57 protein-coding genes and 1 tRNA gene (2 of these 58 cut by a window edge) are annotated in these 57671 nt (G+C 44.1%); 26 read left to right on the forward strand and 32 right to left on the reverse strand.

Annotated elements, in window-relative coordinates:
* From H0R92_RS09160 to H0R92_RS09185, 6 genes are all read right to left on the reverse strand, one after another.
* Positions 1–1485 carry the 5' portion of a sugar ABC transporter ATP-binding protein gene (locus H0R92_RS09160; protein ID WP_432963563.1) on the reverse strand. It extends 9 nt beyond the left edge of the window, so 1485 of the gene's 1494 nt are visible here — the first part of the coding sequence; it begins with the start codon at positions 1483–1485; its stop codon lies off the left edge, out of view.
* The gene (locus H0R92_RS09165; protein ID WP_432963566.1) at positions 1475–3004 is read right to left on the reverse strand and encodes an FGGY-family carbohydrate kinase; all 1530 of its coding nucleotides are present in this window, start codon (positions 3002–3004) and stop codon (positions 1475–1477) included. Before H0R92_RS09165 ends, H0R92_RS09160 begins: the two co-directional genes overlap by 11 nt.
* A 45-nt stretch (positions 3005–3049) precedes the next feature.
* Entirely contained in the window at positions 3050–3802 is a 753-nt protein-coding gene (locus H0R92_RS09170; protein ID WP_432963569.1) for an SDR family NAD(P)-dependent oxidoreductase, read from the reverse strand.
* 31 nt (positions 3803–3833) lie between these two features.
* Positions 3834–4490: a deoxyribose-phosphate aldolase gene (gene deoC / locus H0R92_RS09175; protein ID WP_432963572.1), complete on the reverse strand. Its 657-nt coding sequence runs from the start codon at positions 4488–4490 to the stop codon at positions 3834–3836.
* Between the two features lie 231 nt (positions 4491–4721).
* Positions 4722–5519: a hypothetical protein gene (locus H0R92_RS09180; protein ID WP_432963575.1), complete on the reverse strand. Its 798-nt coding sequence runs from the start codon at positions 5517–5519 to the stop codon at positions 4722–4724.
* Positions 5520–5523: 4 nt separating this feature from the next.
* A complete protein-coding gene (locus H0R92_RS09185; protein WP_432963578.1) occupies positions 5524–6777 on the reverse strand; it encodes a hypothetical protein in 1254 nt (417 codons plus the stop codon).
* A gap of 139 nt (positions 6778–6916) precedes the next feature.
* Between H0R92_RS09185 and H0R92_RS09190 the strand changes: the two genes are divergently transcribed.
* Positions 6917–7720, forward strand: a complete 804-nt coding sequence (locus H0R92_RS09190; protein ID WP_432963580.1) for an SDR family oxidoreductase — start codon at positions 6917–6919, stop codon at positions 7718–7720.
* Positions 7721–7776: 56 nt separating this feature from the next.
* Here the strand turns inward: H0R92_RS09190 and H0R92_RS09195 are convergent, their stop codons facing one another.
* The 3 genes from H0R92_RS09195 to H0R92_RS09205 form a co-directional block, all read right to left on the reverse strand.
* Positions 7777–8391 (reverse strand): hypothetical protein, encoded by a 615-nt coding sequence (locus H0R92_RS09195; protein ID WP_432963583.1) that lies wholly within the window; start codon positions 8389–8391, stop codon positions 7777–7779.
* A gap of 61 nt (positions 8392–8452) precedes the next feature.
* Positions 8453–9784 (reverse strand): type I glutamate--ammonia ligase, encoded by a 1332-nt coding sequence (gene glnA / locus H0R92_RS09200; protein ID WP_432963586.1) that lies wholly within the window; start codon positions 9782–9784, stop codon positions 8453–8455.
* Positions 9785–9891: 107 nt separating this feature from the next.
* The gene (locus tag H0R92_RS09205) at positions 9892–11361 is read right to left on the reverse strand and encodes a TrkA-related ion transporter (RefSeq protein WP_432963589.1); all 1470 of its coding nucleotides are present in this window, start codon (positions 11359–11361) and stop codon (positions 9892–9894) included.
* A 228-nt stretch (positions 11362–11589) separates the two neighbouring features.
* Here H0R92_RS09205 and H0R92_RS09210 point away from each other — a divergent pair, with 228 nt between their 5' ends.
* Entirely contained in the window at positions 11590–12072 is a 483-nt protein-coding gene (locus H0R92_RS09210; RefSeq protein WP_432963592.1) for a DUF4867 family protein, read from the forward strand.
* A 413-nt stretch (positions 12073–12485) separates the two neighbouring features.
* Positions 12486–14456, forward strand: a complete 1971-nt coding sequence (locus H0R92_RS09215) for a DEAD/DEAH box helicase (protein ID WP_432963594.1) — start codon at positions 12486–12488, stop codon at positions 14454–14456.
* 94 nt (positions 14457–14550) lie between these two features.
* On the opposite strand, the gene H0R92_RS09220 is transcribed toward H0R92_RS09215, so the two are convergent.
* Positions 14551–15462: a hypothetical protein gene (locus H0R92_RS09220; RefSeq protein WP_432963597.1), complete on the reverse strand. Its 912-nt coding sequence runs from the start codon at positions 15460–15462 to the stop codon at positions 14551–14553.
* Positions 15463–15558: 96 nt separating this feature from the next.
* Here H0R92_RS09220 and H0R92_RS09225 point away from each other — a divergent pair, with 96 nt between their 5' ends.
* The 3 genes from H0R92_RS09225 (at position 15559) to H0R92_RS09235 (ending at position 18072) form a co-directional block, all read left to right on the forward strand.
* Positions 15559–15975 (forward strand): bacteriohemerythrin, encoded by a 417-nt coding sequence (locus H0R92_RS09225; protein WP_432963600.1) that lies wholly within the window; start codon positions 15559–15561, stop codon positions 15973–15975.
* A 165-nt stretch (positions 15976–16140) separates the two neighbouring features.
* Complete coding sequence (locus H0R92_RS09230) at positions 16141–17643, forward strand: glycine hydroxymethyltransferase (protein ID WP_432963603.1); 1503 nt, start codon at positions 16141–16143, stop codon at positions 17641–17643.
* A 12-nt stretch (positions 17644–17655) separates the two neighbouring features.
* A complete protein-coding gene (locus tag H0R92_RS09235) occupies positions 17656–18072 on the forward strand; it encodes a NifB/NifX family molybdenum-iron cluster-binding protein (RefSeq protein ID WP_432963605.1) in 417 nt (138 codons plus the stop codon).
* On the opposite strand, the gene H0R92_RS09240 is transcribed toward H0R92_RS09235, so the two are convergent.
* A complete protein-coding gene (locus H0R92_RS09240; protein WP_432963607.1) occupies positions 18069–18743 on the reverse strand; it encodes a Crp/Fnr family transcriptional regulator in 675 nt (224 codons plus the stop codon). The genes H0R92_RS09235 and H0R92_RS09240 overlap by 4 nt on opposite strands.
* 104 nt (positions 18744–18847) lie before the next feature.
* Here H0R92_RS09240 and hcp point away from each other — a divergent pair, with 104 nt between their 5' ends.
* From hcp to H0R92_RS09260, 4 genes are read left to right on the forward strand one after another with little or no spacing between them, the layout of a single operon-like run.
* On the forward strand, positions 18848–20725 hold the full coding sequence (gene hcp / locus H0R92_RS09245; RefSeq protein WP_432963610.1) for a hydroxylamine reductase: 1878 nt from the start codon (positions 18848–18850) through the stop codon (positions 20723–20725).
* Between the two features lie 56 nt (positions 20726–20781).
* Positions 20782–21405: a hypothetical protein gene (locus tag H0R92_RS09250; protein WP_432963613.1), complete on the forward strand. Its 624-nt coding sequence runs from the start codon at positions 20782–20784 to the stop codon at positions 21403–21405.
* Complete coding sequence (locus H0R92_RS09255) at positions 21392–21949, forward strand: hemerythrin domain-containing protein (RefSeq protein WP_432963616.1); 558 nt, start codon at positions 21392–21394, stop codon at positions 21947–21949. The genes H0R92_RS09250 and H0R92_RS09255 overlap by 14 nt, the downstream gene beginning before the upstream one ends.
* Before the next feature lie 22 nt (positions 21950–21971).
* Entirely contained in the window at positions 21972–22661 is a 690-nt protein-coding gene (locus tag H0R92_RS09260; RefSeq protein WP_432963619.1) for a DUF2249 domain-containing protein, read from the forward strand.
* Between the two features lie 162 nt (positions 22662–22823).
* Here H0R92_RS09260 and H0R92_RS09265 read toward each other — a convergent pair whose 3' ends face one another.
* From H0R92_RS09265 to H0R92_RS09310, 10 genes are all read right to left on the reverse strand, one after another.
* On the reverse strand, positions 22824–23207 hold the full coding sequence (locus H0R92_RS09265) for a desulfoferrodoxin (RefSeq protein ID WP_432963622.1): 384 nt from the start codon (positions 23205–23207) through the stop codon (positions 22824–22826).
* Between the two features lie 142 nt (positions 23208–23349).
* Positions 23350–24624, reverse strand: coding sequence for an ATP-binding protein (locus H0R92_RS09270; protein WP_432963625.1), 1275 nt, complete (start codon positions 24622–24624; stop codon positions 23350–23352).
* 114 nt (positions 24625–24738) lie between these two features.
* Positions 24739–25269, reverse strand: a complete 531-nt coding sequence (locus H0R92_RS09275; RefSeq protein WP_428770582.1) for an adenine phosphoribosyltransferase — start codon at positions 25267–25269, stop codon at positions 24739–24741.
* A gap of 12 nt (positions 25270–25281) precedes the next feature.
* A complete protein-coding gene (locus H0R92_RS09280) occupies positions 25282–26184 on the reverse strand; it encodes a prephenate dehydrogenase (RefSeq protein ID WP_432963629.1) in 903 nt (300 codons plus the stop codon).
* The gene (aroF, locus tag H0R92_RS09285) at positions 26181–27233 is read right to left on the reverse strand and encodes a 3-deoxy-7-phosphoheptulonate synthase (RefSeq protein WP_432963632.1); all 1053 of its coding nucleotides are present in this window, start codon (positions 27231–27233) and stop codon (positions 26181–26183) included. The genes H0R92_RS09280 and aroF overlap by 4 nt, the downstream gene beginning before the upstream one ends.
* Before the next feature lie 51 nt (positions 27234–27284).
* Positions 27285–28304: a tRNA (adenosine(37)-N6)-threonylcarbamoyltransferase complex transferase subunit TsaD gene (gene tsaD / locus H0R92_RS09290; protein WP_432963635.1), complete on the reverse strand. Its 1020-nt coding sequence runs from the start codon at positions 28302–28304 to the stop codon at positions 27285–27287.
* A 10-nt stretch (positions 28305–28314) separates the two neighbouring features.
* Positions 28315–29352, reverse strand: a complete 1038-nt coding sequence (locus tag H0R92_RS09295; RefSeq protein ID WP_432963638.1) for a divergent polysaccharide deacetylase family protein — start codon at positions 29350–29352, stop codon at positions 28315–28317.
* Positions 29353–29407: 55 nt separating this feature from the next.
* On the reverse strand, positions 29408–30223 hold the full coding sequence (locus H0R92_RS09300; protein ID WP_432963641.1) for a sigma-70 family RNA polymerase sigma factor: 816 nt from the start codon (positions 30221–30223) through the stop codon (positions 29408–29410).
* A 176-nt stretch (positions 30224–30399) separates the two neighbouring features.
* Positions 30400–31476, reverse strand: coding sequence for a KamA family radical SAM protein (locus H0R92_RS09305; RefSeq protein ID WP_432963644.1), 1077 nt, complete (start codon positions 31474–31476; stop codon positions 30400–30402).
* Positions 31477–31520: 44 nt separating this feature from the next.
* Positions 31521–32540 carry a hypothetical protein gene (locus H0R92_RS09310; protein ID WP_432963647.1) on the reverse strand — a complete coding sequence of 340 codons (1020 nt, stop codon included), beginning with the start codon at positions 32538–32540 and terminating at the stop codon, positions 31521–31523.
* Positions 32541–32842: 302 nt separating this feature from the next.
* On the opposite strand from H0R92_RS09310, the gene H0R92_RS09315 reads away from it, so the two are divergent.
* The 3 genes from H0R92_RS09315 (at position 32843) to thrH (ending at position 34934) form a co-directional block, all read left to right on the forward strand.
* The gene (locus H0R92_RS09315; protein WP_432963650.1) at positions 32843–33667 is read left to right on the forward strand and encodes a pirin family protein; all 825 of its coding nucleotides are present in this window, start codon (positions 32843–32845) and stop codon (positions 33665–33667) included.
* Between the two features lie 73 nt (positions 33668–33740).
* Entirely contained in the window at positions 33741–34313 is a 573-nt protein-coding gene (locus tag H0R92_RS09320; protein WP_428770563.1) for a nitroreductase family protein, read from the forward strand.
* A gap of 12 nt (positions 34314–34325) precedes the next feature.
* Positions 34326–34934 carry a bifunctional phosphoserine phosphatase/homoserine phosphotransferase ThrH gene (thrH, locus tag H0R92_RS09325; protein ID WP_432963756.1) on the forward strand — a complete coding sequence of 203 codons (609 nt, stop codon included), beginning with the start codon at positions 34326–34328 and terminating at the stop codon, positions 34932–34934.
* A gap of 81 nt (positions 34935–35015) precedes the next feature.
* On the opposite strand, the gene H0R92_RS09330 is transcribed toward thrH, so the two are convergent.
* The 4 genes from H0R92_RS09330 to argS all read right to left on the reverse strand — a co-directional run bounded on the left by H0R92_RS09330 (position 35016) and on the right by argS (position 40915).
* A complete protein-coding gene (locus H0R92_RS09330; protein ID WP_432963654.1) occupies positions 35016–36713 on the reverse strand; it encodes a formate--tetrahydrofolate ligase in 1698 nt (565 codons plus the stop codon).
* 118 nt (positions 36714–36831) lie between these two features.
* Positions 36832–37824 (reverse strand): ornithine carbamoyltransferase, encoded by a 993-nt coding sequence (gene argF, locus H0R92_RS09335; RefSeq protein WP_432963657.1) that lies wholly within the window; start codon positions 37822–37824, stop codon positions 36832–36834.
* Between the two features lie 2 nt (positions 37825–37826).
* Positions 37827–39056: an arginine deiminase gene (arcA, locus tag H0R92_RS09340; protein ID WP_432963660.1), complete on the reverse strand. Its 1230-nt coding sequence runs from the start codon at positions 39054–39056 to the stop codon at positions 37827–37829.
* Between the two features lie 11 nt (positions 39057–39067).
* Positions 39068–40915, reverse strand: a complete 1848-nt coding sequence (gene argS, locus H0R92_RS09345; RefSeq protein ID WP_432963663.1) for an arginine--tRNA ligase — start codon at positions 40913–40915, stop codon at positions 39068–39070.
* Between the two features lie 155 nt (positions 40916–41070).
* Between argS and H0R92_RS09350 the strand changes: the two genes are divergently transcribed.
* The 3 genes from H0R92_RS09350 to H0R92_RS09360 are packed head-to-tail and all read left to right on the forward strand — an operon-like array spanning position 41071 to position 42100.
* Positions 41071–41325: a type II toxin-antitoxin system RelE family toxin gene (locus tag H0R92_RS09350; protein ID WP_432963666.1), complete on the forward strand. Its 255-nt coding sequence runs from the start codon at positions 41071–41073 to the stop codon at positions 41323–41325.
* On the forward strand, positions 41309–41656 hold the full coding sequence (locus tag H0R92_RS09355; RefSeq protein WP_432963669.1) for a helix-turn-helix domain-containing protein: 348 nt from the start codon (positions 41309–41311) through the stop codon (positions 41654–41656). Before H0R92_RS09350 ends, H0R92_RS09355 begins: the two co-directional genes overlap by 17 nt.
* A gap of 30 nt (positions 41657–41686) precedes the next feature.
* The gene (locus H0R92_RS09360) at positions 41687–42100 is read left to right on the forward strand and encodes a hypothetical protein (protein WP_432963671.1); all 414 of its coding nucleotides are present in this window, start codon (positions 41687–41689) and stop codon (positions 42098–42100) included.
* Positions 42101–42128: 28 nt separating this feature from the next.
* Here the strand turns inward: H0R92_RS09360 and H0R92_RS09365 are convergent, their stop codons facing one another.
* A complete protein-coding gene (locus H0R92_RS09365; protein WP_432963674.1) occupies positions 42129–43274 on the reverse strand; it encodes an endonuclease/exonuclease/phosphatase family protein in 1146 nt (381 codons plus the stop codon).
* Between the two features lie 121 nt (positions 43275–43395).
* On the opposite strand from H0R92_RS09365, the gene rny reads away from it, so the two are divergent.
* From rny to H0R92_RS09400, 7 genes are read left to right on the forward strand one after another with little or no spacing between them, the layout of a single operon-like run.
* Positions 43396–44928: a ribonuclease Y gene (gene rny / locus H0R92_RS09370; protein WP_432963677.1), complete on the forward strand. Its 1533-nt coding sequence runs from the start codon at positions 43396–43398 to the stop codon at positions 44926–44928.
* 60 nt (positions 44929–44988) lie between these two features.
* Complete coding sequence (arcC, locus tag H0R92_RS09375; RefSeq protein WP_432963680.1) at positions 44989–45951, forward strand: carbamate kinase; 963 nt, start codon at positions 44989–44991, stop codon at positions 45949–45951.
* A gap of 33 nt (positions 45952–45984) precedes the next feature.
* Positions 45985–46296, forward strand: a complete 312-nt coding sequence (gatC, locus tag H0R92_RS09380; protein WP_432963683.1) for an Asp-tRNA(Asn)/Glu-tRNA(Gln) amidotransferase subunit GatC — start codon at positions 45985–45987, stop codon at positions 46294–46296.
* Between the two features lie 41 nt (positions 46297–46337).
* Positions 46338–47837 carry an Asp-tRNA(Asn)/Glu-tRNA(Gln) amidotransferase subunit GatA gene (gene gatA / locus H0R92_RS09385; protein WP_432963686.1) on the forward strand — a complete coding sequence of 500 codons (1500 nt, stop codon included), beginning with the start codon at positions 46338–46340 and terminating at the stop codon, positions 47835–47837.
* Positions 47834–49366: an Asp-tRNA(Asn)/Glu-tRNA(Gln) amidotransferase subunit GatB gene (gene gatB, locus H0R92_RS09390; protein WP_432963689.1), complete on the forward strand. Its 1533-nt coding sequence runs from the start codon at positions 47834–47836 to the stop codon at positions 49364–49366. Before gatA ends, gatB begins: the two co-directional genes overlap by 4 nt.
* The gene (locus H0R92_RS09395; RefSeq protein ID WP_432963692.1) at positions 49366–50226 is read left to right on the forward strand and encodes a hypothetical protein; all 861 of its coding nucleotides are present in this window, start codon (positions 49366–49368) and stop codon (positions 50224–50226) included. The genes gatB and H0R92_RS09395 overlap by 1 nt, the downstream gene beginning before the upstream one ends.
* Before the next feature lie 32 nt (positions 50227–50258).
* Complete coding sequence (locus tag H0R92_RS09400) at positions 50259–50561, forward strand: hypothetical protein (protein WP_432963695.1); 303 nt, start codon at positions 50259–50261, stop codon at positions 50559–50561.
* Between the two features lie 22 nt (positions 50562–50583).
* Here the strand turns inward: H0R92_RS09400 and H0R92_RS09405 are convergent, their stop codons facing one another.
* The 5 genes from H0R92_RS09405 to H0R92_RS09425 form a co-directional block, all read right to left on the reverse strand.
* The gene (locus H0R92_RS09405; RefSeq protein ID WP_432963698.1) at positions 50584–51582 is read right to left on the reverse strand and encodes an ABC transporter ATP-binding protein; all 999 of its coding nucleotides are present in this window, start codon (positions 51580–51582) and stop codon (positions 50584–50586) included.
* A 17-nt stretch (positions 51583–51599) separates the two neighbouring features.
* On the reverse strand, positions 51600–52610 hold the full coding sequence (locus H0R92_RS09410; RefSeq protein ID WP_432963701.1) for an ABC transporter ATP-binding protein: 1011 nt from the start codon (positions 52608–52610) through the stop codon (positions 51600–51602).
* A 10-nt stretch (positions 52611–52620) separates the two neighbouring features.
* Complete coding sequence (locus H0R92_RS09415; RefSeq protein WP_432963759.1) at positions 52621–53625, reverse strand: ABC transporter permease; 1005 nt, start codon at positions 53623–53625, stop codon at positions 52621–52623.
* Between the two features lie 73 nt (positions 53626–53698).
* Positions 53699–54628 carry an ABC transporter permease gene (locus H0R92_RS09420; RefSeq protein ID WP_432963704.1) on the reverse strand — a complete coding sequence of 310 codons (930 nt, stop codon included), beginning with the start codon at positions 54626–54628 and terminating at the stop codon, positions 53699–53701.
* Positions 54629–54828: 200 nt separating this feature from the next.
* Positions 54829–56400, reverse strand: a complete 1572-nt coding sequence (locus H0R92_RS09425; protein WP_432963707.1) for a peptide ABC transporter substrate-binding protein — start codon at positions 56398–56400, stop codon at positions 54829–54831.
* 290 nt (positions 56401–56690) lie between these two features.
* Here H0R92_RS09425 and H0R92_RS09430 point away from each other — a divergent pair, with 290 nt between their 5' ends.
* From H0R92_RS09430 to H0R92_RS09440, 3 genes are all read left to right on the forward strand, one after another.
* On the forward strand, positions 56691–57146 hold the full coding sequence (locus H0R92_RS09430) for a hypothetical protein (protein WP_432963710.1): 456 nt from the start codon (positions 56691–56693) through the stop codon (positions 57144–57146).
* A 67-nt stretch (positions 57147–57213) separates the two neighbouring features.
* Positions 57214–57287, forward strand: a tRNA-Arg gene (locus H0R92_RS09435).
* Between the two features lie 25 nt (positions 57288–57312).
* Complete coding sequence (locus H0R92_RS09440; protein WP_432963713.1) at positions 57313–57618, forward strand: hypothetical protein; 306 nt, start codon at positions 57313–57315, stop codon at positions 57616–57618.
* Between the two features lie 18 nt (positions 57619–57636).
* Here the strand turns inward: H0R92_RS09440 and H0R92_RS09445 are convergent, their stop codons facing one another.
* On the reverse strand, positions 57637–57671 hold the end of the coding sequence (locus tag H0R92_RS09445) for an MBL fold metallo-hydrolase (RefSeq protein WP_432963716.1). 808 nt of this gene lie beyond the right edge of the window; 35 of the gene's 843 nt are visible here — the last part of the coding sequence; its start codon lies off the right edge, out of view; the stop codon is at positions 57637–57639.

Raw genomic sequence — 57671 nt, forward strand, 5'->3', positions numbered from 1 at the left:
CCCGGTAATTGCACATTCTTGTATTTTTGTCGCATCCAATTCATGGTCATCAAAGGTTTTTACGAGTTTTCCTTCATACATAACACTTATCGCAGAAGCGACCGATAACAATTCGTTCAGTTCAGACGAAACAATAATTATCGTTTTCCCCTTATCTGCAAGATCTTCGAGTATTTCATATATTTCCGCCTTGGCTCCTATATCTATGCCCTGTGTCGGCTCATCAACAAGTAAAAGATTGCACTGCTTTATAAGCCATTTTGAAAGAACAACTTTTTGTTGATTACCTCCTGAGAGTGTAGAAACCTCATTATTAATACCCGGTGTTTTTATTGAAAGTTTTTTTATATATTTTTCAGTTGCTGCATAGATTTTTCCGTATTGAATAACCCCAAATCGTAAAAAATTCTTTATTCCGGCTAACGATGAATTTTCCCACACAGGCAATCCTAAAACAAGTCCTTGTTTTTTTCTGTTTTCAGGAACCAAACCCATTTCTTTTTTTATCGCATTATACGGATTCTTATTATTGATTTTTTTATTTTCATATATTATTTCTCCGGACAAAACCGGGTCGATACCGAAAATTGAATTTAACACTTCCGTTCTCCCCGAACCGACTAAACCATAAATACCATGGATCTCCGATTTTTTAATTTTTAAATTAACTTCCGTAATTGATTTTGTTGTTACATTGCATAATTCCAAAATTGTTTCTGTGGTTTGCTTTTTTTGTTTTCGGAAAAAAGATTTAACTTCATGGCCTATCATTAATCTTACAATTTCTTCTTGCGTTATTTCCTGCATAGATATTGTAGCAATATGATTTCCATCCAAAAGAATTGTCACGGAATCTCCCACATCAAACAATTCTTCAAGCCGATGAGAAATATAAATAATGGTTATCTCTTTTTGTTTTAAGGCTTCGATAATTCGTAATAAAGATGTGTATTCATCCTTGGAAAGGGTTGCAGAAGGTTCGTCCATAACTATTATTTTTGCATCTCTTGCCACAGCCTTAAGTATTTCAACAAGTTGCCTGTGTCCGATTGTCAAATCGCCGGCCAAACTTGCAGGTGAAATAGTAATATTAAATTCTCGTAATAATTCTAATGTTTTATCATTCATTTTTTTCCAGTCGAGGAATTTACCTGTTGTTACATTCGCATAATTATTAAGAAAGATATTTTCTGCTACAGTTAAAGAATCTATAAGAGATAATTCTTGATATATTACTGCAATGCCGGCTTCTATCGCAATTTGAGTATTAAGTACTTCTATTTCTCTATCGTTTAAAAAAATCCGTCCTGCATCGCGTTGATAAGCACCGGATAAAATTTTCATTAATGTAGATTTCCCGGCACCGTTTGCACCAATTAAGCACCTCACTTCTCCGCGCTTTACTGAAAAATCTACATTTGATAGAGCTTTTACCCCTGGGAATGATTTTGAAATACCTTCCATTCTGAGAATTTTATTTTCCATAGGAATCCCTTTTTTCAGCTTTTTCCTGTATTTCTTTCATACAATAGAATATGTATTGGTTAAAAATGTTCTCATATTCAGCAGCACAACAGCTGTCCGGTTCTATGCAGGAAAGCTCTCGTATCATCATTTGTGCAGCACTACTATAGTTTTTATAAATTTTTTCTGAGAGGGCCGATACTAAGGCACAGCCCATCATACCTGCATAAGAGCTTGAGCTGACTAAAGAAATAGGTTTTTGACATATATTGGCAATTATATTAAGCCAAACAGGATCTTTTGTTACACCGCCGCATGCTACAATTTTTTGTATATCTATTCCGCCTTTATATATAGTTTCTATAATATTTTTTGTACCGTATCCGACGGCTTCCATCAGGGCTCTGTATATGTCACCACGTGTATGTCCTAAACGTAATCCTCTGATTTGTCCCGATACATAGGGATTTTTATACGGTGTTCTGTTTCCCTGGAAAAAATCAACTGCAATAAGTCCCCTTGCTCCAATACCCGAACTTTCTGCTTCTTTTGCAAGTTTTTCTATCTCAAGCTTTGAACCGTTAGCTACTAAATCTCTAAACCATTTTATAATGGAACCCGCAGATATTTGACCGCCTTCTATTACATATAAATCATTAATAAGAGCATTATAATAAGGCCCCCAAATTCCCGGCATCTTTATTTCTTTTTTTGAAAAACACAAGTGTACAAAACTGGTGCCAAGTATAGTGGCTAGAGAATTTTCGTTTATAACTCCTAAGCCCAGCATTCCCAAATAAGCGTCTATTCCGCCTTCATAAACGGGAATTCCTTCAGGAAGATTTATTTCTTTTGCAGCCTTTTTTGAAACATACCCGACAATTGAACCGACCGGACAAATTTCAGTTATTATTTTTTGCTGATAATCGGATAACCCTATTGATTCAAAGAAACTTTCTTGCCATCCGCCAAGTTTTGAAACATAATGACCTTTACATGTTGCATTGCATTCGGATGCGATGAGTTTGTCAGTTAAAAGATAATTTATCCAATCAAGCTGCTCTACAAATTTCCAAGTTTTTTCATAAACGGCCGGATTATTTTTTTTCATCCAAAGAACTTTAGGTATTAACCATTCTGCAGAAGTTTCTCCCCCGCAAGATTCCAAAACCTTATGTTTAGTTGCATTAATATTATCTGTTTCTTCTGAAGAACGACAATCCATCCACATTATAGCATTCATTAAAGGTTTTCCTGTTTTATCAACGGGAACAATTGTACTCGATGTAGCACAAATGCAAATAGACGTTATATTGTTTTTTTGATTCTCATTTAATTGTCGACGGGCATTCTTTTGTGCCCGAATGAACGCGGAATACCAATCTGAAGGCTTTTGCTCAACAAAACCGGGTTTTGAATACAATAAAGGATATGCTTCCTCAGCTGCACAAATAAGTGTTCCTTTGTTATCAATAAAACCGACTCTTACGCCTTGTGTACCGAAATCTGCACATAAAAAAATCTTTGAATTATTCATCATATACTCTGACTCTCCCTTTAGAGATTGCAGAACAATAGACACGTTTTAATCCATGTAATAGCCGCCGTTAATGTTGATAGTTTCTCCTGTTATAAATCCGGCTTCATCAGATGCTAAAAAACACATTAAGGACGCCATATCACCTTCGGTTCCAAGCCGGCCTAAGGGTATTTTTGCTGCCATAGCAGCTTTTTTTTCTTCAGTCCAATAACTCATCATTTCAGTCATAACTGCATGGGGAGCTATGCCGTTACATGTTATTCCGTGAGGGCCTAATTGACGTGCAACAGAACGGGTTATCGTTAGAAGCGCCCCTTTCGATGCGCCGTAAACAAAGGTAGTTGAATTATCACCGTTTTTACCTGTAATAGATGAAACATTAATAATGCGTCCGTATTTTTGTTTTTTCATAATAGGTGTTACAGCTCGAATTGCATACAAAACACCTTTAACATTTATATCTAAGGTTTTTTCTATTATTTCATCAGTTGTTTCTTCAATAGCAGCCGTTAACAATAAACCTGCATTGTTAATAAGAATATCTATTTTTTTAAAGGCTTTTACCGTTTCATTTATAAGATTATCGACTTGATTCCGCTTTGATATATCACAAACAACAGGAATAAAACTATATCCTGCGTTTCTAAATTCATCGGCTGTTTTATCTATTGCATTTTGATCTATATCTGTTAATACAATCGAAGCGCCTTCTTCGGCCATTTGTCGTGCAGTTTCTTTTCCCATTCCCCGCGCAGAACCGGTAATAACGGCGACTTTACCTTCAAACCTGTTTTTCATTATTTACCTCCTCTCAATCTATGGTTATTTATTATTCTTTCGTTAAGATTAGGATTCCGGAACTTGTCCCGAGCCGACTTGCTCCTGCGGCTATCATGCGTTCGGCATCAGCTCTTGATCGGATTCCTCCGGATGCTTTTACGCCCAGCTTTGTACCGACCATCATACGCATCAATTTTACATCTTCAACAGTAGCACCTCCTGAACTGAATCCTGTTGAAGTCTTTACAAAATCTGCACCTTCATCAATACATATTTGAATGGCAAGTTTTTTTTCTTCTTCGGTCAATAAACACATTTCCAAAATAACTTTAGTAAGAATCTTCCCGTTACAAATTTTAACAATACTGTGAATATCTTCTGAAGCTTTTTTATACAGTTTTGATTTGAGTGCCCCTATATTAAGCACCATATCAACTTCTTGTGCGCCGTCCTCTATTGCTTTTTTTGTTTCGTATTCTTTTCCAAATGTTGACACGGCTCCAAGAGGAAACCCTACAACAGTACATACTTTTACAAGAGAGTTGGAAAGTTCTTTTGCACATAGTTTAACCCATGTGGAATTCACACAAACGGAATAAAACGAATATTCCTTAGCTTCTGAACAAAGTTTGATAATAGCATCTTCTTTCGCATCGGGTTTTAGTAATGTGTGGTCTATCATCTTTGCAATGGAAGATTTAGTCATAAAACCTCCTAAATAAAATGAATAACAATACTACCAATACATATATATTTAAGCACGGTTTTTTTTATATGTCAAACAAAATTTAAATATTTATTAAATAAAGTGTAGAATATTTAAATTTTTATAAATATTTTATAAAAAACATCAGGTAAATTTATTATTTTTTTGAAAATTATGGAGAAAAAATAGATACTATAAGCGGCTTTTATAGTATTTTTACAATACGGCTTTTCACCGTATTTTTCCGGGGACAATGCGGGCGCAGAGCATAAGCATACTGCCGTCGAGGCCTCTTTTATCAATAATACCGCCCAGAGAAAGATATCCTTTTATTCCGATTCCTGTTGCCAATCCATTTGAAAACGTATAATCCCATGCAAACTGTACCGATGGATAGGCAAAGCGCATGTTTTGCCAAAACCAACGGTTTATAGCCGCTATATTTTCAGGCGGCGCAGATGTATTGATTGCTCGAGCTGCAAAGCGTAAAGAAAGCGATATACCCGTTCCGGCGGAAAAAACGGAATGTCCGGCCGAAAAATTAAAAACAACCGGTATGTCGAGCATTAGGGAGGGAACATAGGCAGCACGCTGTTCGATTTCGGCTGGCAGCGCCCTCTTTTGAACCTTGTCCCATAGATAATAGGATGCAAAATAATTGGCATGCGGAGAAAATGATACGGCCATTTGATTATGTGAATAAAACGGAATATTCCCGCCTGCTCCGATGGTAAAAACTACCGGAGAGGGTGCGCTGTTTTTATCGGTATTTAAAATACCTGCGGCACCGAAGGTAAAAACGAGGGGACTGCTTTGTGCTTTTTGAAGGGTAGAATCGGCGTCTTGCACGATTTTTTCATTTTCTGTACTTGCGATTTCTTTTTTTTCGGCAGAATCTTCATTTGTCACAGGCGGCTGTTGTGTCGGCTGCGGTTCAAGAGCGTTTGCTTCGGCGTATAAAAAGTTTAACCCGTTTACAAAGCGGGTACATAAAAATAAAAAGGCGCAAAATACATACAGTTTTTTCATTCTGCTACTCCTCTTTTTTGTATAAAACTTGCTCCAAATCTACGGCGACAAAGCCGCTTCTTCCCGTCTCAAAAAAAGCGGTTTCTTCCCAAGCTGCAAACAAAGTAGAGCCGGCAATTAAAGCATATGAATATGTATAGCCTGCCGGAAGGCGCGGCAGTTTAAATACGGAAGGTTTTCCTTCGTTCAGGACATGCTTCATCGGTAAAGTGCCTGCAAAACATACTGTTCCGTCTTCGAAAAATGCTGCCGAATAGTGGTCCGCCGTCGTTGCATATGCTTGACGCGGATTCGGGGCGTGTTCACGCTGCACAAAACGGAACGGCGACGGGGAACCGTCGGCACTGTATTCAAGATACCAGGGAACCGACGGAGGAACGGGAGCAAGCAAATCTTTAAGGCGCTCGGGCATAACCGATGTCCGGAGCGGCCGGATTTTTTCACGAAATTCATGTACGCTTATTTCCTCATGTATAAGCTTCGGTTTAAAGCCGGAAGCACCTGTATCCGAACTGATACGGGCTTGTGCAAAGGCGGTAACCGGCTCAACCGTATAAAACGAGTATGCATAAAATTCGGTACGCTGTGCCTCGGTTTCTTTCAAAAGAGCATACCAAATATTGTCTATAAAAAAAAGCTCGCGCAGTTCGGCTTTGACCGGCCAATTAAAATCCCGGCTGTTCAAAAGCGGAATAAAGCCGCGGTTTTCTTTAACGTATTGCACTAAAAAATAATCCGACTTTTCCGTCTGCGGTAACAGTTTTTTTTCGGCAGCGTTTGTTTCGGCTGAAAATCGTGCGGATGCAAAAATACTGTTCGTATATAAATTAAAGACGGGCGTACCGTCGATACAAAATAAAGAACCGCAGGCAGCCGGTGAAAAGATATCAGCATCTTTTACAAGAAATGTTTTTGAAGCAATCCCTTCTTTTTGCAGTCCCGACGCGGCAGGACAAACCAGTAAGCCGAGTTTATTAACCAAAAAGTAACCCGTACCGTCTATAGGAACGGAAGAAGTAATGCGGACGGCTTCAGTCCACGGCTTTTTTTGCACTTTAGGAGCATTGCGGGGCACATCCGTTTCCTTAAAACCGTCTTCCGTAAAATAAAACCAGCGGTGCGTCAGCCCTGTTCCGCCGTTGTTCGCTTGCAAAATGCGTGAATATTCAACGGGAATATCTTGAGCGTTTTTTTTGGAGCAGGAAGCGGTACAAAACATAAGCACAAAAAGACCGCATATAAAAAATGCTTTTTTCATCGCTTACAGTGTACCCTTCACGCAGGCTAAAATCAAGTACCGCAGCAAAGTATGGCTGCAAATCGCTTGTTCCGAGCTATACAAGAATCCGTAAAAAATGATATGTTTAAAGTATCTGTAGTTCGGACAGGGGGACGGTGTGGATAAAAGTCTTGTTGTAATTACCGGCGGATCAAGCGGCATAGGAAAGGCGCTTGCAAAAGAATGCGCTCTAAAAGGTATGGACGTAATTATCGGTGCGAGAAAAAAGGCTGCGCTTGAAAAAACATTGCGGTACTTGACGCCGCTTTGTACCCGAGGAAATACCGTAAACGCATACGAACTTGATGTTTCAAAAGAAAAATCGATTATCCGTTTTATTAAAAACTGCGTTAAAGACGGCCGCGAAATCGATATGCTTATCAATTGTGCGGGCATAGCCGTGTGTAAAGAAATAGAAAAAACGGATTCCGACGAATACAGTGAAACGGTACTTGTCAATTATTTGGGTACTGCATTGACGGTTAAACACGCCCTGCCGTATATAAAAAAGGGTAGTGCGTCGCGTGTTGTAAATGTGTCGTCTATGGCCGGCGTTATGGGCGTTTACGGTTACAGTGCCTACACGCCGTCAAAATATGCGGTTGTCGGATTCAGCGAAGTTTTACGGAACGAACTGATTCCGTACGGGATAAGAGTTTCCCTTGTGCTGCCCGCCGACACCGACACTCCTCAGCTTGCAAACGAAAACCGCACAAAGCCCGATATAACGAAAAAAATCTCGGGAACTATAAAACCCATGACGGCCGAAAAAGCGGCTCAAGCGATAATGAAGGGTATTCAAGGCGGCCGCTTTTTAATTATTCCCGGTTTTACATCCAAGATTGTTTATACTCTTAACCGCATATTTCCCGGCCTTATGTATGCGTATTCAAAACGGGTAATACAAAAGCATAGCAAATAAACATACCATCCCCCTTTGCGTTCTTTGCTTTTGAAGTAAAGAACGGCGGCGCAGCCTTATATGCCGGGCGGTTTTGTCCGTATATGACTTCCGTTGAAGGTTCCTTTTGCAATTTTTTCGGCAATTAAAACGTCGTCAAGCTGCCAGGGGTCGTCGTAGGTGCATATAAGAGCATTGAGTTTCGGCCAATTAAAGAGGCTTACATGTTCGTACACGGTTTGATTACTGTTGTGCGATAGGACAAACAGCCGGTACAAAATAAAAGCCGTAAAACCGCCGCTTTTATCCGCTTTCGTGCCGAACGGATATATACAACCCTGCGGCCGTATATCGGTTTCATCCATGTAAAATAAAAAAGGTGTTACGCGGTTTTTCGGCAAAACAAGCTGTATCTCGCCTTGTCCTTCATGTAAAAGAATATTACGCGCATCGCCTTTTTCGTCAATATAGAAAAGATAAGCAGAATGAACTGACCTGCGCGGAGCGGAATTTTCTTCATTTTGCGTTGTGGATTGAGAGCGGTATTGTTCCGGTATACGCAAGCTGATTTTTTCGTGTGTGCCGAACAGGGGAAGCGTCGATTGTGTACAGCCTGCCGTACACAATACTGTGTACACAAATGCGCACGCAAGGAACAAAAAACGCCTCCGCATAAACGTAAAGATATTCATACCCTATATATAGGCGCAGGTTGTAAAAAAAACAGACTTTTATGCAAAAAAAATAAAAAAATCAGTATTGCATTAAATAACGGTCGATTTCCCATTGACTGACGCGCGTATTGTATTCGCGGCATTCAAGTTTTTTAGCCTTGATGTATTTTTCGCTTATGTGCTGTCCGAGAACATCTAAAACAAAGGTATCTTTTTCGAGCTCCGCCAAAGCTTTTTCCAAAGAATCGGGTAGACTTTCAACGCAGCATTGTTCCCGCTCCGCCTTTGTCATTTTGTATACGTTACCGTTGACCGCTTTGGGAGGTTTAAGATTATTTTTGATTCCTTCAAGTCCTGCGGCCAAAATAACGGCGAGGGCAAGATAGGGATTTGCCGAAGGGTCGGGAGAGCGCAGTTCTATGCGGGTTGAATTACCGCGCGAAGAGGGAATGCGGATAAGCGGGCTTCTGTTTTGTGCCGACCAAGCTATATGTACGGGAGCTTCCTGCCCGGGTACGAGTCGTTTGTAAGAATTTACCAGCGGATTTAATACGGCTGTCATTCCTTTTATGTGCGCCATAATACCGGCCATAAAACTGTAGGCTTCGCAGCTTAACCCGTTACAGTCGTCGGGATTGTAAAATACGTTTGTACCGTTTTTTGACATTGAAAGATTTATATGCATACCGCTTCCGGCAACTCCGAAAACGGGTTTGGGCATAAAAGTTGCGTGAAGACCGTGTTTGCGTGCAATGGTTTTGACGGCAAGTTTAAAAGTCATTACACGGTCGGCCGTTTCGAGCGCTCCGCCGTATTTAAAGTCGATTTCATGCTGTCCGGGAGCGCATTCGTGATGCGAAGCTTCTATTTCAAAGCCCATTTCTTCCAGATTCAATACGATGTCGCGCCGCACATCTTCACCCGGATCTATGGGGCCGATATCGAAATAGCCGGCATCGTCAAAGGTTTTTAGGGTGGGCTTTCCTTTTTTATTTGTGCGGAACAAAAAAAACTCGCATTCGGGCCCGACATTAAAGGTATAGCCCAGGGAAGCTGCCTCATCGAGAACTTTGCGCAGAACACGGCGCGGACAGCCTTCAAAAGGAAGACCTTTTGTTGTATATACATCGCAGATAAGGCGCGCAACACCCTCGGGCGCCGGCCGCCACGGGAAATGCGTGTAACTCGTAATGTCCGGATACAAATACATATCCGATTCTTCAATACGGACAAATCCTTCAATAGACGAGCCGTCGAACATACATTGATTGTTCAGCGCTTTTTCCAATTGGCTGACGGTGATGGCAACATTTTTCAGCGAGCCGAGAATATCGGTAAACTGAAGCCTTATAAAACGGATACGCCGGTCTTTTGCGTGACGGATAATGTCTTGTGCGGTAAGAGAATCCACGATTTTCCCCTTGGGCTTGGATAGCGCATTATATCAAAAGGAAAAACCTCTTGCAAGCGGAAAAATCTTAAAAACCCGACTGCACGACGCTTATATTTGGGATCATTTTATTCTGCTTCTATGTAAATTATTCTGTCTGCTTGTGTAATAATAGTGGAATTCTCGGGGGCAAGGTACGGTTCATTTTTCGAATTGATGTAACCGATGATAACTATGTCGGATTCGATTTGATGCTTTTTCAATTCCTTAAAAGTAACGGAGCCTTTGAAACCGAAATATTCCGGCTTTTCTTCCTTTAAAACGCGTCCCTTTAAATTAAGCAAGTCATACATCATCGGAGAAATATAAGGATGTCTTATGCAATTTACGATTAAATGAGCGTCTATAGTTTCTTTAAAAATGATTTCATCACCCTTTATCTTTTCTTTTATAATTTCGGAATTCTTTTCATTGATTATTTCGGCGATTGTATGTATGTCCGGATTTTCCTGTTCAATATTGTAAACCGTTAAAACGGTTCGCATATCTACATTTTTGACGGTTTCATGTTCTTTTTGTTCCGAAAAAATGACGGCAAGAACTGCTTCCCGTATATTTACTTGTTTCAATACATCGATATCGGAATAATCTCCGTGTACATAAATAATACCGCTAATATCCGGATTCTCGGATTCGGTAACTAACACTATTCTTTTTGAGCAGAATTTTTTATTATTAAGTAACTCTTCTATTACTTTTTTTGATGAATTGGTATAACCGCATAGGACTATATGATCTTTAATATCCAAATAACCTACTTTTCCTTTTTTTATATTTTCCATAATTTCTCCCATCTTTGATGATATAATCGAGATAAAAAAGCTTATAAAGGCAATATTTGCAAATAGCGTAAGAAACGTAAAAAATTTTCCCATAAATGTTTCGGGAGAACTGTCGACCAAACCAATAAGTTCCAACATAAAAATGATATGCGGCCCTAAAGAGGTGTTGGGATTTACTTGGGATTCCGCCCAAAACAGCCCGACGGAGTTTACAATTATTATCAAAAAGGTTCCGCCGAGTAAGGTAAAAAATGAAAAATAAGATTCTTTTAAACTTTTTATCAATATTGAAATATGAGAAAAAAGCCTTTTTAATTTAAATATTCGTAAAAACCTTAAAACTTTAATAAAACGGAAAAATCTGAATGCTCTGAATATCCGTAAAAAACGTATAAGCGGAAAAAGCGCTATTAAATCCAACAAAGCCGAAAATGAAAAAATCCATGAACATTTATGTATTACAGCGTGAAAAAAATTATGTGCTTTTATGTCTTCAATAAAATCCGTTGAAATATAAAACCTGATTATATATTCTATAATAAAAAATACGGTAATGCCGTTTTCAAGTTTAAATATCCATACGGGAATATTTGTATCCTGACGATACAATTGGAACACTGTCAAGAAAACGGATAAAGCGATTATTACTAATATTGTAATATCTACATATATCTGTTTGGAGTTATATCGGCTTTCAAGCCACCAATATAAAAAACCTTTTATGCCCTTTTGTTTTGTTTTCGCAGTTCTATCCACCGGTAAGCAGCCCTTATAGTTGTATTTAAATTATATGTTATTTTATTAAAACACGCAAGTTTTTTTTCTGTAATTGATAACAAGTATAAAAAATAAAAAAAGGTTTTTATTTTTTACAAGGAATTTTCGGGGGTGCAAGCACTCTTGAAAAAAAAGGTGTAAAGTTTTATAACAAAATAATAACACGCACAAAGCTATACCTGTAAAATAGGCTAAAGGAGTTATGCAATGAGAAAAATTAAGGCAAAAGAAATTTCTGCCGAAAACTTCGGTTTATATGGAAGTTTTACGGATCTTCTTAATCCGCATGGTTACTGTTTGGGCGATTTTTATCCGGACAGACTGCTTGAGCCGGCTAAAACGACGCTGCCTCTCGCTTTTTCTCCTTTGATAGTTCATAAGCCTAAACAAATGCTTATTCATGTGGTCGAGTATCACAATTACACCGGAGAGATTTTTTTGCCTTTGGATACCGATGTGGTTATCCATGTCGCCCCTGCGAGTAATGTTTTAGTTCCCGAAAAAACCGAAGCATTTATTGTCCGAAAAGGAACAATTGTGCGTTTTAATACGGGTGTGTATCATTATGCTCCCTTTTCCATCGAAAAAGATGAAGGCCGTGTTTTAATTGTGCTGCCCGAACGCACCTATATGAATGATTGCTGTGTCTTTGAGTATGAAGAAAAAGACCGTATGGAGATTGTTCTGTAAAAATAAAAAGAGTAAAAAGGTATGGAAAACGTGCAGGCAAATATGACAAAGTCAATCTTGTCTTTTTTTATGATTACTGCCTTATAATAAGGAATATGCTTACCTGGGCATTTCCTTTGTGCCAAACCGCACTATTTTCAACAATATGTCAATAAACGCTTGACCTTTTGCCGGTTTTGAGGTATATTTAAAACAGATGCACGTCTGAGAGCCGTATTCGGAATTTTCCTGAAAAGCAGAGTTTTGAAAAAATCGGGTTAGTGTTATAACACAATCATTGTGTTAAAGGCTGTTTGAAAAAGTGAGCGACTTTTTGGACAAGCCGACTAATAGCCCCCGGTTTTCGGAGTTCCCGCCCCGGATGAGGCGGAGAGGTTACACGGCCGAAAGGACTTGCTTAAAGGAAACGACATATGGAAACCATCTCTTTTGAGGACTTGGGTCTTGATGAATTGACCCTTGCCGCCGTGGAAGCCAAGGGCTTTGAATCCCCGACACCCATTCAGATTTTAGCGATTCCGCGTTTATTAAACGGGGACGCCAATGTAATTGCAAAGGCGCGTACCGGAACGGGAAAAACCGCAGCCTTCGGTCTTCCCCTTGTGCAGACAATCCGCGAAGATAAGGGGCGCGTTCAAGCCTTGGTATTAACCCCGACGCGCGAACTTGCCCTGCAAGTGTGTAAAGAAATCGAGTCTTTTACCAAGGGCGGCTTTCCCCGTCTTACGCCCGTGTACGGCGGCCAATTTATGGGTGAGCAGCGGCGCGCATTACGAAACGGCTGCGAAATCGTCGTCGGAACGCCCGGGCGCATAAAAGACCACATCGAGCGCGGGTCTTTAAAACTTGAACACATCGATTACTTTGTTTTGGACGAAGCCGACGAAATGCTCGATATGGGCTTTATCGAAGACATTGAATTTATATTTTCAAAGGCAAACCCCGAAAGCCGCATTTTGCTGTTTTCGGCCACCATGCCGCCTCCTATTTTGAAAATAGCGGCCGCCTTTATGGGCGATTACGAAATCGTCGAAGAAGAAACGGGACCGGAAGAGCCGCTTTTAACCGAGCAAATCTACTGGTTTGTGCGTGAAAGCGAAAAAATCGAAGCCCTTGTGCGGATGATTGATATTTCGCCCGATTTTTACGGTTTGGTGTTTACGCAGACAAAGGCGGATGCCGATTCGGTTTCCAAACTTTTGGATGAGCGCGGCTATGAAGCTGCCGCATTGCACGGGGATATTCCCCAAGCTCAGCGGGAAAAGATTTTATCCCGCTTTCGGTCAAAGAAAACAAGAATCCTCGTTGCAACCGATGTTGCCGCGAGGGGAATTGATATCGAAGGGCTTACTCACGTTGTAAATTACGCGCTGCCTTTTGACGGCCCCACCTACGTTCACCGCATAGGACGTACGGGAAGGGCAGGCGCAAAAGGATTGGCCTTTACATTGGTGAAACCTGAAGAACGGCGCAGACTGGAATTTTTAAAACAGTCCGTGCGAAAGGCGATAAAGGGCGAAATGCGTGAAGCATCCGTTCCTTCCGTCCGTGAAGTGCTGAACGCAAAACGCCTTCGCCTCTTTACCGAATTAAAAGAATCCGAGGCGGTACTGGCCGTTCCTCAAACCCCGGAGGCGTTTCCGCAAGAACGGGAGCAGGCCGTTACCTCTACTGAAGCCGAAATCGCCGGCGAAGACGCATTCGATGCCGCCGATAACGGAAGCGATACTGCCGTTGATAACGGAGGCGACAAAGCAGTGTCCGCCATCAATTTTAAACGATGCCCTGCGGACAGGCTTTTTGCCGCAATGGCGCAGGATTTATGCACAAACCGCAATGCCGAAGATGTGCTTGCCGCCGTTTTGGAAAGCGTGCTGGGTGCCGAATTGGATCCCGAACGCTACGGAACGGTTACGGCGTACAAACCTCCGGCACGGGGAAGTGCGGCACGCGGAACTGCCGCACGCGGGGGTAAATTCTCCGGCGGAAAATCGGTATCCGCAGGTGCGTTCGGCGGACGCTCGGATCAAATACGGCTTTATGTCGGCTTAGGCCGAAAAGACGGCTTTAACGCGCGCGAAATAGCCGAATATTTCAGCGGTTTGTTGAATATTCCGCAGCGTCTGGTTGACCGTATAGACGTAAGTGCCGCCTTTTCCTTGGTGAGCCTGCCCGTACAGGCAGGCCGCGATGCCTTGGAACGCTCCCGCCGAGATAAGACTTTGCCTCATATGCATATCGACGTAAAAGAAGGCGGCTTTGCCGAAGATGACGGTTTTTCAAAAAAAGGCGGTGCTAAAGGTTCTTCGTTTAAACGCGGCAAAAACGCGCCCTTTTACGAAAAAAACGCCGCCTCATTGTATAAAAAGACGCACCGTAAATAATTTGAGTTTAGCCGCTCATATCTTTTCTCAAGAGGCAAAACTCAAGTTAAAACGGGCGGCGCTATGTTAGACACCCGTTTTAAACCTTCGATTTTTAATATACAATCGGCGCAAAATTACTCAGCCAATGTTTGACGGGAACCGTCCAATCGTCTTCGCAGCAGCCTTCCAAAAGAAGGCGCTCGAACATAAAGTGGATGTGGGTACGTACGGCTTTTTTGTCGTCTTCGCTTATGTCCTGCGCATCGCAGAATAAACTGTTGATAATTTCCACCCCCGCAGGTATCGTAAAACTTCCTTTTAGTAAAGAAAGCATCATATACAAGGCTGCGGGAATACAGTTTACACTGTGTTGTTTTATATATAAAACGCTTTCGATAATTTTACGCGCCCCTTCGCGCAATTCTTCGCCGTATACTCTGCATTCCTCTTCGCTGAAGCCAAGTTCCTTAAAAGCCTGTTCGTAATATGTACGTGTAAGAACAACAACCGCTACGTGCAAACTCGGTATGCACAATAAATGCGGATCCAAACGGTGAATCATGCGGAATGCTCTGTCTTTTTTATATGCGGGGCGTATTGTTGTAGTCATGCGGAAGCGGTATATAAAAGCCGCCTCGGCATAGGCCGTTTCAATTAAACGGATATATTGCGTACAATAGGGCAGGGCCTTTTTTATGCCAACCCGTTTAAACAAGAGGGTCATGGGCCGTATCCAAAAGTCGGTAAAATCCAAATACGTATGCACCTTTGACGGATCAAAGGGAATTATCTTGTCCAAGGGGTGATCTATGCGGATAATCGGTATTTTCTTAAACCCGAATTTTACCGAAAACTGAAGTGCAAAAAAGTCCGAAAGTACCGTTTTTAAAAATACATGTAAGGCTTGTGAGCTTTTTTTTCCGAAGGGAATAATACAATAGGGGAGTAAAATACCGAATGATGAAAGAGGCCGTATGGAAGTACTTTTTTCTTTGTTGTGCCGGGCACTGTCGGCCTTTACCATAGCTTTATTGTAGCCGAAAAACGGAGAATGAACAAGAGAAAATAAACATTTTTATTATCTGTTGACATACTTTTAAAAGCTCCGTATACTTCGCCCATGAGTGAAAATAAAATATTTCAATGGACGGATGATTTAAGTATCGGTTTTGAGGAAATAGATTTACATCATAAAAAACTTTTGCTTATTCTTAATAAATTTAAAGATATTTTGATGCTCGGTGAAGCCGAATACAAGATACAAATCGGTAAAATTATAAAAAATCTTTCCGATTATACGGAATATCATTTTGCCGAAGAAGAAAAGTTTATGAAAATCTATGATTATCCCGGTTATGAAGCACATCGGGAGATTCATACTTCTTTTATCAATAAGCTTAAAACGCATTTGCCTATTTTACTTTCAGGAAACCTGCAAAAGGGAGCGGAGTTTTCAAATTTTTTAGGCGATTGGCTTCTTGACCATATTGCGGTGGCGGATCATCAGTGGGCCGACTATATACATTCAAAAAAATGACGGCACCCCCGTTTTCCCCGCTTCTTGCATTTATCCGGTAAATCGGCTAATCTATAAACATCAAGCATTGTCCGAAAACCGAATTTTAGGACAACAGCGCTTTTGCGGTAAATCCGCCTAAGCTTTATTTTTTAACCCCGTACTTTTTATCGCAAGGAGATTTACATGGCATCGCCCTTACAGGAATATCTTACAAAGACGCCCGCAGACAAGCAAAATGCGGCTATGACAGCCTATGTCGCCCAATTACAGCTTACGGCCGAAGTAAACCCGGCTATAGCCGCCTCTGTCGTTAAAGAATTGGAAGCCCAGCGCTCCCATCTAAAACTTATCGCAAGCGAAAACTATTGTTCGCTGAATACTCAGGCGGCAATGGGCAACCTCCTCACCGATAAATACGCGGAAGGTTATCCTGAACACCGCTATTACGGCGGCTGCGACAATGTGGATGCGGTCGAAAGCACTGCCGCCGAAGAAGCCCGCCGCCTTTTCGGTGCCGACCACGCCTATGTACAGCCTCATTCGGGAGCCGATGCAAACCTTGTCGCCTATTGGGCGATTTTAAATCATAAAATCGAAATGCCTTCCCTTGCCGAACTCGGCGAAACCAACGTATCGAATATAAGCGATGAGCAGTGGGCCGCTTTGCGCGAAAAACTCGGCAATCAGCGTTTATTGGGGCTCGACTATTATTCGGGCGGACACTTAACGCACGGCTACCGCCAAAATATTTCGGCGCGCATGTTCAAAACCTATTCGTACACGGTAAACAAAGAAACCGGCCTTTTGGATTACGACGAAATCGAAAAACAGGCGATGGAAATAAAACCGCTTATCCTGCTTGCAGGCTATTCCGCCTATCCGCGCGCGATAAACTTCCGCCGTTTTAGAGAAATCGCCGACAAATGCGGCGCCGTCTTTATGGTCGATATGGCTCACTTTGCGGGCCTTGTTGCGGGAAAGGTATTTACGGGCGATAACGACCCCGTTTCTTGGGCCGACATCGTAACGACGACTACTCACAAAACCCTGCGCGGCCCGCGCGGCGCCCTGATTTTATGCAAGGCCGAGTTTGCCGAGGCTGTAAACAAGGGCTGTCCCCTCGTTTTGGGAGGCCCGCTTCCCCACATTATGGCGGCAAAGGCAATCGCATTTAAGGAAGCTGCAAGCGATTCATATAAAACCTATGCCCGTAATGTGCGCGATAATGCCCGCGCCTTAGCCGATGCCTGTATAAAACTCGGCATGAAGGTACAAACCGGCGGCACGGATAATCACCTTTTACTTATAGACGTTGCTCCCTACGGTCTTACCGGACGGCAGGCGGAAAACGCATTATTTGAATGCGGCGTTACGCTTAACCGCAATACCCTGCCTTTTGACCCGCAGGGCCCCTGGTGGACAAGCGGTATCAGGGTGGGTACTCCCGCCGTTACAACGTTGGGTATGGGAACTGCCGAAATGAGCGAAATAGCCGCAATTCTCGATGCCGCCTTAAAGGCTTCAAAACCCGGCTTAACCAAAGACGGCAAGCCGACAAAGGGCAAGGTTGTACTCGACAGCACGGCAAAGACCGAAGTGCAAAACCGCGTAGCCGAACTTTTGGGACGCTTTGTCCTCTACCCCGAACTGGATTTGGATTTTTTGAAAAAACATTTTTACATATAGGAGTGAGTAAACATGAAACTTGCGATTACGCTGCAAAACGGGGAAGTGTTTCAGCACTTCGGTCATTCAAAAGCCTTTAAAATATACTCGATTGAAAACAACCGGGTTGTATCTTCCGAAGAGGTTCCGACAAACGGCAGCGGACACGGTGCCTTAGCCGGATTCTTAAAGGAAAAAGGCGTTGAAGCCCTTATTTGCGGCGGTATCGGAAGCGGTGCAAAAACCGCGCTGGCAGAAGCCGGCATTAAAGTATACGGCGGAGTAAGCGGCAATGCCGACAAACGCGCGGCCGAATTCGTATCGGGTACTTTGCAATACAATCCCGATGTAAGCTGTTCGCACCACGAGTCGGAACACAACGGTTCCGGTTCAAGCGGACACAATTGCTCGCACGAACATACCTGTTCAAGCGGCTCTTGTTTGCTTTAAAAATCCCGCATTTTTTCAGCGTTCAAACAAAACCGATTTTTTTCGGTTGTAAGCAAGCCCTCTTTTTGCATTTTACTCAATTCGTTCGACAAAGCGCTTCTGTCCACGCTTAAATAATCGGCAAGTTCCTGCCGGTTAAAGGGTACGCAAAAGGTTCCGCTTCCGCATTGTGCCGCCCGGTGCGATAAATACGACATAAGACGCCCGCGTATCGATTTTGACGATGTATGAAAAATCCTCCGCGACAAATGAAGATTTTTTTGAGCAAAGATAAAAAGCAAATTGCGGATAAGCTTGTTGTGGTAAGAACAGGCACGGGAGCAGACGGTCATCACGCGTTTTGCATTTAAAAACAAGACTTCGCTTTGCTCCGTCGCCGTTACATCCACCATCAAAGCTTCACCTTCGGCAAAGGCATAGGTTTCCGCGCAGGTGTGCCCCGCACCGATTTTATCCAAAACGCTTGTATTTCCCCAAAAATCGGTATTTTCGATGATAACGCTTCCCGACAATACCAGGGCAAAGGATTGAACGATTTTTCCCGCACGGAATACTTTTTCGCCCTTTGCAAACCGTCTTTGTTCAAAGCCCAAACATTCAAGCGCCTTTTTTATTTCATCGGATTCGATACCGGAAAAAAGCCCTGTGTTTGCCAATAATAAAAAATTCATATAATTTTTCCGTTTTGTTGTTATAACAACATCTTTCCCGTTACAACCATAGTATATTAGCCTTGAAACATCAAGGGGACACACCCGAATATAAGGAGACGATTATGGAAAACAAGATGTTCTGCTGGCAATGCCAGGAAACCGCAGGCGGCAAGGGCTGCACCCAATCGGGTGTATGCGGGAAAAAACCCGAAACCGCCGTCTTACAGGATTTGTTGATTTATGTAACAAAAGGACTTTCGGCCGTAACGAGCAAACTGCGCTCCGAGGGTACAAGCGTAGAGCGCGAAATCAACCGATTGGTTACGCAAAATCTTTTTACGACAATTACAAATGCAAACTTCGACGACAGTGCGATTATAAATCGTATTTGTCTTAGCCTCGACACAAAGAAAGCTTTGTTATCCCAAGTAAAAGACAAATCTTCTTTACCCGAAGCCGCACTGTGGAACGGTGAAAAAAATACGTTCGCACAAAAAGCGGCACAAGTCGGCGTTCTTTCTCAGGAAAATGAAGATGTACGCAGTTTGCGGGAATTGATTACCTACGGTTTAAAAGGATTGGCGGCCTATTCAAAACATGCAAACGTGTTATTGCATTACGACGATGAAACCGACGCCTTTATTCAAACCGCTCTTGCAAAAACATTGGATGAAACTTTAAGTGTAAACGACTTAATTGCCTTAACGCTGGAAACGGGAAAATTCGGTGTTGCGGGCATGGCCCTCTTGGATAAGGCAAATACCGAAACCTACGGCAACCCCGAAATCACCAAGGTAAATATCGGCGTCGGTACAAGGCCCGGCATCCTTATTTCCGGTCACGATTTACGCGATATGGAAATGCTTCTTAAACAAACCGAAGGAAGCGGCGTTGACGTCTATACTCACTCGGAAATGCTGCCTGCACACTATTATCCCGCGTTTAAAAAGTATACGCATTTTGTCGGAAACTACGGTAATGCATGGTGGAAGCAAAAAGAAGAGTTTCAAAGCTTTAACGGCCCCATCCTGATGACCACAAACTGTATTGTTCCTCCGAGTGAAAGCTATAAAAACCGCTTATACACGACCGGAACGGCGGGCTTCCCCGGCTGTCCTCATATTGAAGGCGATGTCGGTGAAGAAAAAGATTTTTCACAGATTATAGAACATGCAAAACACTGTAATCCTCCTGAAGAAATTGAAACAGGAGAAATTGTCGGAGGTTTTGCTCATAATCAAGTGTTCGCATTGGCGGATAAAGTTGTAGATGCGGTTAAATCCGGCGCTATTAAAAAATTCATCGTTATGGGCGGCTGCGACGGGCGCGCAAAATCGCGCAATTACTATACCGAATTTGCCGAAAAGCTGCCCCGCGACACGGTTATTTTAACGGCGGGCTGTGCAAAGTACAAATACAACAAATTAAAGCTCGGCAATATCGAAGGCATTCCCCGCGTTTTGGATGCCGGTCAATGCAACGATTCATACTCTTTAGCTTTAATTGCTTTAAAATTAAAAGAAGTGTTCGGCTTGGATGATATCAACAAACTTCCCATCATATACAACATTGCATGGTATGAACAAAAAGCCGTTATCGTATTGCTGGCCCTGCTTTATTTGGGCGTAAAAAACATTCATCTAGGCCCGACCCTGCCGGCATTTCTCAGTCCGAATGTCGCAAAGGTTTTGGTCGAACAATTCGGAATAAGCGGAATCGGCAGCGTCGAAGACGACCTCAAGCTCTTTTTTCCCCAAGAGGAAGATGAGTCAAAAACTACAGAAAAACAAAGCGCAAAAAACGTCGGCGTAAACTCCGATATGCTTATAGGCGATATATTGCGCGCTTTCCCCGATGCCGCATCCGTTTTAACTTCTTTCGGTATGCATTGTTTGGGCTGCCCCTCGGCACAGGCGGAATCTTTAGCCGACGCCTGCATCGTACACGGCCTCGATGCGGACGCAGTGGTAAAGGCACTGAATCGGAAAACGGCGGTATAAACGTATCGGGCTGCCTCAAAGACGGCTTTAAGGCAGCCCCTATAATGGAGTATGTTATGAGTACATTTTTAGGTCCTATTCATTATATGATGTATGACAAGATTCGCCGGCAGGAGGATTTTTGCATATACTTGCTTGAAACGGCGGCATCCGAAAAAATGCGGGAAAAAATCCGCAGCCGCCTTGAAAAATCCTGCGGCCCAAGCGAATGTGAACCTCTGGAACAGGTTATAGATACGGGAAACATTCACGGCTGGATTCAAAAAAGAATTGACAGGGCTGAAAGCAGACTTGCTCTTTCGGTACGTTTATTGACAGAGGAAGCGGGTGTAAGTATGGAGGACTTAAAACAACATGCTTTTACGTTCGGTACCCATAACGCCCTCGAAAAAGGTATAAGCCCCGAAGAAGCTTTTAAAATATATAATACCGTATTTTTGGACGGTATGCCCTGCGACCGCATAAACGAAATTACCGAACAAAGCGGCAGTGCTATTGCGTGGCGCAGAACGCGTTGTGTACACCGGCAGTACTGGGATAATGCCGGAGCGGATATAAACGATTATTATGCACTGCGTTCGGCATGGATACGGGGCATGTTTTCCGGCAGCAATCTGCGTTTTGACGACGACGGAGAACCGTATCGAATTACAAGGAAGGTGAACAATGGACAGCATTGATTTAATGATTGAAGAACATAAAAATATTTTAGCAGTGATTAAGGTTATGCGCACCGTATGCTGCGCGATTCTTGAAGGGAAGCCGATTGACGAAGACGACTTTAGAAACATGATTCATTTTGCCCGAACCTATGCGGATCGTCATCACCACGGAAAAGAAGAAGACATCTTATTTCGCGATATGTCGGAAAAACTGGGAAGCGCCGCACAAACGCTTATCAGGCACGGAATGCTGGTCGAACACGATTTAGGCAGATTTTATATAAGCGAATTGGAAAAAGCCTTAAACCGCTATACACAAAATCCGGACACGGAAACCAAATTGGATATTTTGGCGCGTACGGCACAATGGTCGGATCTTTTGACCCGCCATATCGAAAAAGAAAACGAAGTGGTATACGCTTTTGCGCGGCGCGGTTTAAGCAAGGATGTTTTACAAAAAATAGATGAAGAAGTTCATCTGTTTGAAATAAAAGCGGAACAAGCAGGCATACAAAAAACAAATCTGCACATATTGCGGACTTTGTCGGAAAAATATGCTTGACAATAAATAAACGGAGGTTTTTATGAGTTACGAAAATTGGAAAGACAAAACCGCAGATTTTGAAAAAATCGACGTGCGGCAGCTGCAGGGTAATTTTTTCCCCGGTCTTAAAAAAAAGGCGGAATCCTTAAAGGCGGGAGAAGGCTTGGTTATCATACAGCGCTTTGAACCTCACCCCCTTTATGAGGTGTTTGAAAAAATGGGGTTTGAGTATCATACCGAAGAAATTGCCGAAAATGAATTTCACGCATTTTTTTACCGTACCGAAGTTATAGCCGGTGATGACGACACCGGCCCCTTCCGTCCGATTGCTCTTTTAAATTACCCCCTTATCGATGAGGATTTGGGAAAAATTGCCGTCGATTTTTGGAATGTAACATGGAAAAGCAAAAAGCGCAGCCTTCCCTACGAAATGCGCCTTTTATTATCGCTTACAAATGCGGCGGGAGCCGGACGTATGAGGCAGGCATCGCGTGAATTGATAAAGGCCTATGCATGCGGTGTCGATACGGCCGTTTTTGACGATATATTTGAGCTTTTGGCGTGGAATCAGGGAATCGGTTATTTCAGTTCGGAAATAGGGCCTTCAGCGCTTTTTCAAGCGTATAAGATGATAAAAGCGGGGGAAAAACGCGGCAAAAGCCGTAAAGAAATACTGGACAGCTTAACCGAAAAATTCGGCGAAAAAAATCCCGAAGTCGGGGTGCAATAGCGTAAAAAGAACGTAAAAAAAGGGGCCGGTTCCGTCTGAAAAACCTGTTGCTTTTAGGCGGAAGCGAGCCCCCGATTCGTCCTCAATTAAATCTTTAAAAATCCGGAAATCTCCGGATTAAAAATCGATGGAATACAAATCAGTGGATTAAAAATCGATGGATTACAAATCCCTTTTCCACAAACCGTGAAGGTTGCAGTATTCGTATGCCGCAACGGGTTTATCGTCCGCAGTAAGCGAAAAAACAACTTCGGGTTTGTCACCGGGATTTAAGCATTTGCGCTGAGCGCCCTTTTCGGTTTGCAAGTACACCCACTGAATGAAGTGTTTTTCTTCCATAGGATGAGCAACCGAACCGACGGTTACCTTTACTTCGTTTCCGTTTACTTCAACGACGGGAACGTGTTTTTCCTGAGCCGCGTCCGTGCTTCCGGCAATAAGTTCGGCCATTTTTTCACCGCAGCACACAAGGGGAACTCCGGCGTCATGAACCAGGGCGGCGATATTGCCGCAGTGTTTACAAATAAAAAAACGTACTTTACACATATGAGCCTCCATATATGTAAGTATAACATATGAAAGGCCAAAGGGAAAGTGCGGTTGTCACAGTACATACGCTATACATAAAGAAGGCGTGCAAAAGATTTCAAGCCGGACAGATACTTTCCGCTTAGAGCAATTCACTGTTTCAATTTTTTAAACATCCGATGGGAACAACGAGGATACCGTCTTCGCGCTTGTAGGCATATTGTCCTACGCCGGTTAAAACCATTAAAAACGCCGGTTCTTTCATTTTTACGGTGTCGATTTTATCCCGCAGTTTTAAAAGATTGACCGCCCCTTCATTGATAAAATTATCGCCGCCGAGTTTTATTTCAATCAAGCCGTAGGAGCCGTTTCTTAAATGAAGGACGGTATCGCATTCGAGGTTCGCATTATCCCTATAGTGATACACCGAACCGTCAAGGCTTTCGGCAAAAACGCGCAAATCGCGTACGCACAGTGTTTCAAAAAACAATCCGAATGTTTTTAAATCGTTTATAAGGTCTTCAGGCCCGATTCCCAAACTCGCTGCGGCAATGGACGGGTCTACATAGTATCTGGTGTCCGATGTTCTGATTGCGGCCTTTGAGCGGAGATTCGGATTCCATGCGGGCATATCTTCCACAACAAATATTTTTTTTAAGGCGCTGATATATGTTTGTACGGTATCTTCATTAACGGTTTCAACGTCGTTTGCCGCTATATCCTGAGCAATTAGCGTATAGGCGGCTTGACTGCCCTGATTTCTTGCATAGGACTGCATGATTTTTTTTACGCGCTCGGGATTTTTATTGATGCCGTCGGCACGGTTTATGTCCGATTTGACAACCGCGTCATAATAGTCGAAAGCTTGCTGTAAGGCGGCTTCTCTTTTTAAATCGACTGATTGAGGCCAGCCGCCGCGGCAGACAAGAAAAGCCAGCTGTTCGATAGAAAGTTTGTTTTCACCGTCAATATTCACATTTCCGGCAAACAATTCTTTAAGGCTGACTTCACCGCTCGATTCGAGCGATTCATACAAACTCATAGGTCTCATTGTCAGCCATGTAAACCTTCCGGTTCCCGAATGGGTTATTTCTTTTGTGTCGGGCGGTACTGCCGAACCGGTAAGGATAAACTGCCCCGTTTTGCCGCGCGTGTCGACTTCGTACCTCACCGCATCCCACAAAACAGGGGCTATTTGCCATTCATCGATGAGGCGCGGCGTATCTCCTTTTAAAAGCCGCTGAGGATTGAGTTTTGCAAGATTTATGTTTTGTTCTTTTGTTTGCGGATTATCCATCCTTAAAACACTGCCGGCTTTTTGAAGGGCGGTTGTCGTTTTACCGCACCATTTAGGGCCTTCAATCAATACCGCCCCCTTAGCTTCAAGCTTTTTTTGCAGCATTTCATCTACAATGCGGGGTTTATAGGATTTCATACCTACATTATACAGTTTTTCGGCGTTTTGTAAAGATTTTTTTCGGCGTTTTGTAAGGTTTTTTTTCGGCGTTTTGTAAAATTCAAATGCTGCACAAACAGCCGAAAAAACGCTTTACTCGGAATCAAAATCGATAAGGGTACGCACGGGAGTCGGCGCCAACACTTCTCTGTGTTTTAAAAAGGGCAGCCCGACCACGCCGAAAAATTCGGCAACGGAAGCACCGGCCTGTTCCAATATCGTTTTAACGGCATTCAGGGTTCCCCCGGTCGCTATTAAATCGTCAATAACCAAAATACGCTGACCTTCTTTTATGTCGCTTTTATGGATTTCGATTTCGGCGGTGCCGTATTCCAACTGATAACTGCATGACCATTTTTCGCCGGGAAGCTTGCCTTTTTTACGGACCAAAATCAGGGGTATTCCCATACGGTCGGCAAAGGGAGCTGCAAAAATAAAGCCCCGCGATTCCACACCTGCAACGGCATCTATTTTTTCATTGCGGTATATATCGACCATCGCGTCTATACAAAAGCGGAAAGCTTCGGGGTTTACCAAAATGCCCGTAATATCGTAAAACAAAATACCCGGCTTCGGAAAATCCGGCACACGGCGCAAAGCGCGGTCAAGAATCGTTACGTCCATAAAGCTATCATACTATTTTAGCGTACTCATTGCAATACGCTTTTCCCGTATCTTTTTTAAAAAAGCGCAGAGTTTTTCCTTTTCGCCCTCTTGGATTAAGAGGCGCAGTTTTGCAAGAGATTGTTCGAATTGTCCGATATGCAAAAGTAAAGCTTCATCGTTTTCACAAAAAAGTTCCGTCCACAAGGGGGCGTTAATCATTGCAATACGGGTTAAATCCTCGTAACTGCCCCCGCCGAATGCGGTAATTTCCGTATCTTCGGCACTGTCTACAAGGGCGGAGGCGATAACATGGCAAAGCTGGGAGGTAAAGGCGATTTTACGGTCGTGGGTTGCCCCGTCGGTGTGTATAATGCGGCCGAACCCCATAGCCTTTATAATGCGCAGCAGAGTATCGGAAGCGGACTTATCCTGCACAGGAGAACTTATTACAATATAATTGCGTCCTGTAAATATATCGGCGGACGAATGTTCATAACCTTCTTTTTCGCTTCCGGCCATGGGATGACCCAAAATAAGATGCACGTCGCGCCGCTTAAATGTGCCGATCCGTTTTTCCGCCGCTTTTTTTACGCCGCCTATGTCGGTTATCAGGGCGCCCGCTTTAAACGAAGCTTCATGCTTTAATATAAAATCGGCGGTAAGACGGGGATACAGGCATATAAACACAACATCGCAGTTCTCAAGCATATTGCCTGCCTGCTCGGCCGTAAACGCTTCATCTATCGTGCCGTCGGCAAGGGCTTGATTCAGCACCTGTCCGTTTGTGTCGCAGGCGAAAATCTTCGACGCTTTAATATCCTCATCGGCACAACAGGCTACGGAATCGGGTAATGAAGCGCGGCTGAAACGGCGCACAGCCTTTGCTAAAGAACCGCCCATAAGACCCAAGCCGACAAAACCGTATACTTTCACAGGGAGCGCCCCTCAGCTTGCGCATATTTTTTTAATGACTGCATAATTTCATCGAATTCGAAAGGGGTAACGGCCTGTTCTCCGTCGCAAAGGGCGCATGAAGGGTTGTTGTGCACTTCAATCATCACACCGTCCGCCCCTACGGCAAAGGCGGCTTTCGACAGGGTATGCACCATCCAGTTTATGCCGCATGCGTGGCTCGGATCTATAATCACGGGCAAGTGCGTTACTTTTTTAAGGTAGGGAACGGCGCTTACGTCAAGGGTATTGCGCGTGTACGAATCGAAGGTGCGGATACCGCGTTCGCATAAAATAACGCGCTCGTTTCCCGATGCCATAATGTATTCGGCGGACATAAGCAGTTCTTTTATCGTAGCCGAAAGACCGCGCTTAAGCAAAATCGGTTTGCCGCAGCCGCCCAGCTCTTTTAATAAATCAAAGTTTTGCATATTGCGCGCGCCGACTTGAATCACATCCACATCGCGGAATTCGTCCAAATGCCTGATATTCATAAGTTCGGTTACAATCGGAAGCCCCGTCGCTTTTTTTGCGGCTTCCAAAAGCCGGATGCCTTCGGCGCCCAAGCCCTGAAAGGCATAGGGAGAAGTACGCGGTTTAAAAGCCCCGCCGCGCAAAAAGCCCGCACCGCTTTTTTTTACTTCTTCGGCAATCGAGGTAAGCTGTGCTTCGCTTTCAACCGAACAGGGGCCGGCAATAACGGCAAAACCTCCGCCTCCGAAACGGCGGGAAGATGCCGTATGCGGGGAAACTTCCCCTGCCGAATCCGGCAAACCGCATTCTATGACCGTATCGTCCGGATGGAATTTGCGGTTGGCCATCTTATAGGGCTCCTGCACGCGAACAACCTGAGCGACAACGTCATGAGCGCGTAACGTTTCCTCGCTCATACGCGAAGTATCTCCTATGAGCCCTACAATCGTAGTATTTTCTCCGCGCGAAACGTGAACATCGGTTCCCTTTGTTTTTAAAAACGCAAGAAAATCGTCCAAGTCTTTTTCGTTTGTACGAGGTTTTATAACGATAATCATAAGCTCCCCCTTGAAATATAAATCAATTACAAAAACCGCACGTATTCATCATTACGTACGCAGTGCGCTTTTTTTAAATCCGCTCACCCTGGCCGAAGCGGTGGTATTCCACGGGCTGGTATCCCCGCGTTCAAGATAGCGGTATCCTACTCCGGCAATCATTGCACCGTTGTCGGTACATAATTTAAGAGAAGGAAAAATACAGCGCAAATCGCTCCGCTCGGCAAGAAGGGCGCGAAGGCGCGAATTGGCGGCAACGCCGCCGCCTGCGACAATCGTTTTTAAGCCCGTATCGTCAACGGCTTTAAAAAGACGGCTTAATAAAATCTTGACCGCCGTTTCCTGAAAAGAGGCGGCAATATTTTCGGGCGTTTTTTCAAAATCGGGATTCCAAAAACGGTCGATTTGATTTATAACGGCGGTTTTTAAACCCGAATACGACACATCGTAGCAAAAGTCTCCCTTATGAAGAGAGGGAAGCGGGAAATGAGCCGCCTGAGGGTTGCCGTTTTTTGCAAGCTTATCTATAATAACACCCCCCGGATAACCGAAACCGTAAAATTTTGCCACCTTGTCGAATGCTTCTCCTGCGGCATCGTCAACCGTTGTGCCGAGCACCTCTATGTCGTCAAAGCCGGATACCTTGCAAATAATACTGTGGCCGCCCGAAACCAAAAGTCCCAAATACGGATATTCGATATCCTGCTCAAGATGGGCGGCATACAAGTGGCCGAGCATGTGATTTACCGCAATAAAGGGTTTATTAAGCGACCATGCAAGGGTCTTTGCAAAGGTCAAGCCGACCAAAAGAGAGCCCATAAGACCGGGACGGTTTGTTGCGGCGACCGCATCGATATCGGATACGTGTAAGCCTGCTTCATCGAGGGCGCGGCGCACTACAGGTAAAATCCATTCGGCATGTTTGCGGCTTGCAATTTCGGGCACAACGCCATTGTATATTTCGTGAAAAGGAATCTGCGTCGCGACAACGTTGCTTAATATATGCCGCCCGTCTTCGACTATAGCGGCCGACGTTTCGTCGCAGGAAGATTCTATACCCAATACTTTCATATATGCCTCTTTATTTTTTCATACGGCTGAGCGTCGTAAATACATAGCCTTGCTTTTGCAAGTCCGCGTACATTTCATTCAGCAATGCGGCAAGGGGCGGTGTCTGTACATGTCCTATCATAATCGCATAGCCTTTTTTGTCGGCAATGGCAAGCCCCTTTTCAATCATCGCACGCATTTCCGCCTTTACCGGCTTATTGTCCAAAAAAACGTCCCGTTCCCATATATGCATACCGCGCTCCATAGCCGCAAAGGGAGCCTGTGTTTTTGAACTGGTGCGCGAATCCAAAAAAATGATTTTTTCGTCTATGCACACATCAAGGACCGCTCCGATAAGATTGCGGTCGGCGGTAATAAGAGAACCCTCGTGGTTGTTCATTCCCGCAATAGGCCCTATTTCGGCAATATTTTTACGCACAATGCGTGCGGCTTCTCCGGTAGTCATATCGGGCTGAATGGAGCCGGGACCCGGATTGATTGAAAGGTCTACGGCCTGCATGGGCTGATGTAAAAACACTTCTTTTCCGGCCGCTCTTACGGCATCGGCGGTTGTCTTCGATTCGGGCAATCCCGGCAGCACCGCAATTGTGATGGGAAAGGGCAGCTGTAAAAAAAGCTTTGCCTGTTTTAAACTGTTTCCCGCATCATCGAAAATAAAGATAAGCTTACCGCTTTTTTTAGCGGGAGGCTGTACCGGCGGCGGTTTATCATCCGGCTTTTTCGGGCTGTCCGGCACCGCGGGAACAATCTTATCGCTCGGACGCGGCGCAAGTGCCAAAGCGTCTCCGGAAGAAGTACCTTTTTTTTCCGTTTGGACCGAAGATGGAGGCGTTTGCAATTCTCCTGTCTGTTTTTTTGAAATTTCGGTTGAAGCGGTCTGAGAAGCGGGCGGCGTTTCGGTATGGACGCCTGCTTGTTCTTTAGGAGTTTTTTTCGGATTAAGCGCTATACTGAAAAAAAGTACCGCAAAGCCTGCAATAATTAAAGCCGTACCTATAAGCGCTGATTTTCGCTTGGAAATTTTAACTTGCGGAGATTTTTTTTTCATACAGGAATTTATAATAACCTTTTATAAAGCCGCTGTCAATCGGAGCTTTTAACGCTTATAAAACGGCACATTTATTTAAAACTTTTCGCATGTTTGCCCGTCCCCGCATTTCAAGCTGACGTACAGCTTCGGCGGATATGCCTAATTTATAGCTGATTTGCCGCAACGTGATTTTTTCACCGTTTATAGAAGCTCTGTACTTATTTAATAACACCAAGCATTCGCGTTTGGGTAAAAGCCGAATTAAATTTTCACATTGTTCTTGGCTTATTCGATTTAAAATCTTTGTTTCGGGCGATTCCGACGAGTCCGGCAATAAGTCGGAAAAAGTTACTTCTCCGGCAGGATCGACTTTTTCCTCTAAACTGATAACGGCATATTTGTATTGAAGCAGTTTTTCTACGGCTTTTTCTTCCATGTTTAAAAATAATGCAAGCTCCCGTATTGTCGGATTACGGTGAAAGTGTTGCCGCAATTCTTCTTCTGCAGTTACAAGCATGCGTATTGATTCTTCTTTCATCGCCGGCAAAGGAATTGCCGTATCTTTTAAACGTATATATCGCGTTATATGTTGGACAATCCACATATATGCATAAGTTGAAAATCGTGTGTTAAAGGAAGGATTAAATTTTTCAACTGCGGTCATCAGTCCCATATTTCCTTCTTGTATAATATCCATAATGGGAACGGATGTGTTTACATATTTAAATGCAATTGAAATAACTAAACGTAAATTGGCATTGATAAGCGTTTGCGCGGCTTTTTTATCTCCCCTTTGGATTTTATACGCACATATTTTTTCTTGCTCGGGCGAAAGCAAAGGAAACTTTTTTATTTGATTAATGTACATACGATAAAGGTTTTGTTCCATATCTATTTCTCCCGTTTTCTATTACAAATATATGCAAGAACCGTGCCAAAAAATAAAACGGAGAAATATTTTTATTTCTTTATATTATATAAAAATAAAATATCTTTGAAAAAGAAAAAAACAAAATATACAAAAGTATACGCTATAATTGTATGATTTTGTAGACAGTTTTTGTTTTATATTTCAATGGGATAGCGGTAACAAAAACCTCTGTTATCTCTAAAAATATATGCATTTTTGGAGGTTTCAACCCGCATATCGGAAAAGCGTGAATGCAATTGCAGTAAATTAAACTTTCCGCCTCCGCCCGGTATATCCACACTGTATACGGGAGTAGACAGTCCCGATAATTCCGCCCGTAATTGTTCATATAATTTTAATCCTTCATCAATCGGAACGCGGAAATGAGAGGTTCCCGGAGCCAAATCGCCCTGAAAAAGATAGCCCGGCTTTATACCAAGTAAGGTTAATTCGGTAAACAAATCGCTAAGCACACTGAGGTTGTCGTTAATGCCGCGCAAAAGTACCGTTTGACTTTGCATCGGTATTCCGTTTTCCGCAAGCGCGGATAGGGCAGCATGGGCTTCGGGGGCAAAATCGGGAGAAAATTCGGCGGCATGGTTTATATGAGGAATAAGCCACAGCGGTTTATAAGCTTTTAGTAAGGCAAGCAGGCGCGGCGTAAAGCGTTCGGGCGCAAATACGGGGGCACGCGTACATACGCGGATGAGCAAATCGGCTCGGCAAGAGCGTAAAGCGCCCAATAAAGCTTCAAGCTGCGTATCGGAGCCGGTCAAAGGGTCGCCGCCCGATAAAAGCACTTCCCGAACTTCACTGTGCGCCCCGATATATGCACAAAGTTCATCTATTTGCGCAGCGGAGGCAAACGGATAATCGAGGGCGGAACTGTTGCGGCGAAAGCAATAGCGGCAGCGGGCAAAACAGCGCCCCGTTGTTACAAAAAGGCAGCGGTTTTTATATTGATGAATAATGCGGTTTTTGTACTGCCCGTTTTTATGTTCGGTATTTTTACCGCATTCCGCGTGTACACTGTAAAGGGCCGAGCCGAGAGGATCATCGTTTTCATAGGGCAGCACAATGTTTTCTTTGTTCGAGGCGGCAAGTTGTTTCCGTAAGGCGTTCAATGCCTGCCCCGGCTTCGAATCCTGCGGGGATTTAAAAAGGGCGTGCTCAAGAGCCGCCTCAAGGCGTTCCATGACGGAACGCCAGTGGGGACTGATTTGTTCAATCATTATATATTATAAATTACAATATAAGTTAAAAACCGGGAGCTACGTTAAAAACTGTGTTTGTAGCTGAGCGCGATGCGGCTAAAATACCATTCGCGGCCGGTAAAGCCCAAATCTTCAATGAACATTTCTTTTGATTTTGTATATTCTTTTGCAAACCGGCGGCGGCTTGAAAATTGGAACTGGGTTGTAAGCGCATCTTTTTCGGAAAATTTAAAAACAAACACGGGACTTACCGCAATTTTCATAAAACCGGGATTCATATGATGATATTGTTCGGCAAAATCTTTTTTTCCGTTAAACTGGCCGTCAAGCTCCGTTTGAACGGCGACGGTGTCCAATACGGGTACAAGCGGCATTTGGTATCCGATAATAAAGTTTGCTCCATACTGCCAGCCGTTGATTTTTTCACCGCTTCCCTGATACAGCCAAGGATTGCCGTTTTCGCCGTCCGACGTAATGCCGCGGTACATCACCTTGTAGGAATTATAAGTAATCACGTGATTCCAATCTCCCGGTACAACGGCGGCAAGGTCGAACATAAAGGCACCCTGAAACCATGCATCCCAGCGCGCGCTCTTAAAGGGAAGACTTTCATACGAACCGTATTTTTTTAATGTATCATCGTATTTAAGCGGATTCCATTTTGCAAGACCCTGAATGCCGATAAAATCCCACGCGGCGCCGATAGACGTTCCGGCCGAAAAATTCAAAAAGGCAATAGGTGTAAAGCTTATTCCCAAAGCGGGGGCAATAGATACGGGACTTAATTCAAAATCCGCGTAAAAACGAAGTTTGTTGTCTTTTACAAGCGCATTTTCTCCGAAGGGAACGGGAATCGTATAACCGGCGGTTCCCGTTACACGGAACTCCAAACCGCTGTAAATACCGGTCATCGGCGCAAAATGAGCCTTTCCCGAAGTTCCGCTTTTATACGCGCTTTTGGGATAATAGGCAAAATCCGTTGTAACCGAAAAATCCCAGGGACTTTTTTCCTCGGCACTTTCGGCATATACGATGCCGAATAAAGCGAAAACCGCCAAACATACAAGTAGTGTCTTTTTCATACTGTCTCCCATAAAAGTCAAAAAAAGTGTCGCTTTCGATTGACTTTTTACGCACGTTCGCAGCGAAGTGAGAACGTACATATAATATACAAGTTTGCAATAAGCAAACTCGGCAAGCTGAAAGCCGCGCCGGCCGTACGCTGTTCAGCTTACATCCTTAACCCCCATTATCCCGTAAAAACGGCTTTTATTCTAGTAGCGAAGCAGGTTCTTCAAAAACATCTTTTTAGATGTTTTATCGATTTGACTAAAATACGGGAATTTTGTATTTTATGTATACACTACAAAAAAGGAATATATTTATGGAAAGAAAAATAAAAACATCGGTTACCGGATTTCCCGCACAAGACGGAGCGGGAGTCAATTTAGTCCGTGTATTGGGACACGGTACGACAAGCGATTTTGATCCGATTTTAATGCTCGATTCGTTCGACAGTACAAATCCCGACGATTATACGGCGGGTTTTCCCATGCATCCGCATCGGGGTATTGAAACCGTCAGCTATGTATACAAGGGAAAAATGAAGCACAAAGACAGCCTCGGTTTTGAAGATACGGTTGCAGACGGTGAAGTACAATGGATGACAGCCGGCAGGGGCATCCTTCACGAAGAAAAACTGCCTGCAAGCGAACGGCTTTTGGGGGTGCAGCTGTGGCTTAATTTGCCGGCGGACAAAAAAATGGTACCGCCCGAATACCGCAGTATAAAAAATGCGGAAATAAAAGAAATTCCTTTTACAGACGGCTATATACGGCTTCTTGCCGGCACTTATAAAGAACACAAGGGATTTCAAAGCAAATACCTGCCGCTCAATTACTACGACATTACGCTCAATGCGGATGCGGAACTGACGCTTGATACGGCATATGAGGATTCCGTTATGCTGTTTACCCTTCTTTCCGACGTTTTTGTAAACGGTGAACGGGTAAAAGAAAAAACCGCGGTAAAATTAAGCGAAGGCGATTCCGTTACCGTAAAGGCCGCAGACAAAACGGCAAAAGTGTTGTTTATCGGCTCAACGGCATTGCACCAGCCGATTGCATGGGGCGGCCCTATAGTTATGAACACAAAAGCGGAATTACAGCAAGCCTTTGCGGATTTGGAAAACGGAAATTTTATACAATAGCAGCTTACGAGCATATCGTAAATAGAAAATTTGAGTATAACCTGCGGTTATACAGTGATATAAGGAGAACTATATGGAATTTATACAGTCTTTGGAAAAGCGCAGAAGCTATTATAACATTACAAAAAAACTGCCGATTGCAATCGATGAGGTCGGTTCCGTAATAAAAAAAGTAACGGAAGCGGTACCCGATGCCTTTAATATGAAAAGCGCCAGGCTTGTTACGGTATTCGGTGAAAAGCATGATTTGCTTTGGGACTCGATATATGAGGTTTTTAACGGAAAAGTTCCGCGGGAAAAAATCGATTCTTTTAAGGCGGGAGCCGGTACCGTTCTCTTCTTTTACGATGAAAAAACGGTAAAAGCACTGCAGGAAAAATTTGCAGCCTATGCGGCAAATTTTCCGGTATGGGCAAATCAGGCAAACGGAATGCTTCAGCTTGCCGTTTGGACAGCTTTGCGTGAAAAGGGAATCGGAGCTTCATTGCAGCACTATAATCCGGTTATCGACGAAAAGGTAAAAGAGCTTTTTTCCGTCCCCGCAGAATATATACTGCTTGCCCAAATGCCTTTCGGCGGAATCGGAAGCGAACCCGAACCGAAAGAAAAAGAAAATATCGACACAAGAGTAAAAATTATAATATAGCGGTTTGTGCCTATGTATGTAACCTGTCTTGATTTGGAAGGAGTTTTGGTTCCCGAAATATGGATTGCCTTTGCCGAAAAAACCGGTATAAAGGAATTGCGGCTTACCACGCGCGATATAAACGATTACGATGTGCTTATGCACAAGCGTTTGGATATTTTAAAAGAGCATAAACTCGGTTTGAGTGCGATTCAGGATGTAATCGCTCAAATCGATCCGATGCCGGGGGCAAAGGATTTTTTGGATGAGCTGAGAACACGCTGTCAGGTTATTATTTTATCCGATACCTTTACGCAGTTTTCGCTTCCGCTTATGAAAAAGCTGGGTATGCCCCTTATTTTTTGCAACGAATTGATTGTCGATTCGGACGGTATGATAAGCGGCTATAAACTGCGCCAACAAAACGGAAAGTATCATGCAGTCTGCGCTTTGCAGTCAATCGGGTTCGACACGATTGCCGCAGGAGATTCGTTTAACGACCTTGCGATGATAAAGCAAAGCCGAAAGGGCTTTTTGTTCCGCGCTCCGGAACACATTATTGCCGAAAATCCCGCAATCCCGGCTTTCAGCGAATACGGCGATTTATTAAAGGCGATAAGCGAAACGCTTGCCCAAGCTTAAAAACGGCGGGCTTGTAAAATCCGGTACACCGGAAAAACGTGCAGCTTGCTGCCGGATTTCGGGTGTGCCGCCTGCCGCGTCTTAAAAAAGACCCGAAATATGCCCGTCGTTGTCCACATCTATGGAACAGGCGGCCGGTATTTTAGGTAAGCCGGGCATGGTCATCATGTCTCCTGCAAGCACCGTCAAAAAACCCGCCCCGCTCTTAAGCAATACGTCGCGTACCGGAAACACATAGCCTGAAGGGGCGCCCAAAAGATTTTTATCGTGGCTGATTGAATTCTGTGTCTTTGCAATGCAGACGGGAAGATGTGCCCAGCCTGCGGCAGTATATTCTTTTATCTTTTTTAAAGCGGCGGGCGAAAACTCTACCCTTGATGCGCGGTATATATTGCGGGCAATTTTTTCTATTTTGTCCGTAAAAGAATCTTCGGATTTATAGAGGGGCGTAAAACGCGCGGATGCGGAATCGCACAAAGCAGCAACAGTGCGGGCAAGGTCTGCCGCTCCGTCTCCGCCCTTAGCCCAGCCTTCACAAAGAACTGCGGGAGTCCCGTCTTTTCCGCACACCGTAAGAGAGCGGCACGCACCAAACAAAGCTTGCAGTTCTTCCTCCGTATCGCCTGAAAAGCGGTTTACCGCAACGACGACGGGAACGCCGAAAGAGCTCATATTTTCTATGTGAACGCGCAGGTTTTCAAAGCCGTTCAGCATTGCGGCCGGATTCGGTTTTTCCAAGTCGGCTTTGGATACGCCGCCGTGCATTTTAAGAGCGCGCACCGTCGCAACGATAACGGCGGCATCGGGCGCAATTCCGGCAAGCCTGCATTTTATATCCATAAATTTTTCAGCACCCAAGTCGGCGGCAAAGCCGGCTTCCGTAACGGTGTAATCGCCTAAGGCAAGGGCGCACAGGGTTGCATTTATACTGTTGCAGCCGTGAGCTATATTTGCAAAGGGGCCGCCGTGCACAAAGGCGGGCGTATGTTCAAGCGTTTGCACCAGATTGGGACGAAGCGCATCTTTAAGAAGGGCTGCGGCGGCTCCTTCCGCACCGAGCTGTTTTAGATACACGGGTTCTTTGGCATAGGTTTTTCCGATAAAAATATTGCCCAGCCTGTTTTTTAATTCGTCAATCGATTTTGAAAGGCAGAGAATAGCCATAATTTCGCTTGCAACGGCAATATCGAAATGCTCTTCACGCAGAACGCCGTCGGCAGTACCGCCGAGTCCTATCAGGACATTGCGCAATGTGCGGTCGTTCAAATCAAGACAACGCCGCCATGAAATACTGCGCGGATCGAGGTTCAGAGCGTTTCCCTGCTGAATATGATTGTCGATGAGAGCCGCAATCAAATTATTGGCGGCGGATACGGCGTGTATGTCGCCCGTAAAATGGAGGTTTATATCCTCCATCGGAACGATTTGTGCATAGCCTCCGCCGCATGCACCGCCTTTGATGCCGAAACAGGGGCCGAGTGAAGGTTCTCTCAGCGCAAGCACGGCTTTTTTACCGATTTTCCGCAGCCCGTCGGCAAGAGCGATGGATACGGTGGATTTTCCTTCTCCGGCAGCGGTCGGTGTAAGGGCGCTTACCAAAATAAGTTTGCCGCGCTTGTTTGCAGGGGTTTCCATAAGGCGGTACATTGTCTTTAAATTAATTTTAGCCTTATAGGTTCCGTATAATTCATAGTCGGCGGCTTGTAAACCGAGTTTTTGCGCAAGCTCGTGAACGTTCTCCATTGTCCGGGAGTGTGCAATTTCAATATCCGAAAGCATACAATCAGTATAAAATATATGCCGTTTTTGTGGAAGTGGGAAAAAGCCAAAAAGATTTTTGTGTTTTTGCATCGCTTATATACAGTTCATTTTGTACTGTATATAAGCTGACGGTCTTTTATCGCAGCGTTGCATACATAACGGCTTTTATCGTATGCATGCGGTTTTCGGCTTCATCGAATACAACCGATTGCGCAGATTCAAACACTTCGTCCGTTACTTCCATTTCGGTTATGCCGAAACGCTGTGCAATATCGGCGCCTACGGTTGTATTTGTGTCGTGGAAAGACGGCAAACAGTGCATAAAAATCGCCTTGTCCGCCGCCCGCTTCATCAACGCGCCGTTTACTTGATATTTTTTCAAAAGTTTAATGCGCGATTCCCAAACTTCTTCTTTTTCGCCCATTGATACCCAAATATCCGTGTATATGACATCGGCATTTTTTGCACCTTCATCGATATCTTCCGTAAAACGAAGACGGGCGCCGGTTTCGGCTGCAATTTTTTTTGTTTTGTCAATCAATTCCTGTTTAGGCCACAAGTCTTTAGGAGCACAAGCGGTAAAATGCAGTCCCATCTTTGCGCAGCCGATCATAAGCGAATTGGCTACATTATTACGGGCATCCCCCATAAAGGTAAAATTAATGCCTGCAAGCCGGCCTTTTTTTTCTTCGATTGTCAAAAGGTCGGCCAATACTTGGGTCGGATGAAAATCGTCGGTTAAGCCGTTCCACACGGGAATACCGGCGTAGCGGGCTATATCTTCTACAATCGTTTGCGAAAATCCCCGATATTCGATGCCGTCATACATTTTGCCCAAAACTCTGGCAGTATCCGCAATGCTTTCTTTTTTTCCCATTTGACTGGATTGAGGATCCAAAAAAGTAACGCCCATACCCAGATCCATTGCGGCAACTTCAAATGCGCAGCGTGTACGTGTCGATGTTTTTTCAAACAGCAATACGATATTTTTACCGGTTAGATGACGGTGCGCCACCCCCGCGGATTTAAGACGTTTTAATTCTTTAGCCAAATCAAGTAAATACCTGATTTGTTCGGGGGTAAAATCGAACAGCTTTAAAAAGCTGCGTCCGCTTAAGCTTATTCCCATAGTTATACTCCTTTTGACCTTACAAGAGGCATGCTCATACAGCGGGGGCCGCCGCGCCCGCGCGATAATTCCGAACTGAGTATCGGGTGCAGCTTTATTCCGCGTGCATCGAGCAGTTCGTTTGTTATATTGTTCCGCTCGTAGACGATAACTTCACCCGGAGCGATACACAGGGTGTTTGAACCGTCGTTCCACTGTTCGCGTTCCGCCGCTATTTTATTTCCTGCGCCGCAGTGTATCAGCGATACGGCATCCAGTTTTAAATAGGAAGCCAATATCCGCTCCAAAGATCCTTGTACCTGTTTTATGTTCACACCGCCGCCGGATGCGGCTTTCAGTTCAAATACTTCCAAAGTACGCAAAATTCCCGGATGAACGACGAATATATCGGTATCGACTTGGGTAAAAACCGTATCCAAATGCATAAAGGCCCGTTTTGCCGGAATCGTAAAGGCGAGGACGGTGTCTATTGCAGAATCGTTATCTGCAAATAAATTGCGCGCCAAAGCTTCAACGGCATCCGCGCAAGTACGCTCGGAAACGCCGACTGCAATAATATGCTCGTTCAAATTGGTAATGTCGCCCCCTTCAATATGAAAGGGATCCGTGCGTTTGTAATATTGTTTTACATTTTCTTTAAAGTCGGGATGGTGGTTAAAAATATATTCACTGTAAACGGTTTCGCGCTTCCGCGTAACGGAGTACATGCTGTTTATGCAAATTCCTCTTCCGATTGCAGCGGTAGCGTCGCGGGTAAAATACAGGTTTGGCATGGGGTCGATAATAAGCTTATCATGATTTTTTATGTGATTTTCAAGAGAGTTAAAAACGCTGCCGTTTAATTCGTTTAGGTTGATTCCTTCCATAGTTTTTAAAACCAATTCTTTATTATCGGGAATCCGCATTAAAAAATCGAAAACGGCTTTTTTATATTCCTTTGTATATATGCGGGCTTCAAAAAGGTATTGTTCCAAAAAACGCTTTTTTATTTCCTCCGACATATCGAGTACTTCGGCCATAAGATTTTCAAGATAGACGACTTCTATCCCTTTTTGTCGAAAAATATCGGCAAAAAGGTCGTGCTCTTTTTGAGCCGCCGCCAAATAGGGAATATCGTCAAACAGGAGGTTTTCAAGATTCGACGGTGTAAGGTTCAACAATTCGTTTCCGGGGCGGTGTAAAAGCACTTTTTTTAAAGGCTTAATTTCGCTTGTTATCTGTATTGCAGACACGGCCGGCTCCCCTACATCACTTCAAGAAAGGGAACCAAAATTAAGTGCAGGGTGTTTTTAAGCACGGTTAAAACGGCATGGGCCAGGCTGAGCCGGGCGGCCGTAAGGGTTTTATCGCCGGCGCTTACAATCGGGCAGTCGTGATAAAATTTGCTGAATGCTTTGGCAATATCGTATGCATAACCTGCAATCAAAGCCGAATCGAGGTTTTCGGCGGATTTTTCCAATACGCGCGGAAAAGAAGCGATAAGCTTTATTAAATCCCATTCGGCTTCGTTTTCCAACAGAGCGCATGCTTTTTGAAAATCCTCCGTACTCATCTCATAAGCCGACTTTAAGCCTTCTTTTTCGGCCTTGGCAAGAACCGAACAAATGCGCGCGCCCATGTATTGAAGGTAGGGCCCCGTGTTTCCGTTAAACGAAAGAGATTCTTTCGGATTAAAAATCATATCCTTAAGCGGCGACACTTGAAGCAAAAAGTAATGCACGGCCGCCAATGCCACCTTTTCGGCCACCTCTTCGGGATTTCCGACCGCTTCTTCCCGTCCCTTTGCGGTAATTTCTTTAAGGGCTTCGTCGCGCAAATCGTTCAACAAATCGTCGGCATCGACAACGGTACCTTCGCGGCTTTTCATCTTGCCTTCGGGCAAATTGACCATACCGTAGGCTAAGTGATAGAGCTTTGTGTACCAATCGTAGCCGAGTTTTTTCATTATGTAAAAAAGAACTTTAAAGTGATAAATCTGCTCGCTTGCAACAACGTAAACGAGTTTATCGAAAGCCCATTCGGCATGCCGGTTTATTGCCAAGCCTATATCCTGCGTCATGTATACGGTAGTGCCGTCCTTCCGCAGCAGCACTTTTTTATCCAAATTGATTTCGGCAAGGTCTACCCACACAGCACCCTCGGCGTCCTTGTAAAAAATACCCTGCTCCAAACCGCGCAAAATTTCTTCACGCCCTTTCAGATAGGTATCGCTTTCAAAAAACAGTTTATCGAATGAAACGCCCGTTCTTTCGTATGTTTGTTTAATACCGGCGATGGCCCAGTCGTTCATGCGCTTCCACAATTCGCGAACGGATTCTTCACCCTTTTCCCATTGTACAAGCATTTCCTGCGCTTCGGTTTCCGCTTCGGGGTGCGCTTTGGCGTAGTCGTTGAATTCGACGTAACAATCGCCGACAAATCGGTCGCTTTTTACGCCGCAGCTTTCGGGCGTATCGTCGGCTTTTCCGGCTTGACCGGAAGCGGTATAGGCTTCAGCCGTGTGCAGTTTTTTATAGGCGAGCATGGACTTACAAATGTGAACGCCGCGGTCATTGATAATATTCGTTTTAAAAACGTCCGCCCCCTGAAAGCGCAAAATGCGGCTTATGCTTTCGCCTATAGCGTCGTTGCGCAAATGTCCCAAATGCAGGGGCTTGTTTGTGTTCGGACTGGAAAATTCAATCATCACCTTTTGCCCCGCACAACGCGGCTTTCCCTCATCGTTTAAGGCGCCGTAACAATCTTTTTGCTCAAACACCGTTTGCAATACCGCCGCACTGACCGCAGCCTTATTCAAACGGATATTTATATAGGGACCTACGGCGATAAACTCGCCGGCTTCGGCGGCTTCTTTTTGAAAATCGGCGTTTATAATGCGAAGCACTTCCGCCGCAATTTGAGGCGGCCCCATTTTGAAATTTTTAGCAAAGCCGAACAGGGGAATACCCACATCGCCCATCTTGGGGTCGGGAGGGGTTTCCAAAAGCAGGGAAGAAAGTTCAACCTTCGGCATGTCGATTGCTTTTTCTTCGGCAAGTTTATTTAAAGCGGCTGCCGTAACCGAGCCGCATACACGTGCAAAATTAACCATAGATTTTTCCGTTATACAGTAAGATACATAGTAAAATACACGATTACTCTAAAGTGATATGCCCTTTTTGTCAAGGGAAGCGCCGCAGCCGTTTGGCCACGGAATATAATTTTCAAAAGTTGACAAAAAACTTATATTTACTTATAATAACTTATGTGATAAAAATTGAATGGAAAGTTAAGGCGGCGAAACAATTTTGTAAGCTTTCTCAAGCTCAACAAATACAAATTGCAAACGGAATTGATACCCTATATAATTTTCCTGTAGTTAAAAATGTCAAAGCTTTAAAAAATCATACTTATCAGTATCGACTCCGGATCGGCCGCTTCCGAGTCTTATTTAATTTTTATAAAGCGATTGAGATAATTTCAATCGAGGAGGTAAAAAAAAGAGATGACAACACTTACTGACGTCCAATTTATCAAAAACTCCGCCGGTGTACCTGAATATGCGATTATTCCTTTCGATGCATTTAAAGCCTTGACAAAGACAGTCCAATCGGTGCAGGAAGAAAAAACAATTCCGCATGAAATAATAAAAACTATAGCTCATCAGGGTATAAGTCCCATACAGGCATGGAGAGAGTTTTTAGGTTTTACGCAAGCTCAGGTTGCCGCAAAAATGAACATAAGTCAAGCGGCATATTGTCAAATGGAAAAAGCCGCAAAAATCCGTAAGGCAACAAAAAAGAAAATAGCTGATGCGCTTGATATAGACGTGAGTCAAATCGATATCGGATAATGCACATACTCCGAATACAAGAGGATAATTTTGACACGGATTGATTTTTTAGAGCAGTTGAAGCCGATTTTATTTCCGAAATTTTATTCGGTTAAAGATATGCAAAATAACGAATTGATTTTTCTCGATTGCGGCGGACAAAAAGTTTCTCCCGGAAAAAGAAAAATAGATAAAACGCAAACGGAAGCCTTTTATAATCACGTTCACTTTTGGGATCGCGTTAAAGCGGCTGAAAAAGAAAAAATCACCGCATTCGGTACGGACATTGTGCATAATTTGCTTGAAAAATTGACCGCCCGCTATAAAAACGGAAAATTCGTCGTATACTTGCAGGTTAATTCCGAAGGAGCGATAATAAGATTCCATCAAATATGGAAAGATGAGCCGCCGTATTACGACTGTGCCTATTTTTCAGACATTACCGAATTCACAAATGTGAGTTGAAGGGCGGCTGTCATCTTATACGATACGGTTACCGTTTTTGCGCCCTTAGAGACACTTCAATTTCCACCGGATTATGGTCGGCATACATAAAGTTTTCGTTTAAGGTGCGCACCGATTTTACTTCCACATTGGGCGATACGATAAAACCGTCTATGATGTAATATTGCCAATTTTTGCGCAGATTTTCATCCGCAAGCGCTTGGGCATATATGCCGTTATTTAAGCGGCATGAAGGCGCTTTATCGTCGGCGGCAAAACGCCATCCTTCAGGCAAAATCGAAGCATCCATAACGGCCGCCTGCCATACGCCCGCAACTGCAGGATATGCGCTCAAATCAAGACCGGGAAAGGTTTGATTAAAATCGCCGCCGGCAACGATAAAGTTTCCTTTTGCATATTCGGCGATTAAAAAATCCGTTAACGCTTTCGTTTGGGCGATTTTTCCTTCTCCTTCGTCGTATGCTTCCAAATGGAGGTTCACCAAAACCAGCTCTTTACCCGAAGCGAGGGGAAACCTGCTTACAAGCAAACATCGCTTTAAGTTTGCAATTCTAACCGGCCATTTGAAGGGTACCGGTAAAGCATATCGCAGAGCGGATTTGGCTGAAAACTGTGAAAAAGTCGCCAAACCGCTTACCACACGTCCTATCGGAGGAAAGGGGAAGGGAACAAAAAAACATCTAAAATTGCACGTATATACACCGGGAAGGCGACAGTGCTGCAAAATTACTGCGGCTTGGTCGATATAAAAAGACCGCCTTGAACGCAGATCTATTTCCTGCACCAGCAAAACATCCGCATCGATACGGTTTATCGTGTTTACAATACCGTCCAGATTTTCCTGTACCGCCTTTTTTGAAGGAGGACGTACCATAGTTCCTCCGTCCATAAAGAAATCCTGTTTTGCACCGAGTCCGGCATAACCGATATTCCATGTTACTATGCGGATGTTTTCCGAAGACGCAAGCAATCGTTCGGATCGGTTGTGTTCGAATTCGGTGTCGGAAGCGTAAATGCTGTTTGCAGCTTCCGTATCATCCGGATTGAATTCGGTAAGGGTAAGGGCTAAAATCATTAAAGCAAATAAAAAACATAAGCCGCCGATTACGGCAGTTATTACAATGCCTATTGATTTCAACGTTTTAAAAGTTGTACATTGGTTTTGTCTTTTCATACTTGTATTATATCACATAAATTAATTTATTGCATAAAAAAAAGATCCGAATAGGGATTTGACAAGAAAGCCTTCTTGTGATATTTTTTAAAGTGAATTATTCTGGTTTGGAGGCCGTATTATGCCGGTATTATTTTACTACATTGGTCTCCCGCTGACTGGACTTATTCTTGGATGGACTATTCGCTGGCTGTATGCCAGATTTCAACTATCAGCATCGGAGCAAAGGGCAGAACGTGTAAAACAAGATGCTATTAAAGAAGCTGAAGCTCAGAAAAAAGAAATTTTATTAGAAGCGAAAGATCAACTCATTCGAGAACGAAATCAGCAGGAACGGGAGAATCGGGAAAGACGCGGAGAATTGCAGCGTCAAGAACGAAGACTTGCTTTAAAAGAAGAAATGCTGGATAAGCGCTCGCAGAATTTTGATAAACAGGAAGCCGAGTTTGTACAAAGAGAGCAGCTTATATCTCGCCGCGAAGGCGAACTTGCAAGTGAAGGTGAACGTTACAGAAAGGAACTTGAACGTATTTCGGGCTTAACCGCCGAAGATGCAAAAAAACTTATAATAAAAGACCTTGAAAACGACGCCCGCCATGATGCGCAAGCACTTTTAAATAAAATCGAGCAGGAAGCCCAGCTTACCGCCGAAAAAAAAGCCCGTGATATATTGGTTACCACTATTCAGCGGCTTGCAGCGGAAACAACCGGAGATGTAACGGTTGCAACCGTATCTTTGCCGAGTGATGAAATGAAAGGCCGCATTATCGGCCGCGAAGGGCGCAATATCCGTACCCTTGAAACACTCACCGGTGTGGATATTATTATAGACGATACTCCGGAAGCGGTTGTTATTTCATGCTTTGATCCGGTGCGCAAAGAAATTGCAAAGATTTCTTTGGAGCGGCTTATCAGCGACGGACGCATTCATCCTGCCCGCATTGAAGAGATTGTCCAAAAGGTAACACGCGAAACCCAGCAAAAAATATATGAAGAAGGCGAAAAGGTTTTGTTTGATTTGGGTATTCACAATATGAGTCAAGACGGCGTGCGTGCGCTCGGACGGTTGTATTTTAGAACCAGTTACGGACAAAACGTGTTGTATCACTCAAAAGAAGTGGCTATTATTGCGGGTATGATTGCAGCTGAAGTAGGCGCAAACCGTGAATTGGCAAAACGGGGAGCGCTTTTGCACGATATCGGAAAGGGTGCCGAAACGGATTCCGATCAAAACCACGCTGAAGTGGGTATGGATATGGCACGCAAAATGGGTGAAGACCCGCGAGTCGTAAATGCAGTCGGTTCTCATCATAACGATGTCGAGCCGGAATGTATCGAAGCGATTATCGTGCAAATTGCCGATGCGGTTTCCGCCGCCCGCCCGGGAGCACGGCGCGAAACGATGGACAACTATATTAAGCGCCTTGAAAATCTCGAACACCTTGCCGAAGGATTTACGGGGGTTGAAAAAGCGTATGCGATCCAAGCAGGACGTGAATTGCGTGTGTTGGTAAATAACGAAAAAATTCCCGATGCGGAAGTCAAAGAATTGGCGCGTAAAATCGCCAAACAAATAGAAACCGATTTGCAATATCCCGGCCGTATAAAACTTACGATGATCCGAGAAACAAGAATCGTGGAGTATGCGCGCTGACAAGCCGCATAAGCCCGCTGTTCCGAATCGGAGCGGCGGGCTTTTTCATACGGAGGATTTATGGAACAAAAAAAACTGGTTATTGCGCTGGGCGGTAATGCATTGGGAAATACGCCTGAAGAACAATTAAACTTGGTGTCGCATACGGCACGGATTATCGGCTCTTTGGCTGCGGAAGGACACCGGGTTATTGTGGCGCACGGAAACGGCCCCCAAGTCGGTATGATAAATGCCGCATGCGATTTTGCCGCGGCGAGGGGCGCTGGAACTCCTTCCATCCCGTTTCCCGAATGCGGAGCTATGTCGCAAGGTTATATAGGTTATCATTTGGCACAGGCTTTGCGGAACGAATTTAAAAAACGCGGCCTTGATAAAGAAGCCGTGTGTTTGGTAACGCAGGTTCTTGTAGATAAAAACGATCCGGCTTTTAATAAACCTACAAAACCCGTCGGCAGCTTTATTACAAAAGAACAAGCCGAAAAAATCGCTTCGGAAACGGGATTTGTTTTTGTTGAAGATGCGGGCAGGGGATGGCGCAGAGTTGTAGCCTCTCCGCTTCCCCGAAAGATTGTCGAACTTAAAACGGCGGAAAAACTTATTGAATCCGGGGCGGTTGTAATTATCGTCGGCGGCGGCGGTATACCGGTTGTTGAAAATGAGGACGGCTTTTTGGAAGGCATTCCCGCCGTCATAGATAAGGACCGGTCTTCAGCCCTGCTTGCCCGTGAAATCGGAGCCGATATGCTCCTTATTTTAACCGCCGTTGAAAAAGTGTATATTCATTTTAACAAACCCGAACAGCGGGCGCTTGATACTTTAACTCTTGCCGAAGCACGCGGCTATATTGCCGAAGGCCATTTTGCACCCGGTTCCATGCTTCCCAAAATCGAGGCGTGCATAGACTTTTTGGAGCACAGTGCCGACGGAGCACAAGCGCTTATCAGTTCGCTTGAAAAAGCACAAGAGGCTTTGCACGGTAAAACAGGTACGCGGCTATATATCGAACAAAACATTTCTTCTTGAATAAAAGCCTATAATCGGGTATTATACGATAATATGAACAGTAAACCCCCTGCCATTGATGAAAATATGTTGGAAGCTTTGTTATATCTTTCACGCTTGGCACCGTCTTCCATCGATTTAAAGACTTTAAAGAATCAAGTTGAACAAATTGTCGGCTATTTTAATTTGTTGTCGGAATTTGACGATACTGAGAATCCCTTTGACGCATATCCGTCTTCACAAGCCGATGTATTGCGAGAAGATACGCCCGTTCCTGGCTTGGATATTCCCGACGTAAAAAAAATGACAAATGAGTTTATGGACGGTTATTTCCGTGTTCCGAAAGTTTTGGGCGAGGGCGCCTAAAGTATCGCTTTAATTTTATCCGCCTCAGGGCAGGAGTAAGTATGAAACAATATACCGTTTTGTCTGCATTGCAGGCTTTGGAAAATAAAACATATACATGCGAGGAATTGGTTGCAAAATCTATCGATTGTTTCGAACAAGATCTTAAAACCGATGCTCCTTTAAACGCTTTTTTGGAAATATATGCCGACGCGCTTGTACAAGCACGCCGCTGCGATGAAGAGCGGGATCGGGCGCTTGCACAGGGGCCGGATGCTTTAAAAAACTTACTTGCAAAAAAACCGCTTTTGGGTATACCCTTCGGCGTAAAAGATAATATTTCGGTACGGGGTAAAAGTCTTACCTGTGCAAGTCATATTTTGGAAGGCTATACCGCCCCTTACAATGCAACCGTTATTCAACGGCTGGTTGACGCCGGCGCCGTTCCCTTAGGGCGCTGTAATCAAGATGAATTTGCGATGGGGTCTTCGACCGAATATTCGGCATACGGACCGACACGCAATCCCATAAACCGCACCTATGTTGCCGGCGGCTCATCCGGAGGTTCTGCGGCTGCCGTCGCTTCGGGAATGGTGCCCTTTGCCCTCGGTACGGAAACGGGCGGTTCCGTTCGTCTTCCGGCATCTTATTGCGGCGTGTACGGTCTTAAACCGACTTACGGACTTTTAAGCCGCTGGGGCATTACCGCTTTCGGCAGCTCGCTCGATCAAGCGGGCGTTTTCGGTGTAACGCCGGATGATATAGCGCTTCCGCTACGTATTATGTCGGGAAAAGATTTTTATGACGATACTTCCGAGGATATTCCTGCGGGCTGTGAAATAAATTCGCCTTGCCCGCCTTTAGCGGATACGGAATTCGCATCCCTTAAAATTGCAGTTCCGCGTCAATTTGCCGAAGCAAAGGGCCTTGATGAAGAAGTTGCCGGCATATTCGAAAAAGTGCAAACATGGTTTAAAGAACGCGGTTCTTCCATAGAACTTGTCGATATTCCCGTTTTGGATGCTTCGATTGCTTCTTATTACGTTATTGCGCTTAGCGAAGCCGCGAGTAATTTAAGCCGTTTTGACGGAATTCGCTACGGCAACCGTAAAGATCGCGGCGAAGGTTATGATGACTTGTTTATTCAAACCCGCAGCGAAGGCTTCGGAGCGGAGGTAAAACGCCGTATTATTATCGGAAATTATGTATTATCGGATCAATTTTCCGGTACCTATTATAAGCGGGCTATGGGAGTGCGCGCACGCATACAGCGTGAAATCGCCGCCCTCTATAAAACCTACAGTTGTATTTTGTGTCCCACATGTCCGACGCCTGCATTTAAGTTAGGTCAAAAAACCGAAGATCCTATGGCTATGTATTTATCCGATATGTTTACCGTTTTTGTCAATTTAAGCCGAACCGCTTCCTTAAATGTTCCGGCCGGAACGACAAGTGCGGGGCTTCCCGTCGGCGTGCAATTTGCAGGCCCCATGTTCAGCGAAAACCGCCTGCTTTCTATGGCAAAAGCGTGGCATACCGGCCGCAATGGAGAAAAAAAATGAGTATAGACTATCGTGTCGTTATCGGCTGCGAAATACACTGCCAGCTTACTACAAAAACCAAAGCTTTTTGCGCGTGCGAAAACCGCTACGGCGGCATGCCCGACACGCGGGTGTGTCCTGTATGTTTGGGACTTCCCGGCGGGATGCCGCGAGTTAATAAGGGATATGTGGAAATGGGCATTATTGCAGGTACCGCTCTTAACTGTTCGATTGCACGCTTTACCAAATTCGACCGCAAACATTATTTTTATCCGGATTTGGTAAAAGGATACCAGATAACGCAAAACGATATCCCCTTATGCAGTGCGGGTTTTGTTGATATTCCCTACCGCCATTTAAGCGAAGATTTGCAGCCCGGAGGAAAAAGTCACTACGGTAAAAATGCGGCAGGAGAGGCGAGCGATATAGACGGCTTGTATAAGAGAGTGCGTATAGAGCGCATTCATTTGGAAGAAGATGTCGGAAAAAGCCTTCATTTGGAAGGTTCTCACAGTTACATAGATTATAACCGTTCGGGCACCCCGCTTATTGAAATCGTTACAAAGCCGGATATGAATTCTCCGGAAGAAGCGGCTTTGCTTATGCAAACCCTTCAGGAAATATTGCGCTATGTAAATGTAACGAAGGGAAATTTGGAAGACGGAAATATGAGATGCGATGCGAATATTAACCTTATCATATGGGAAGACGGAAAAGAACATCGTACCCCGATCTCCGAAATCAAAAACTTAAACTCGTTCCGCGCAATAAAAGATGCGTGTGCATATGAAATAAAACGTCAGCTTAAAGAATTCGAAACGACAAAAAAAGAATTCGAAGTCGGATATAAAAATACGATGGGCTGGGATGAAACAAAAGGTGAAACGGTCATTCAGCGCACAAAAAATTCCTTTATCGATTATCGTTTTGTTCCCGAACCCGATATAAAGCCCTTTAATGTTTCCGAAACGTTTATTTCCGCAGCGGCCGAAAAAGTCGGCGAATTGCCCGAACAAAAACGTATGCGCTTTAAAAAAGAATACGCCCTTTCTTCTTTCGATGCGGAAACACTCACTTCAAGCCGTGCTCTTGCTTTGTGGTTTGAACAGGCTGCAAAATTATCCAAAGATGTAAAAAAAACCGCCAATTGGATTTTAGCCGAAGTTTTAGCCGTTTTAAATCAAAAAGAGATAAGCATAGAACAATTCAACCTTACTCCGGCGCATATTGCCGAATTGGTAAATGCGGTTACGGATAAAAAAATAACCGGAAAGCAGGCAAAGGACGTATTTGCACAGATGCTCGAAACCGGGCACATGCCCGAACAGATAATAAAAGAAGAGGGTATGGAAGTTGTTTCCGATACTGCGGAAATTGCCGCTTTTGTATCGGAGGTTATAAGAGAAAACCCGCAAGCTTTGGCCGAGTATAAGGGCGGTAAAACGAATGTTTTCGGTTGGCTTATGGGGCAAATTATAAAAAAATCCGGCGGAAAGGCAACGCCGGCCGCCGCGGCTTCACTTTTAAAAGCCGAATTGGAAAAACTTTGATGCAGTATGATGTGCCGCTGTGGTACAAAACCGAATTTGTAAAACGATACGGTGCCGTTTCTCGGGCACGCGGTTGCTATTTATATACGCAAAAGGGCGTACGCATTACCGATATGTATCGGGATTCGGGCCGTGCCGTTTTAGGATGGGGCTGTTCCGGCTCCAAAGCTTTTAAGATTTTTAAAAACACCCTTGAGCGCGGTCAAACCGGTTCTTTCCCTTGTGAATATGAACGGCGTTTTGAAAAAGCCGTTCTTGCTTTGCTCGGCTCTTATGATCATGCCCGCTGGTTTTTAAGTGCCGAATCGCTTTTAACTTCCGTATATCAAAGTGCATGGGGCGAAGAATACGCCGAAAAAAAGAGTATGTACGGCATTAAATTATGGCGTCCCTGGTTTCCCGAACACGCGGAAATTCCTTCGGACGGTTTGTTTGTGCAGCCGGACACAAAAACCTGCAATTTTATACCGGGGGTTTGCGCATTATATCCGCCCTTTGCATTGAGCACTTCCGGATATATAGCCGTGTTTGAAAAAAAAGAAGGCGCCGAACCGCCCCGTTCCGACACATGTTCGCCGGCTTTGTTAAATGCGCTTGCCAGGGCGGTATACGATTTATCGGCCGAAATTCCCCGCCGCAGCGAAAAAGATTTTTCCGCTTTCGATTTTGTTCTCGGACAGTATTTTATACGCAGCGGTGCCTATTTTATGCCGAAAATAAAATCGGAGCAATACAAAGATTTTGTGCTGCACTGCCTTGACTGTGCGCTTTTACTTGCGCCGGTTTGCACGGTTCCGTCTGTTGTGCCCTTCGGTGCATCGCAGGGAGATTTTTCACAATTAAAACGGAAGCCGTTTTAGCACAAAGGAAGCAAAAAATACGGGAGGCGTTTATGCAAGCCGATATGGTGCTGTATATTATTAAATTGGTTTTAGGCGGTATAGCGGCTTTTTTAGCCATTATGCTGTGGTCTAAAACACGGGATGCGGCGTGGATAGCATTGGTTGCCGGAACCCTCATTGCCTACGCGGGTATCGTGTATGACGTTTTGTCGGTGTTCGGTATCAATGCATTTCATAACAATGCCGGTATTGAAATCGGCGGAGTACCGCTTGCTTCCGTAATTTTTTCGTTTTTTCCGCAGCTGTTTTACATAGCCGCTTTTCTTATTGCCTTAATACGCAAGCGGTTTTAAAAGGACACCGCATACCGATATCTTACTTATATAAAAAGCAAGCGATTTGATGGTCGGTACCGTTTGTGCCTTTTTGAACCAGGGGCGGCTGAGCGGTTTTACAGCAATCCATACGTTTCGGGCAGCGGTCGTAAAAATAACAGCCGGGCCTCTGGCGGTCGGGAGCGGGAACGTCCCCCGTTAAAATAATGCGCTGACGCTTTGCTTCAACTTCCGGATCGGGAATGGGGGCTGCCGAAAGCAGGGCCTTCGTATAGGGATGCAGGGGATTTGCATATAAATCCTTATAATCGCTTATTTCTACAATCTTTCCCAAATACATAACCGCAATACGGTCGGAAATATATTGAATAACCGCCAAGTCGTGGGCAATAAAAAGATAGGTAAGGCCCATCTCTTTTTGAACGTCTTTAAAAAGGTTTAAAATCTGCGCTTGAATCGATACGTCCAAAGCCGAAACCGGCTCGTCTGCAAGGATAAGGCTCGGATTTAAAGCCAAAGAGCGCGCAATACCGATACGCTGTCTTTGGCCGCCTGAAAATTCATGCGGATAGCGGTTTTTAAAAAACTTTGAAAGACCGACCAATTCCATTAAATTTTCAACGCGCTTATCTATTTCTTCTTCCGATATTTCGATAATACCGCGCTGTTTATATATGCGCAAAGGCTCGGCGATAATCGAAGCGGTGGTCATGCGCGGGTTTAAAGAAGCATAGGGGTCTTGAAACACCATTTGAATGTTTTTGCGCGCTTCCAAAAGCTCGCCCTTATTCATCTTTGTTAAATCCTTACCGTTGAATATAACTTCTCCGGCGGTGGGTTTATACAGCTGGGCAACGGCGCGCGCAACGGTGGATTTTCCGCAGCCGGATTCTCCCACCAAACCGAGTGTTTCGCCTTTTTTTAACGTAAAATCGATACCGTCAACCGCATATATGTAATTCTTTTTTCCGCCGAACAAACCTTCGCTTCCGGCCGGAAAGTGCATTTTAAGATTTTTTACTTCAAGCAGGTTTTGCATTCTATTCTCCTATGAACTTATTCGGCCTTTTCCTTTTCATCGGCATAAAGCCAACAGGATGTACAGTGTCCGTTGCCGAAATCCTTAAGCGGCGGATACTTTTTTTTGCACACATCCATTGTACTGCTGCAGCGCGGGAAAAAAGGACAACAGGGCGGAAGGTCTATAACGTTCGGCGGCTGTCCCGGAATCGAATAAAGCCGTTCGGCGTTTTCTTTGTCCAAACGCGGAACCGATTGGATAAGACCGCGCGTGTACGGATGTTTAGGTTCTTTAAAAATGTCTTCCGTTTTACCGCGTTCTACAACACGGCCTGCGTACATAACGCAAATGGTATCGCACATACCGGCAACGACACCGAGCGAGTGGGTTATCATAATTACCGCAGTTCCGAGTCTGCGCGAAAGATCCTGCATAAGTTCAAGAATTTGTGCTTGAATCGTTACGTCCAGGGCCGAAGTCGGTTCGTCCGCAATAAGGATTTCAGGATTGCATGAAAGTCCCATTGCAATCATAACGCGCTGCCTCATGCCGCCTGAAAATTGATGCGGATAATTATCTATACGTTTTTCCGGCGCGGGGATACCGGCCAATTTAAGCATTTCTATCGCTTTTATTTTTGCAGCTTTTTTATCCAGTTTTTGGTGAAGCATAATCGTTTCAACCATTTGAGTGGAAATGCGTAAAAACGGATTTAAACTGGACATCGGGTCTTGAAATATCATCGATATTTTGTTTCCCCGTATGTTTTGAATTTGTTTTTCGCTTAATTTAAGCAAGTCTTCACCGTGAAAAAACACTTCGCCGCCCATTATTTTTCCCGGCGGATTGGGAATCAAATTCATAATCGAAAGGTTTGTAACGCTTTTCCCGGAACCGGATTCGCCGACAATGCCCATCGTTTCGCCCTTGCGTAAATCGAATGTAATACCGTCTACGGCTTTTACAACGCCTTCGTCCGTATTAAAATAAGTACGAAGGTCTTTTACTTGTAGAATAACTTCATCTTGTATACTTGTGTTTTCCATTCAGTGTGCCTCAAACCTTGTTTTTACTTTGCGGATCGAAGGAATCGCGCAAACCGTCGCCCAAAAAGTTCATTGCGAACAAAAAAACGGTCATAACGATTGCCGGAACCAAAAGCAGCCACGGATACAATTCCATACCCTTTACGCCGTCGGCAACCAAAGAACCCCATGATGCAAGGGGAGCCGAAACGCCCAAACCCAAAAAGGATAAAAAGCTTTCGCTCATAATAAACGAGGGCAAAGAAAGGGTTGAATATACGATAACGATACCCAAGGTATTGGGTAATAAATGGCGGAATATAATACGGGCAGAGCTTGCTCCCATAGAACGGGCGGCTTCGACAAATTCCGAATTTTTCAAACTGATAATTTGACCGCGTACCACACGGGCAATCGTAAGCCATGAGATAAGGGCGATGGCGACAAACAAAATAAAAACGTTTCGCCCCAAAATCGCCATCATAATAATAACGATGAGCATATAAGGAAGGCCGTACATAATATCGACAAAGCGCATAAGGGCGTTGTCAATCCAGCCTCCCGCATAGCCTGCAATCGAACCTAAGGTAACGCCTATAATAAGAGCGGTTACGGTTCCTAAAAGACCGATGGCTATCGAAATACGCCCGCCGTAAATGGTTCGGGAAAGCACATCGCGTCCCAAACTGTCGGTACCGAGAATATAACGTCTTTGATGAATCGGATTGACTTTTATATCTTCTTCCATCGCTGCGATTTCCGCGCTTTCTTTTTCGGTATATTCGCTGCGTTTTTCCTTTGCCATAATTTTTGCAATATAGGCTTTTTTTTGCGCAATCATAATTTCGCCGGCCGGTTTAAAAGACGGCCGTAAATATATGTGATCCAAATATTGCTGTTCGTAAGGATAAATCGGTAAAACGGGGGCTAAAAATGAAATTAAAATATAAAAACCCACAACGTATAAACCGATAAGCGCCATTTTATTTTTTCTAAGCCGTTTCCAAGCATCTCCCCATAAAGATACGGGTTTCATAACTTGATTGAATTCATTTACGGCCTGTTCGGCATTTTTTTTGCGTGCGGTAAATAACACCGTAAACCTCCTGCTATTTATATGAAATACGCGGGTCGAGTAAGCCGTATATAATATCGACGACTAAATTCATCACAACCAAAATAAGCGAATATACGATAACCGTTCCCATAATAAGGGTGTAGTCGCGGTTTAAAGCCGATTTTACGAAAAAATTTCCGAGGCCCGGAACAAGAAAAATCTGCTCTACAACCACCGAACCGGTAACAATACCTGCAAAGGCCGGCCCCAAATAACTGACGACCGGCAGCATTGCACCCTTTAGTACGTGTTTAAAAATAACCACCGATTGTTTTAATCCCTTTGCCTGCGCAGTACGGATATAGTCCGAACGTAGAATTTCCAAAATACTGGCACGGCTTAAACGGGCTATATAGGCAAAATAGGGGAAGGCGAGGGTAATTGCCGGCATAATAAGGGTTTTTAAGCCCGCACGTCCGGTTATCCAGCCCGATGTGGGAAGCCACTTTAACTTCATGGCAAAAATAAGCATCAATACCGGACCGACTACAAACAGCGGAACGGATATACCGATAACCGCTGCCGACATTGCCGCATAATCGATCCGTGTATTCCGGTTTAAAGCCGAAACGACCCCGACGCTTACCCCCAATATAAGGGCGAGCGAAAGAGAAACGACACCCAAAATAAGCGAATTCGGCAAACTGATACCGATAAGTTCGGTAACGCTGTAGTCCTTATTTTTAAAAGAAGGCCCCAAATCTCCGCGTAAAGCGTTTCCCATATAGCGCAGATATTGTTTGTATAGGGGGGCGTCCATGTCGTATTTTTTCAAAAGGTTTTGCATTACCTCCGGCGTAACTTTTTTTTCGCGAGAAAAAGGCCCCCCCGGTGCCAATCTGATTAAAAAAAAGCTGAACGTTACAATTAAAAACATTGTCGGGATTAAACCTAAAACCCGGCGGAATATGAATCTTCCCATTTTTTCCTCATCTGTATGTGTTTTTTTGGGTTCGAACAAGCCGCCTTTTGCTTACTCATCATAATGATTAAAGCGGTTTATTCAAACCGGAGCCGATACAAAAGAAAATACAGTGTATTGAAAAGGTTCGAGAAGCCGCTAAAAAGCGAATTGCTTTTTAGCGGCTCATTGTTACGGCTCCGCGTTAAAACGTGAAAAACTTATTTTTTCTTTTTCAAACCAACCCAGGGGTGGATATCCAAAGTATTGGTATACCAGCCGTCCCACTTGTTAAGGTCAATCATATTAGGAGATACATAGTAATAGAAGGGGATAATAGCTTGATCCCGTGTAATTACCATTTCTTCGGCTTGCTTCAAAACCGCCATACGGGCAGCTCCTGCCGGCATTTTTGAAGCTTTGTCGATTAATGCATCGTATTCTTTGTCGTTGTAACGGCCGTCGTTGTTTCCGGCTGTCGAAAGGAAGAGTTCCAAAAAGTTGGACGGATCCTGATAGTCGGCAGCCCAGCCGGCACGGGCAATTTCAAAATCGTTTGCCTGACGCTTGTCAAGGAAGGTTGCCCATTCCAAGTTTGCAAGTTCGATGTTGATACCCAAATTTTTCTTCCACTGCTGCTGCATAAACTCGGCGATTTTTTTGTGGCCTTCGTTTGTATTGTAAATAAGGGTCATTTTCGGGAAGCCTTTTCCGTCGGGATAGCCGGCTTCGGCAAGAAGTTTTTTCGCTTCGGCAACGTTAAACGCATTTCCCTTGGCGGTTGTGTAACCTTCCATCGGAGGAACGAGGGCCGTTGTAGGAACTTGACCTGCGCGGGTTACTTTTTCGACCAATTCTTTGCGGTCGAAAGACATACCTAAGGCTTTGCGTACGCGCGCATCGCTCAATACCTTATTATTGACGTTCAGATAATAGTAATAGGTTGTTGCCATGGGAGCCGGATGATAATCGTCGCGAAGTTTGATTTCATCGAGCATTTCGGTAGGAGTACTTGTTGCCCAGTCCATTTCCCCGCTTTTATATTTTTGATAGGCGGTGGTTTCGTTTTCGATGGGCAAGGCTACCAAGCGCGTGATATGTACGTTTGCTTTATTCCAGTATTTTTTATTGGGAACCATAGTAACTCTGTCCTGCGGAACCCATTCTTTTAATACAAAGGGGCCGTTTCCGACAAAATTTTTAGGTTTAATCCAATCCGTTCCGAATTTTTTAATTGCGTGCATCGGAAGCGGAGAAAATGAATAGTGAGCCATCATGTCTACCGCATAAGGAACGGGACCGACGAGGGTTACTTCAAAGGTTTTATCGTCAACTGCACGGATACCGACGGTTTCGGGACCGGCTTTTCCGGCATTGTATTCGGTTGCGCCCTTGATAACCATAGCGGGCATATATGCATAGGTGGCTGCGGTTTCGGGGGATAAATAATAGAGCCATGACTCCACAAAGGTTTGAGCGGTAATTTTTGTACCGTCGCTCCATGTGCAGTCGCGAAGCTTAAATGTAATCACATCCTGCGAAGCGTTGCGGGTCCAGCTTTTGGCAACACCGGGAACGGGGCGGCTTGTTTTGGGGTCGTAGCCTACCAAGCCTTCAAACAAGGCCATGTACAAGCGGTGTTCGGGAACGCCTTCAATCTTTGAGGGATCCAAAGACTGCGGTTCGGTACCGTTGTTAAAAATGAATTCCGCTTTCTGTGAATAACCTGCCGCGCAAAAAGCGAAAAGCACCAAAACGGTTACGAAAGCTTTCATAAAAAATCTTTTTTTCATAGTATCCTCCTGAAAAAAGCAATGCTGTCATTTTACCCTACATTTGTTTCTATTTCAAGTAATAAAGTAAATTTAATGCAAAAAAAGTTCGTTTTTTTTAATAAAAATGTTTTTCTTTCAGTCTTATTTAAGTTCCGTATACGATGTAACGAAGTGCAAAAAACGATTGTTCGGACATTTTCCGGCTCTCTTGCAATGTATGTTATTCTTGGATATAATGAATAGTATCAAAACCTTTTATCAGGAGGAATGCGTGACTGCCTGAATGTCGGCAGAAATGCAACAAAGATATGGCTGTGTCAAAAAAAACATTAAGCGGAGTTGTGCTGCAGCTGGCTCTTGCACTTTTTTTACTTGTATCGGGTCTTTTAACCCTTCAGCTGGACGGCGGTTTTTTCGGTAAACTGCAAGCGGGAGTGAGCGGCAATGAACTTGCCGCTGCGGTTTACAGCTTTTTAAAGGGAAGCCCTGCGACAATTGTAATTATGGCATTGGGTATTTGCGAACTTATTGCAGGTATCTTTTTATTGGCAAATTTTTTTGTCGATACCGGAAAAATTACCAACCTCTTTATTTTTATTATTATAATTGTATGGCTTATTGTTATTGCACTTATTGATGTAATGGGTTCCGGCGGTATTTTAGGCGGTGCGTTTTCTTCCGCAAGTGCGTTTTTAAGCTTTTTAAAAAGTTTATCGGCGCACTTATTGGTTTTGGGCGCTTTATTTACCGTGTGGAAGCGCTGATTGTTTTAAACAGACGATAAAGGGGCTGTTAAAAAGCTTCGGCTTGAGCAGCTCCTTTGTCCTTATCGGTCCATTAGCTCAGCAGGATAGAGCGGCTGCCTCCTAAGCAGCAGGTCGCACGTTCGACTCGTGTATGGGCCATTTTTTACTTGACAGAGCGGCACTTGTGAGTTACTTTAAAGCTATGTTTGACGATGCATTTGATGAAGAACAGGAGTTTGAGGACGACTTTTACTCCGATATTCCCGAAGAAGCATTTTATTATGAAGAATCGGCTCATAAATACGGGTTTAGACTCGGCTATAAAGAAGCTTCCGAAGGGATAGATTCGGAAAGTACCGTAGAAAATTTTGAATATCCCGATGATGCGGATCCGGAAGCCGTAGAAATATTTAAAGAAGCTTATTTTGAAGGCGTTGAAAAATTCAATAATGAATTTGATGATGAAGACGAAGAAGACGAATGGGACTGATGCTCTTTACTGATTCTTTTAACCGAAATTATAGTAACAGCCTTTTTCGGTAA

Source organism: Treponema sp. OMZ 840, from assembly GCF_050937815.1.
Classification (GTDB): domain Bacteria; phylum Spirochaetota; class Spirochaetia; order Treponematales; family Treponemataceae; genus Treponema_C.

What these genes read in the sequence shown, in the direction of transcription:
- deoC (WP_432963572.1), bottom strand. Translation starts at nt 4,490, where the DNA reads ATGACTAAATCTTCCATTGCAAAGATGATAGACCACACATTACTAAAA.
- H0R92_RS09275 (WP_428770582.1), bottom strand. Translation starts at nt 25,269, where the DNA reads ATGGACGTAACGATTCTTGACCGCGCTTTGCGCCGTGTGCCGGATTTT.
- H0R92_RS09195 (WP_432963583.1), bottom strand. Translation starts at nt 8,391, where the DNA reads ATGAATATCTTTACGTTTATGCGGAGGCGTTTTTTGTTCCTTGCGTGC.
- H0R92_RS09420 (WP_432963704.1), bottom strand. Translation starts at nt 54,628, where the DNA reads ATGGGAAGATTCATATTCCGCCGGGTTTTAGGTTTAATCCCGACAATG.
- hcp (WP_432963610.1), top strand. Translation starts at nt 18,848, where the DNA reads ATGGAAAACAAGATGTTCTGCTGGCAATGCCAGGAAACCGCAGGCGGC.
- H0R92_RS09300 (WP_432963641.1), bottom strand. Translation starts at nt 30,223, where the DNA reads ATGGAACAAAACCTTTATCGTATGTACATTAATCAAATAAAAAAGTTT.
- gatC (WP_432963683.1), top strand. Translation starts at nt 45,985, where the DNA reads ATGAACAGTAAACCCCCTGCCATTGATGAAAATATGTTGGAAGCTTTG.
- tsaD (WP_432963635.1), bottom strand. Translation starts at nt 28,304, where the DNA reads ATGAAAGTATTGGGTATAGAATCTTCCTGCGACGAAACGTCGGCCGCT.
- H0R92_RS09225 (WP_432963600.1), top strand. Translation starts at nt 15,559, where the DNA reads ATGAGTGAAAATAAAATATTTCAATGGACGGATGATTTAAGTATCGGT.
- H0R92_RS09405 (WP_432963698.1), bottom strand. Translation starts at nt 51,582, where the DNA reads ATGCAAAACCTGCTTGAAGTAAAAAATCTTAAAATGCACTTTCCGGCC.
- H0R92_RS09240 (WP_432963607.1), bottom strand. Translation starts at nt 18,743, where the DNA reads ATGAATTTTTTATTATTGGCAAACACAGGGCTTTTTTCCGGTATCGAA.
- H0R92_RS09210 (WP_432963592.1), top strand. Translation starts at nt 11,590, where the DNA reads ATGAGAAAAATTAAGGCAAAAGAAATTTCTGCCGAAAACTTCGGTTTA.
- H0R92_RS09410 (WP_432963701.1), bottom strand. Translation starts at nt 52,610, where the DNA reads ATGGAAAACACAAGTATACAAGATGAAGTTATTCTACAAGTAAAAGAC.
- H0R92_RS09235 (WP_432963605.1), top strand. Translation starts at nt 17,656, where the DNA reads ATGAAACTTGCGATTACGCTGCAAAACGGGGAAGTGTTTCAGCACTTC.
- argS (WP_432963663.1), bottom strand. Translation starts at nt 40,915, where the DNA reads ATGGTTAATTTTGCACGTGTATGCGGCTCGGTTACGGCAGCCGCTTTA.
- H0R92_RS09260 (WP_432963619.1), top strand. Translation starts at nt 21,972, where the DNA reads ATGAGTTACGAAAATTGGAAAGACAAAACCGCAGATTTTGAAAAAATC.
- rny (WP_432963677.1), top strand. Translation starts at nt 43,396, where the DNA reads ATGCCGGTATTATTTTACTACATTGGTCTCCCGCTGACTGGACTTATT.
- H0R92_RS09330 (WP_432963654.1), bottom strand. Translation starts at nt 36,713, where the DNA reads ATGCTTTCGGATATTGAAATTGCACACTCCCGGACAATGGAGAACGTT.
- aroF (WP_432963632.1), bottom strand. Translation starts at nt 27,233, where the DNA reads ATGATTATCGTTATAAAACCTCGTACAAACGAAAAAGACTTGGACGAT.
- H0R92_RS09215 (WP_432963594.1), top strand. Translation starts at nt 12,486, where the DNA reads ATGGAAACCATCTCTTTTGAGGACTTGGGTCTTGATGAATTGACCCTT.
- H0R92_RS09310 (WP_432963647.1), bottom strand. Translation starts at nt 32,540, where the DNA reads ATGAAAAAGACACTACTTGTATGTTTGGCGGTTTTCGCTTTATTCGGC.
- H0R92_RS09250 (WP_432963613.1), top strand. Translation starts at nt 20,782, where the DNA reads ATGAGTACATTTTTAGGTCCTATTCATTATATGATGTATGACAAGATT.
- H0R92_RS09305 (WP_432963644.1), bottom strand. Translation starts at nt 31,476, where the DNA reads ATGATTGAACAAATCAGTCCCCACTGGCGTTCCGTCATGGAACGCCTT.
- H0R92_RS09185 (WP_432963578.1), bottom strand. Translation starts at nt 6,777, where the DNA reads ATGAAAAAAGCATTTTTTATATGCGGTCTTTTTGTGCTTATGTTTTGT.
- H0R92_RS09295 (WP_432963638.1), bottom strand. Translation starts at nt 29,352, where the DNA reads ATGAAAAAAAAATCTCCGCAAGTTAAAATTTCCAAGCGAAAATCAGCG.
- argF (WP_432963657.1), bottom strand. Translation starts at nt 37,824, where the DNA reads ATGGGAATAAGCTTAAGCGGACGCAGCTTTTTAAAGCTGTTCGATTTT.
- H0R92_RS09395 (WP_432963692.1), top strand. Translation starts at nt 49,366, where the DNA reads ATGCAGTATGATGTGCCGCTGTGGTACAAAACCGAATTTGTAAAACGA.
- H0R92_RS09220 (WP_432963597.1), bottom strand. Translation starts at nt 15,462, where the DNA reads ATGGTAAAGGCCGACAGTGCCCGGCACAACAAAGAAAAAAGTACTTCC.
- arcC (WP_432963680.1), top strand. Translation starts at nt 44,989, where the DNA reads ATGGAACAAAAAAAACTGGTTATTGCGCTGGGCGGTAATGCATTGGGA.
- H0R92_RS09265 (WP_432963622.1), bottom strand. Translation starts at nt 23,207, where the DNA reads ATGTGTAAAGTACGTTTTTTTATTTGTAAACACTGCGGCAATATCGCC.
- H0R92_RS09365 (WP_432963674.1), bottom strand. Translation starts at nt 43,274, where the DNA reads ATGAAAAGACAAAACCAATGTACAACTTTTAAAACGTTGAAATCAATA.
- gatB (WP_432963689.1), top strand. Translation starts at nt 47,834, where the DNA reads ATGAGTATAGACTATCGTGTCGTTATCGGCTGCGAAATACACTGCCAG.
- H0R92_RS09180 (WP_432963575.1), bottom strand. Translation starts at nt 5,519, where the DNA reads ATGAAAAAACTGTATGTATTTTGCGCCTTTTTATTTTTATGTACCCGC.
- gatA (WP_432963686.1), top strand. Translation starts at nt 46,338, where the DNA reads ATGAAACAATATACCGTTTTGTCTGCATTGCAGGCTTTGGAAAATAAA.
- H0R92_RS09425 (WP_432963707.1), bottom strand. Translation starts at nt 56,400, where the DNA reads ATGAAAAAAAGATTTTTTATGAAAGCTTTCGTAACCGTTTTGGTGCTT.
- H0R92_RS09355 (WP_432963669.1), top strand. Translation starts at nt 41,309, where the DNA reads ATGACAACACTTACTGACGTCCAATTTATCAAAAACTCCGCCGGTGTA.
- H0R92_RS09415 (WP_432963759.1), bottom strand. Translation starts at nt 53,625, where the DNA reads ATGAAACCCGTATCTTTATGGGGAGATGCTTGGAAACGGCTTAGAAAA.
- H0R92_RS09400 (WP_432963695.1), top strand. Translation starts at nt 50,259, where the DNA reads ATGCAAGCCGATATGGTGCTGTATATTATTAAATTGGTTTTAGGCGGT.
- H0R92_RS09170 (WP_432963569.1), bottom strand. Translation starts at nt 3,802, where the DNA reads ATGAAAAACAGGTTTGAAGGTAAAGTCGCCGTTATTACCGGTTCTGCG.
- H0R92_RS09165 (WP_432963566.1), bottom strand. Translation starts at nt 3,004, where the DNA reads ATGATGAATAATTCAAAGATTTTTTTATGTGCAGATTTCGGTACACAA.
- H0R92_RS09315 (WP_432963650.1), top strand. Translation starts at nt 32,843, where the DNA reads ATGGAAAGAAAAATAAAAACATCGGTTACCGGATTTCCCGCACAAGAC.
- H0R92_RS09320 (WP_428770563.1), top strand. Translation starts at nt 33,741, where the DNA reads ATGGAATTTATACAGTCTTTGGAAAAGCGCAGAAGCTATTATAACATT.
- H0R92_RS09430 (WP_432963710.1), top strand. Translation starts at nt 56,691, where the DNA reads ATGGCTGTGTCAAAAAAAACATTAAGCGGAGTTGTGCTGCAGCTGGCT.
- H0R92_RS09255 (WP_432963616.1), top strand. Translation starts at nt 21,392, where the DNA reads ATGGACAGCATTGATTTAATGATTGAAGAACATAAAAATATTTTAGCA.
- H0R92_RS09270 (WP_432963625.1), bottom strand. Translation starts at nt 24,624, where the DNA reads ATGAAATCCTATAAACCCCGCATTGTAGATGAAATGCTGCAAAAAAAG.
- thrH (WP_432963756.1), top strand. Translation starts at nt 34,326, where the DNA reads ATGTATGTAACCTGTCTTGATTTGGAAGGAGTTTTGGTTCCCGAAATA.
- H0R92_RS09230 (WP_432963603.1), top strand. Translation starts at nt 16,141, where the DNA reads ATGGCATCGCCCTTACAGGAATATCTTACAAAGACGCCCGCAGACAAG.